Source organism: Streptomyces sp. KPB2, from assembly GCF_003950055.1.
Taxonomy (GTDB): domain Bacteria; phylum Actinomycetota; class Actinomycetes; order Streptomycetales; family Streptomycetaceae; genus Streptomyces; species Streptomyces salinarius.
The window spans coordinates 3544804-3601756 of record NZ_CP034353.1 but is presented as its reverse complement, the minus strand read 5'-3'; the positions used below and the strand labels follow the sequence as shown (position 1 = coordinate 3601756).

52 protein-coding genes (2 of these 52 running past the window's edge) are annotated in these 56953 nt (G+C 72.3%); 36 read left to right on the top strand and 16 right to left on the bottom strand.

Going from position 1 to position 56953, the window contains the following annotated elements:
- Both D1J63_RS15835 and D1J63_RS15830 read left to right on the top strand, forming a co-directional pair.
- Window positions 1-192 carry the 3' portion of a metalloregulator ArsR/SmtB family transcription factor gene (locus D1J63_RS15835; protein ID WP_125629368.1) on the top strand. It extends 144 nt beyond the left edge of the window, so only the last 192 of its 336 coding nucleotides appear in the window; its start codon lies beyond the left edge, outside the window; it ends in the stop codon at window positions 190-192.
- 2 nt (window positions 193-194) lie between these two features.
- On the top strand, window positions 195-983 hold the full coding sequence (locus tag D1J63_RS15830) for a cation transporter (protein ID WP_125635495.1): 789 nt from the start codon (window positions 195-197) through the stop codon (window positions 981-983).
- Between the two features lie 31 nt (window positions 984-1014).
- Here D1J63_RS15830 and D1J63_RS15825 read toward each other — a convergent pair whose 3' ends face one another.
- The gene (locus D1J63_RS15825) at window positions 1015-1641 is read right to left on the bottom strand and encodes a hypothetical protein (protein ID WP_176154292.1); all 627 of its coding nucleotides are present in this window, start codon (window positions 1639-1641) and stop codon (window positions 1015-1017) included.
- Between the two features lie 329 nt (window positions 1642-1970).
- On the opposite strand from D1J63_RS15825, the gene hemL reads away from it, so the two are divergent.
- The 7 genes from hemL (at window position 1971) to ccsB (ending at window position 10089) form a co-directional block, all read left to right on the top strand.
- Entirely contained in the window at window positions 1971-3287 is a 1317-nt protein-coding gene (hemL, locus tag D1J63_RS15815) for a glutamate-1-semialdehyde 2,1-aminomutase (RefSeq protein ID WP_125629364.1), read from the top strand.
- Window positions 3284-3982: a histidine phosphatase family protein gene (locus tag D1J63_RS15810; protein WP_102928743.1), complete on the top strand. Its 699-nt coding sequence runs from the start codon at window positions 3284-3286 to the stop codon at window positions 3980-3982. The genes hemL and D1J63_RS15810 overlap by 4 nt, the downstream gene beginning before the upstream one ends.
- A 170-nt stretch (window positions 3983-4152) precedes the next feature.
- Complete coding sequence (locus D1J63_RS15805) at window positions 4153-5454, top strand: hypothetical protein (RefSeq protein ID WP_125629362.1); 1302 nt, start codon at window positions 4153-4155, stop codon at window positions 5452-5454.
- A gap of 66 nt (window positions 5455-5520) precedes the next feature.
- Complete coding sequence (locus D1J63_RS15800) at window positions 5521-6246, top strand: TlpA disulfide reductase family protein (RefSeq protein WP_125629360.1); 726 nt, start codon at window positions 5521-5523, stop codon at window positions 6244-6246.
- Between the two features lies 1 nt (window position 6247).
- A complete protein-coding gene (locus tag D1J63_RS15795) occupies window positions 6248-7021 on the top strand; it encodes a cytochrome c biogenesis protein CcdA (protein WP_102928746.1) in 774 nt (257 codons plus the stop codon).
- Between the two features lie 3 nt (window positions 7022-7024).
- Window positions 7025-8776 (top strand): cytochrome c biogenesis protein ResB, encoded by a 1752-nt coding sequence (locus D1J63_RS15790; RefSeq protein WP_125629358.1) that lies wholly within the window; start codon window positions 7025-7027, stop codon window positions 8774-8776.
- Window positions 8777-8964: 188 nt separating this feature from the next.
- Complete coding sequence (gene ccsB / locus D1J63_RS15785; RefSeq protein WP_125629356.1) at window positions 8965-10089, top strand: c-type cytochrome biogenesis protein CcsB; 1125 nt, start codon at window positions 8965-8967, stop codon at window positions 10087-10089.
- Here the strand turns inward: ccsB and D1J63_RS15780 are convergent.
- From D1J63_RS15780 to D1J63_RS15770, 3 genes are all read right to left on the bottom strand, one after another.
- Window positions 10071-11474, bottom strand: a complete 1404-nt coding sequence (locus D1J63_RS15780; RefSeq protein WP_125629353.1) for a condensation domain-containing protein — start codon at window positions 11472-11474, stop codon at window positions 10071-10073. The two genes, ccsB and D1J63_RS15780, sit on opposite strands and share 19 nt — an antisense overlap.
- A gap of 178 nt (window positions 11475-11652) precedes the next feature.
- Window positions 11653-12390, bottom strand: a complete 738-nt coding sequence (locus D1J63_RS15775; RefSeq protein ID WP_125629352.1) for a MerR family transcriptional regulator — start codon at window positions 12388-12390, stop codon at window positions 11653-11655.
- A gap of 10 nt (window positions 12391-12400) precedes the next feature.
- Window positions 12401-13033 carry a TetR/AcrR family transcriptional regulator gene (locus D1J63_RS15770; protein WP_125629350.1) on the bottom strand — a complete coding sequence of 211 codons (633 nt, stop codon included), beginning with the start codon at window positions 13031-13033 and terminating at the stop codon, window positions 12401-12403.
- 212 nt (window positions 13034-13245) lie between these two features.
- Between D1J63_RS15770 and D1J63_RS15765 the strand changes: the two genes are divergently transcribed.
- The gene (locus D1J63_RS15765) at window positions 13246-15123 is read left to right on the top strand and encodes a serine/threonine-protein kinase (RefSeq protein ID WP_125629348.1); all 1878 of its coding nucleotides are present in this window, start codon (window positions 13246-13248) and stop codon (window positions 15121-15123) included.
- A gap of 149 nt (window positions 15124-15272) precedes the next feature.
- On the opposite strand, the gene D1J63_RS37175 is transcribed toward D1J63_RS15765, so the two are convergent.
- Window positions 15273-16637 (bottom strand): YafY family protein, encoded by a 1365-nt coding sequence (locus D1J63_RS37175; protein ID WP_232249935.1) that lies wholly within the window; start codon window positions 16635-16637, stop codon window positions 15273-15275.
- A gap of 90 nt (window positions 16638-16727) precedes the next feature.
- On the opposite strand from D1J63_RS37175, the gene D1J63_RS15750 reads away from it, so the two are divergent.
- The 3 genes from D1J63_RS15750 to D1J63_RS15740 all read left to right on the top strand — a co-directional run bounded on the left by D1J63_RS15750 (window position 16728) and on the right by D1J63_RS15740 (window position 20966).
- Window positions 16728-17135 carry a VOC family protein gene (locus D1J63_RS15750; protein ID WP_125629346.1) on the top strand — a complete coding sequence of 136 codons (408 nt, stop codon included), beginning with the start codon at window positions 16728-16730 and terminating at the stop codon, window positions 17133-17135.
- Between the two features lie 58 nt (window positions 17136-17193).
- Entirely contained in the window at window positions 17194-18966 is a 1773-nt protein-coding gene (locus D1J63_RS15745; RefSeq protein ID WP_125629344.1) for a LamG-like jellyroll fold domain-containing protein, read from the top strand.
- 119 nt (window positions 18967-19085) lie between these two features.
- The gene (locus D1J63_RS15740; RefSeq protein WP_125629343.1) at window positions 19086-20966 is read left to right on the top strand and encodes a serine/threonine-protein kinase; all 1881 of its coding nucleotides are present in this window, start codon (window positions 19086-19088) and stop codon (window positions 20964-20966) included.
- 14 nt (window positions 20967-20980) lie between these two features.
- Here D1J63_RS15740 and D1J63_RS15735 read toward each other — a convergent pair whose 3' ends face one another.
- On the bottom strand, window positions 20981-21289 hold the full coding sequence (locus D1J63_RS15735; protein WP_125629342.1) for a PLD nuclease N-terminal domain-containing protein: 309 nt from the start codon (window positions 21287-21289) through the stop codon (window positions 20981-20983).
- Window positions 21290-21379: 90 nt separating this feature from the next.
- On the opposite strand from D1J63_RS15735, the gene D1J63_RS15730 reads away from it, so the two are divergent.
- From D1J63_RS15730 to D1J63_RS15685, 10 genes are all read left to right on the top strand, one after another.
- Entirely contained in the window at window positions 21380-22837 is a 1458-nt protein-coding gene (locus D1J63_RS15730) for a menaquinone biosynthesis decarboxylase (protein ID WP_102929589.1), read from the top strand.
- The gene (mqnP, locus tag D1J63_RS15725) at window positions 22834-23739 is read left to right on the top strand and encodes a menaquinone biosynthesis prenyltransferase MqnP (protein WP_125629341.1); all 906 of its coding nucleotides are present in this window, start codon (window positions 22834-22836) and stop codon (window positions 23737-23739) included. The genes D1J63_RS15730 and mqnP overlap by 4 nt, the downstream gene beginning before the upstream one ends.
- A gap of 55 nt (window positions 23740-23794) precedes the next feature.
- Window positions 23795-24445, top strand: coding sequence for a UbiX family flavin prenyltransferase (locus D1J63_RS15720; RefSeq protein ID WP_102929591.1), 651 nt, complete (start codon window positions 23795-23797; stop codon window positions 24443-24445).
- Between the two features lie 67 nt (window positions 24446-24512).
- Window positions 24513-24971 (top strand): Lrp/AsnC family transcriptional regulator, encoded by a 459-nt coding sequence (locus D1J63_RS15715; RefSeq protein WP_003974456.1) that lies wholly within the window; start codon window positions 24513-24515, stop codon window positions 24969-24971.
- A gap of 44 nt (window positions 24972-25015) precedes the next feature.
- Window positions 25016-26179 (top strand): aminofutalosine synthase MqnE, encoded by a 1164-nt coding sequence (mqnE, locus tag D1J63_RS15710; protein WP_125629340.1) that lies wholly within the window; start codon window positions 25016-25018, stop codon window positions 26177-26179.
- A 205-nt stretch (window positions 26180-26384) separates the two neighbouring features.
- A complete protein-coding gene (locus tag D1J63_RS15705; protein WP_125629339.1) occupies window positions 26385-27026 on the top strand; it encodes a UdgX family uracil-DNA binding protein in 642 nt (213 codons plus the stop codon).
- A 16-nt stretch (window positions 27027-27042) separates the two neighbouring features.
- A complete protein-coding gene (locus D1J63_RS15700) occupies window positions 27043-27567 on the top strand; it encodes a GNAT family N-acetyltransferase (RefSeq protein WP_102929594.1) in 525 nt (174 codons plus the stop codon).
- Between the two features lie 95 nt (window positions 27568-27662).
- A complete protein-coding gene (locus D1J63_RS15695; RefSeq protein WP_125629338.1) occupies window positions 27663-27962 on the top strand; it encodes a DUF4229 domain-containing protein in 300 nt (99 codons plus the stop codon).
- 315 nt (window positions 27963-28277) lie between these two features.
- Window positions 28278-29600 (top strand): dicarboxylate/amino acid:cation symporter, encoded by a 1323-nt coding sequence (locus D1J63_RS15690; protein ID WP_125629337.1) that lies wholly within the window; start codon window positions 28278-28280, stop codon window positions 29598-29600.
- 60 nt (window positions 29601-29660) lie between these two features.
- Window positions 29661-30356 (top strand): TetR/AcrR family transcriptional regulator, encoded by a 696-nt coding sequence (locus D1J63_RS15685; RefSeq protein WP_125629336.1) that lies wholly within the window; start codon window positions 29661-29663, stop codon window positions 30354-30356.
- Here the strand turns inward: D1J63_RS15685 and D1J63_RS15680 are convergent.
- Both D1J63_RS15680 and D1J63_RS15675 read right to left on the bottom strand, forming a co-directional pair.
- Entirely contained in the window at window positions 30341-31249 is a 909-nt protein-coding gene (locus D1J63_RS15680) for a MaoC/PaaZ C-terminal domain-containing protein (protein ID WP_125629335.1), read from the bottom strand. The two genes, D1J63_RS15685 and D1J63_RS15680, sit on opposite strands and share 16 nt — an antisense overlap.
- A complete protein-coding gene (locus D1J63_RS15675; protein WP_125629334.1) occupies window positions 31249-32541 on the bottom strand; it encodes a 3-oxoacyl-ACP reductase in 1293 nt (430 codons plus the stop codon). The genes D1J63_RS15680 and D1J63_RS15675 overlap by 1 nt, the downstream gene beginning before the upstream one ends.
- Window positions 32542-32702: 161 nt before the next feature.
- Between D1J63_RS15675 and D1J63_RS15670 the strand changes: the two genes are divergently transcribed.
- Together D1J63_RS15670 and D1J63_RS15665 are read left to right on the top strand one after the other, a co-directional pair.
- Window positions 32703-33989, top strand: coding sequence for an acetyl-CoA C-acetyltransferase (locus D1J63_RS15670; protein WP_125629333.1), 1287 nt, complete (start codon window positions 32703-32705; stop codon window positions 33987-33989).
- A gap of 259 nt (window positions 33990-34248) precedes the next feature.
- Window positions 34249-36207, top strand: coding sequence for an AMP-dependent synthetase/ligase (locus tag D1J63_RS15665; protein WP_125629332.1), 1959 nt, complete (start codon window positions 34249-34251; stop codon window positions 36205-36207).
- Here D1J63_RS15665 and D1J63_RS15660 read toward each other — a convergent pair.
- Together D1J63_RS15660 and D1J63_RS15655 are read right to left on the bottom strand one after the other, a co-directional pair.
- Entirely contained in the window at window positions 36191-36835 is a 645-nt protein-coding gene (locus D1J63_RS15660; protein ID WP_125629331.1) for a class I SAM-dependent methyltransferase, read from the bottom strand. The genes D1J63_RS15665 and D1J63_RS15660 overlap by 17 nt on opposite strands.
- Before the next feature lie 133 nt (window positions 36836-36968).
- Window positions 36969-37172, bottom strand: coding sequence for a cold-shock protein (locus D1J63_RS15655; protein ID WP_004984723.1), 204 nt, complete (start codon window positions 37170-37172; stop codon window positions 36969-36971).
- A gap of 292 nt (window positions 37173-37464) precedes the next feature.
- Between D1J63_RS15655 and D1J63_RS15650 the strand changes: the two genes are divergently transcribed.
- The 3 genes from D1J63_RS15650 (at window position 37465) to D1J63_RS15640 (ending at window position 42782) form a co-directional block, all read left to right on the top strand.
- Complete coding sequence (locus D1J63_RS15650) at window positions 37465-38313, top strand: menaquinone biosynthesis protein (RefSeq protein WP_102929603.1); 849 nt, start codon at window positions 37465-37467, stop codon at window positions 38311-38313.
- Window positions 38314-38391: 78 nt separating this feature from the next.
- The gene (locus tag D1J63_RS15645) at window positions 38392-40329 is read left to right on the top strand and encodes a serine/threonine-protein kinase (RefSeq protein ID WP_125629330.1); all 1938 of its coding nucleotides are present in this window, start codon (window positions 38392-38394) and stop codon (window positions 40327-40329) included.
- 146 nt (window positions 40330-40475) lie between these two features.
- Window positions 40476-42782, top strand: coding sequence for a serine/threonine-protein kinase (locus D1J63_RS15640; protein WP_125629329.1), 2307 nt, complete (start codon window positions 40476-40478; stop codon window positions 42780-42782).
- A gap of 282 nt (window positions 42783-43064) precedes the next feature.
- Here the strand turns inward: D1J63_RS15640 and D1J63_RS15635 are convergent, their stop codons facing one another.
- Window positions 43065-44351, bottom strand: coding sequence for an MFS transporter (locus tag D1J63_RS15635; RefSeq protein ID WP_125629328.1), 1287 nt, complete (start codon window positions 44349-44351; stop codon window positions 43065-43067).
- Window positions 44352-44768: 417 nt separating this feature from the next.
- Between D1J63_RS15635 and D1J63_RS15630 the strand changes: the two genes are divergently transcribed.
- The 3 genes from D1J63_RS15630 (at window position 44769) to D1J63_RS15620 (ending at window position 47409) form a co-directional block, all read left to right on the top strand.
- A complete protein-coding gene (locus D1J63_RS15630) occupies window positions 44769-45524 on the top strand; it encodes an A24 family peptidase (RefSeq protein WP_125629327.1) in 756 nt (251 codons plus the stop codon).
- 78 nt (window positions 45525-45602) lie between these two features.
- Complete coding sequence (gene mqnC, locus D1J63_RS15625; protein WP_125629326.1) at window positions 45603-46802, top strand: cyclic dehypoxanthinyl futalosine synthase; 1200 nt, start codon at window positions 45603-45605, stop codon at window positions 46800-46802.
- Between the two features lie 7 nt (window positions 46803-46809).
- Window positions 46810-47409: a hypothetical protein gene (locus D1J63_RS15620; RefSeq protein ID WP_125629325.1), complete on the top strand. Its 600-nt coding sequence runs from the start codon at window positions 46810-46812 to the stop codon at window positions 47407-47409.
- Between the two features lie 37 nt (window positions 47410-47446).
- Here the strand turns inward: D1J63_RS15620 and D1J63_RS15615 are convergent, their stop codons facing one another.
- Complete coding sequence (locus tag D1J63_RS15615) at window positions 47447-48460, bottom strand: chitinase (RefSeq protein ID WP_125629324.1); 1014 nt, start codon at window positions 48458-48460, stop codon at window positions 47447-47449.
- 277 nt (window positions 48461-48737) lie between these two features.
- On the opposite strand from D1J63_RS15615, the gene D1J63_RS15610 reads away from it, so the two are divergent.
- Genes D1J63_RS15610 through D1J63_RS15595 form a run of 4 tightly spaced genes read left to right on the top strand, consistent with a single transcriptional unit; the run spans window position 48738 to window position 53194 of the window.
- Entirely contained in the window at window positions 48738-49130 is a 393-nt protein-coding gene (locus D1J63_RS15610; RefSeq protein WP_309317797.1) for a hypothetical protein, read from the top strand.
- A complete protein-coding gene (locus D1J63_RS15605; RefSeq protein WP_125629322.1) occupies window positions 49127-51355 on the top strand; it encodes a glycosyltransferase in 2229 nt (742 codons plus the stop codon). The genes D1J63_RS15610 and D1J63_RS15605 overlap by 4 nt, the downstream gene beginning before the upstream one ends.
- Window positions 51355-52455 carry an acyltransferase gene (locus tag D1J63_RS15600; protein ID WP_125629321.1) on the top strand — a complete coding sequence of 367 codons (1101 nt, stop codon included), beginning with the start codon at window positions 51355-51357 and terminating at the stop codon, window positions 52453-52455. Before D1J63_RS15605 ends, D1J63_RS15600 begins: the two co-directional genes overlap by 1 nt.
- A 43-nt stretch (window positions 52456-52498) precedes the next feature.
- A complete protein-coding gene (locus D1J63_RS15595; protein WP_102928291.1) occupies window positions 52499-53194 on the top strand; it encodes a demethylmenaquinone methyltransferase in 696 nt (231 codons plus the stop codon).
- A gap of 21 nt (window positions 53195-53215) precedes the next feature.
- On the opposite strand, the gene D1J63_RS15590 is transcribed toward D1J63_RS15595, so the two are convergent.
- Together D1J63_RS15590 and D1J63_RS15585 are read right to left on the bottom strand one after the other, a co-directional pair.
- Window positions 53216-53563, bottom strand: coding sequence for a PASTA domain-containing protein (locus D1J63_RS15590; RefSeq protein WP_125629320.1), 348 nt, complete (start codon window positions 53561-53563; stop codon window positions 53216-53218).
- 109 nt (window positions 53564-53672) lie between these two features.
- Window positions 53673-54185 (bottom strand): GNAT family N-acetyltransferase, encoded by a 513-nt coding sequence (locus D1J63_RS15585; RefSeq protein ID WP_125629319.1) that lies wholly within the window; start codon window positions 54183-54185, stop codon window positions 53673-53675.
- 97 nt (window positions 54186-54282) lie between these two features.
- Here D1J63_RS15585 and D1J63_RS15580 point away from each other — a divergent pair, with 97 nt between their 5' ends.
- Entirely contained in the window at window positions 54283-55575 is a 1293-nt protein-coding gene (locus tag D1J63_RS15580) for a geranylgeranyl reductase family protein (protein WP_125629318.1), read from the top strand.
- A gap of 12 nt (window positions 55576-55587) precedes the next feature.
- Here the strand turns inward: D1J63_RS15580 and def are convergent, their stop codons facing one another.
- Both def and D1J63_RS15570 read right to left on the bottom strand, forming a co-directional pair.
- A complete protein-coding gene (gene def / locus D1J63_RS15575) occupies window positions 55588-56211 on the bottom strand; it encodes a peptide deformylase (protein WP_125629317.1) in 624 nt (207 codons plus the stop codon).
- A gap of 137 nt (window positions 56212-56348) precedes the next feature.
- Window positions 56349-56953, bottom strand: partial view of a C40 family peptidase gene (locus D1J63_RS15570; protein WP_102928295.1) — the 3' portion only. Its footprint extends 229 nt past the window's final position; 605 of the gene's 834 nt are visible here — the last part of the coding sequence; the start codon falls outside the window, past its right edge; its stop codon occupies window positions 56349-56351.

Sequence of the window (56953 nt, the reverse complement as noted above, 5' to 3'; positions counted from 1 at the left end):
ACCCGGTTGTCGAACCACCTGGCGTGCCTGCGCGACTGCGGCCTGGTCGTCACGGTCCCCGACGGCCGCCGCACCCGCTACGAGTTGGCCGACGCACGACTCGGCCACGCGCTGGACGACCTGCGCACCGCCGTGGTGGCCGTGGAGAGCGACCGCACGTGCGCCGAAGCCGACGAGAAGGGGTGCTGCTGACCATGGACGTGGAGATCTCCACAACCCGCGGCCCTTCTCCGGCCCGACGAGAAGCCCTGGCGATGCGGATACGGTTGCTGGTCGCCGCGACGATCACCTACAACGTCATCGAGGCGGTCGTCGCCATCACGGCCGGAACGCTCGCCTCGTCCACCGCACTGATCGGCTTCGGTCTGGACTCCGTCGTCGAGGTGTCCTCCGCGGCCGCGGTCGCCTGGCAGTTCTCCGCAGCCGATCACGCGGTGCGGGAGGCCCGGGAGAAGACGACGCTCCGGATCATCGCGGTGTCGTTCTTCGCGCTCGCCGCGTACGTCACCGTCGACGCGGTCCGGGCACTGACCGGAACCGGCGAGGCCGAGCGTTCCGTCCCGGGCATCGTGCTCGCCGCGCTCTCCCTCGCGATCATGCCGTTCCTGTCCGCCGCGCAGCGCAAGGCCGGGCGCGAACTCGGTTCCGCCTCGGCGGTGGCGGACTCCAAACAGACGTTGCTGTGCACGTACCTCTCGGCGGTGCTGTTGGTGGGCCTCGTCCTCAACGCCACCCTCGGCTGGTCCTGGGCCGACCCGATCGCCGCGCTGGTCATCGCCGGCATCGCGGTCAAGGAAGGACGCGACGCCTGGCAGGGCAAGGGCTGCTGCGCCCCCACCCCTCCGCTCGGCGCGGGGACCGTCGAGACCGACGCCGAGGAGGACGCGTGCGGCTGCCGACCGGGCTGCACCTGCTGCACGACGGATGCGGAGGCCGGGCAGGGTGCGGGAGCTTCCCGCCCTCAGGCGTCAGCCGGACCGTGACCGACCCGGCCCGCTCCCCACGACGTTCCGCTCAGGGCCACACCAGGCAATAAGGCTGATGCCCCGCCTCATGCAGCCGGTGGGAAAAGTCCTGCCACTCGTGCAGCAGCTGGTACACGTTGAACGCGTCCCTCGGCCCGCCCCGGTCCGGGACCGTCGACCATATGAAGGCCGCCGCGCCGACCGCCTCCTCGCCGATGCCGCGCAGGGGGTCGACGACGGTCATCGGGAGTTTCACGACCGCGTAGTCGGGGTGCAGGACGACCAGTTCCAGCGGGGGGACCTTGTGCAGGGGGACGCCCTCGATGCCGGTGAGGACCATGGCGGCCATGGTCTCCGGCTTGATCTTGGTGAACATGCCGTTCATCCCGAGCTCGTCGCCGCCCAGTTCCTCGGGGCGCATGGAGATCGGGACGCGGGCCGCGGTCGCGCCGTCGGGCGCGCCGAAGTACTTGTAGGTCACCCCCACCCGACCACCATTCCTGCTCCCCGCCCCCAGCCGGTCGGCCCGCCCGGAGAGCCGGTCGGGCTCGCTCGGTGTGCCGTGTGCCTGACGTGCTTCGGACGCTTCCTCCGCCTCGCGTCGGTGCCTTCCCCGCCGGGCACGTCGAGGACCCAGGTCGTCGGTCCCCTCGCCCAGTCCGCCACCGCGATGCATATCTCCACCCGACTGCTTTTCTAGGACGCGTGGCCCCCGCCGCGCAACCCGATCATCGTGTCAGTGACCTCCCCCACGGCCGCTCGCCGAAACGTGCGGTGAAACATATGTACGTCATATGTCGGCCGTGCGTTCGCGGGGCGGCCGACAGCCGCGCCCGTGCCGCCCCGGTGAGCTGCGTGGATGGGTTCCAGTCTGGCAGACGGGACGGCATTCGGGGCGGTTGTCTACCCTTGTCGAAGTCACCCTGGGCAACCAGCGGCCGAGCGGGACCCGCGCAGGGTCCGATACGTCGGAGAAGGTCGAGAAGGTCGGAGAAGTCGCAGGTCATGAGCGAACTGGCATATCCATACGAAGCACCGGCCTCGCAGGCTCTGTTCGACCGCGCGGCGGCCGTCACGCCCGGCGGCGTGAACTCCCCGGTGCGCGCCTTCCGCGCCGTCGGCGGCACGCCCCGGTTCATGGTGTCCGGCAGCGGGCCGTACCTGACGGACGCGGACGGGCGTGAGTACGTCGACCTCGTGTGCTCCTGGGGGCCGATGATCCTCGGGCACGCGCACCCCGAGGTGATCGCCGCCGTGCAGGAGGCGGTCGCGCGCGGGACGTCGTTCGGCACGCCCGCCGAGGGCGAGGTCGCGCTCGCCGAGGCGATGGTCGAGCGCGTCGCGCCGCTGGAGGAGGTCCGGCTCGTGTCCAGCGGGACCGAGGCCACCATGTCCGCCATCCGGCTCGCCCGCGGGTTCACGCAGCGCACCAAGGTGATCAAGTTCGCCGGGTGCTACCACGGCCACGTCGACTCGCTGCTGGCCGCCGCGGGCTCCGGCGTCGCCACCTTCGCGCTGCCCGACACCCCGGGTGTCACCGGCGCCCAGGCGAGCGACACCATCGTGCTGCCGTACAACGACCTGGAGGCCGTGCACGCCGCCTTCGCCGCCCACCCCGGCGAGATCGCCTGCGTGATCACGGAGGCGTCGCCCGGCAACATGGGCGTCGTGCCGCCGCTGCCCGGGTTCAACCAGGGACTCAAGGACGCCTGCGCGGCCAACGGCGCGCTGTTCGTGTCCGACGAGGTCATGACCGGCTTCCGGACCAGCCGCGCCGGGTGGTACGGGGTCGAGGGGGTCGTGCCCGACCTCATGACCTTCGGGAAGGTGATGGGGGGCGGGTTCCCCGCCGCCGCGTTCGGAGGGCGGGCCGACGTCATGGCGCACCTCGCTCCGGCCGGGCCCGTCTACCAGGCCGGCACCCTCTCCGGAAACCCGGTCGCCACCGCCGCCGGGCTCGCCCAGCTGCGGCTCCTCGACGATGCGGCGTACGACACCGTCAACGCGGTGTCCGCGCAGATTCAGGGGCTCGTGACCGAGGCGCTGGCCAAGGAGGGCGTCGCGCACACCCTGCAGACCGCCTCCAACATGTTCTCCGTGTTCTTCACGGACCGGCCGGTCCGCAACTACGAGGACGCCAAGGCGCAGGAGTCCTTCCGGTTCACCGCTTTCTTCCACTCCCTCCTCTCCCACGGCGTCTACCTGCCGCCGTCCTCCTTCGAATCCTGGTTCGTGTCCACCGCCCACGACGAGCGGGCCGTCCAGCGCATCGCCGACGCCCTCCCGGCGGCGGCCCGCGCGGCAGCGGAGGCGACGGCATGAGCAACGGGAACCACGGCAACGACGAGGAACTGACCGTCGTCCACGTCATGCGGCACGGCGAGGTCGAGAACCCCACCGGCGTCCTGTACGGGCGGCTGCCCGGCTACCACCTCTCGGAGCTGGGCCGGCGCATGGCCGAGCGGGTCGCCGAGCACCTCGCGCCCCGCGACGTGACGTACGTCGTCGCCTCCCCGCTGGAGCGGGCGCAGGAGACCGCGACGCCGATCGCCAAGACGCACGGGCTCGACCTGGACACCGACGCGCGCCTCATCGAGGCCGAGAACGTCTTCCAGGGCAAGACCTTCGGCATCGGCGACGGCGCGCTGCGCCGGCCCGCCAACTGGAAGCACGTCGTCAACCCGTTCAAGCCGTCCTGGGGCGAGCCGTACGTCGACCAGGTGGTGCGGATGAAGGGCGCGATCGACGCCGCCCGGGACCGGGCGCGCGGGCACGAGGCCGTGGTCGTCAGCCACCAGCTGCCGATCTGGATCCTGCGGTCCTACGTCGAGCGGCGGCGGCTGTGGCACGACCCGCGCAAGCGGCAGTGCACGCTGGCGTCCCTGACGACGTTCACCTACCGGGGCGACCGGATCGTCTCCGTCGGCTACACCGAGCCGGCCCGCGACCTCGTCCCGGCCCACCTCCTCGCGGGCGCCAAGCCCGTGAAGGGGCAGGGGAAGGCGTACGGGGCCTGATCGCCCGGCGGCCTGACGGTCGCCCCGGCCGTAAGGCCCAACCGGCTCGCCCCCGCGGAACCGTTTCTGTGGGTTCGCTGTTACCCAACCCGCACATATTTCCGGAACCCGCTCGTTCGTCGCGTCCTCTCACCTAGTGACCACCCAAGGACGCGACGAACGAGGTTGCGATGCGCACTACCAACCGCACTCTCACCCGCAGGGGGATACTCGGACTCGGCGCGGGGGCCGCGGCGGCGGTCGGGCTCGCGGGCTGCGGCACCGGCTCCCACCCCTCGTCGGACGGCTCGCACCAGGCCGGGGACGCCGGGAAGCCGTCGCCCTCCGGCAGCAGCAAGGCCCCGGCGAAGCCCATCGGCGACGGCTCCACGTCGTACACCGGCAAGCAGCCGCACCAGCCCGACGCACCCGTGCCGCTGGAACCGGGCCAGACGCCGCCGCAGTTCGTCGTCTTCTCCTGGGACGGGGCCGGCGAGGTCGGCAACGGGCTCTTCCCGCGCTTCCTGGACCTCGCCCAGGAACACGGCGCGCACATGACCTTCTTCCTCTCGGGCCTGTACCTGCTGCCCGAGTCCAAGAAGCGCCTCTACGACCCGCCGAACAACCCGCGCGGCGCCTCCGACATCGGCTACCTCACCGACGAGCACATCAAGGCGACACTGAAGAACGTCCGCCGGGCCTGGCTGGACGGCCACGAGATCGGCACCCACTTCAACGGCCACTTCTGCGGGGGCGGCGGCAGCGTCGGCAACTGGACGCCCGCGCAGTGGCGCAGCGAGATCGACCAGGCGAAATCCTTCGTCAAGGAGTGGAAGACCAACAGCGGCTGGACCGACCTGCCCGCCCTGCCCTTCGACTACGACAAGGAACTCGTCGGCGGCCGCACGCCCTGTCTGCTCGGCCAGGACAACCTGCTGCCCACCGCCCGCGAACTGGGCTGGCGCTACGACGCCTCCTCGCCCGGCGGCCGCCAGGTGTGGCCGGTGAAGAAGGACGGGATCTGGGACCTGCCGCTGCAGCAGATACCGTTCCCCGGCCACTCCTTCGAGGTCCTCTCGATGGACTACAACATCCTCGCCAACCAGTCGGTCAACTCGACCAAGGCCCCGTCGTACAACTACCCAGGCTGGCGCGAACAGGCCACCAACTCGTACATATCCGGCTTCAAGCGGGCGTACGAGACGAACCGGGCGCCCTTCTTCATCGGCAACCACTTCGAGGAGTGGAACGGCGGCATCTACATGGACGCCGTCGAGAACGCCCTCAAGCACATCGCGCGGGAGAAGGAGAAGGGCGGGGACATCCGGCTCGTCTCCTTCCGGCAGTTCACGGACTGGCTGGACGTGCAGAAGCCGGAGGTGCTGGCGAAGCTCCGTACGGTCGAGGTGGGGCAGCGGCCCACCGGCGGCTGGAACGCCTTCCTCAAGGGCACGTCCTCCGAGGGCTCGACACCCCCGGGGAACGCCGCCTGAGATGCGGGTTTCCGCCCGCGAGGGGGGTGCGAAAGATCCCCGGAACGGACATGCGAAACTTTTCACATGAGTGCCGCCAGCCGCGCCCCCCTGCGCTCGAACCGCACGAACCGCACCGCCGACCGCACCACCGGCCACGCGTCCGGCCGTGCGTCCCGCCGGGTCCGGTCCCGCGTCCGTAGCCGGGCCGCCCTCGCCGTCGGCGCGGCCGCCGCGGCGCTCCTCGTGTCCGCGTGCAGCTCCGGCGGCACCTCGGGCGGCGGCGGCCAGACGGGCTTCATCACCGGCTCAGACGGCATCGCCACCGCGAAGGAGGGCGAGCGCGCCGACGCCCCCGACCTCTCCGGCGAGACCGTCGACGGCGGCCAGGTCGACGTCGCCGACTACAAGGGCAAGGTCGTCGTCCTCAACGTCTGGGGCTCCTGGTGCCCGCCCTGCCGGGCCGAGGCCAAGAACTTCGAGAAGGTCTACCAGGACGTCAAGGACCAGGGCGTCCAGTTCGTCGGCATCAACACCCGCGACACCTCCACCGGCCCGGCCCGCGCCTTCGAGAAGGACTATGGGGTCACCTACCCGAGCCTGTACGACCCGAGCGGCAAGCTCCTGCTCCGCTTCGAGAAGGGCACCCTCAACCCGCAGGCCGTCCCCTCCACGCTCATCATCGACCGGGAGGGCAAGGTCGCCGCGCGCACCCTCCAGGCGCTCAGCGAGGAGAAGCTGCGCAAGATGCTCGCCCCCTACCTCGCCGACGGGTCCGGCGGGTCCGCCGACTCCGCCAAGCCGGAGAAGTGACGTGTCCGCAGCGATCACCCTCGCCGAGACGGCGGGCTACAACAACACGGTGTTCAGCGGCGCCCTGCTGGTGGCCCTCCCCATCGCCGTGCTCGGCGGCCTCGTCTCCTTCTTCTCCCCCTGCGTCCTGCCCCTGGTCCCCGGCTACCTCTCCTACGTGACCGGCGTCACCGGCACCGACCTCGGCGAGGCCCGGCGCGGCCGCATGGTCGCCGGCGCCTCCCTCTTCGTCCTCGGCTTCACCGCCGTGTTCGTCTCCAGCGGCGCGCTGTTCGGCTACTTCGGCCAGACGCTCCAGGAGAACCGGAGCGTGCTGACCAACATCCTGGGCGCGTTCATGGTCCTCATGGGCGTGTTCTTCATGGGCCTGATGCCCTGGCTCACCCAGCGCGAGTTCCGCTTCCACAAGAAGCCGGTGAACGGCCTGGTCGGCGCCCCGATACTCGGTGCCCTGTTCGGCATCGGCTGGACGCCCTGCATCGGCCCGACCCTCGCCTCCGTGCTGGCACTCTCCGCCGACCAGGGCACCGCGGGCCGCGGCGCCGTACTGACCGTCGCCTACTGCCTCGGCCTCGGCGTCCCCTTCGTCCTCGCCGCGGTCGCCTTCCGCAAGGCGCTCGGCGCCTTCGGCTGGGTCAAGCGGCACTATGTCTGGGTGATGCGCGTCGGCGGCGTCATGATGATCGCGACCGGCCTGCTGCTGCTGACCGGCGTGTGGGACACCCTCGTGCAGGACATGCAGACCTGGTCCAACGGCTTCACTGTGGGGATCTGACCGATGAGCACCACTTCGAAAACCACCCCCGGTACCGACCCCGGCAAGCAGCCGAAGGCCGACGGCGGCGACCAGGATCTCGGCGCCGCCGGCTCCCAGCTCTCCACCGCCCCCGCCGAGGAGACCCCGAACCTCCCCTCGCTCGGCGTGATCGGCTGGGCCCGCTGGTTCTGGCGCCAGCTCACCTCGATGCGCGTCGCGCTGATCCTGCTCCTGCTGGTGTCGCTGGGCGCCATCCCGGGATCGCTGATCCCGCAGGACGGCATCGACGCCGTGAAGGTCGAGGAGTTCCGCCAGAACCACGACATCCTGGCGCCGGTCTACGACAAGCTCGGCCTCTTCCACGTCTACAGCTCGGTGTGGTTCTCCGCGATCTACATCCTGCTGTTCGTCTCCCTCATCGGCTGCATCGTCCCGCGCACCTGGCAGTTCGTCGGCCAGCTGCGCGGCCGCCCGCCCCGCGCCCCCCGCCGCCTGGACCGGCTGCCCGCCTACACCACCTGGCGCACCGACGCCGAGCCCGAGGAGGTCCGCGAGGCCGCGCTGAGGCTGCTGAAGAAGCGCCGCTTCCGCGCGGACGCCGCCGGTGACGCGGTCGCCGCCGAGAAGGGCTACCTGCGGGAGGTCGGCAACCTCGCCTTCCACATCGCGCTGATCGTGCTGCTCATCGCCTTCGCGTGGGGCCAGCTGTTCAAGTACGAGGGCAACAAGCTGATCCTGGAGGGCGACGGCTTCGCCAACACCCTCACCCAGTACGACGACTTCAAGTCCGGCAACCTCTTCGACCCGGACCACGACCTGGCCCCCTTCAGCTTCACCCTGAAGGACTTCCACGGCACCTACGAGGCGACCGGCCCCAACCGCGGCACCCCGCGCGTGTACGAGGCCAAGGTCACCTACAGCGAGGGCGCCGACGGCGCCGAGAAGTCGAAGACCGTCGAGGTCAACAAGCCGCTGGAGATCGACGGCTCCAAGGTCTACCTCGTCAGCCACGGCTACGCCCCCATCCTCACCGTCAAGGACGCCAAGGGCGACGTGGTGATGGACAAGCAGGCGGTGGCCCTGCTGCCGCTGGACGGCAACGTCACCTCCTCCGGCGCCGTCAAGGTCATGGACGGCTACCGCAACGCCAAGGGCGAGAAGGAACAGCTCGGCTTCAACGCCTTCTTCCTGCCGACCTACGGCGGCGAGGGCAGCGGCATGCGCTCCACCTTCCCGGCGCTGATCAACCCCATGCTCGCCCTCTCCGCCTACCACGGCGACCTCGGTGTGGACGCGGGCATCCCGCAGAGCATCTACCAGCTCGACAAGACCAACCTGAAGGAGTTCAAGGACTCCGACGGCGAGCTGTTCAAGAAGCAGCTCAAGGTCGGCGAGACCATGACCCTCCCGAACGGCGCCGGCTCGGTCACCTTCAACGGCGTCCAGGAGTGGGCCGGCTTCCAGGTCACGCAGCAGCCCGGCAGCGGCTGGGCGCTCGGCGGTGCCGTCGTCGCCATCCTCGGCCTGGCCGGCTCGCTATTCATCCAGCGCCGCCGCGTCTGGGTGCGGGCGGTGCGCGGCGCCGACGGCGTGACCGTCGTGGAGATGGCCGGCCTCGGCCGCAGCGAGTCCGCGAAGGTCCCCGAGGAGCTCGGCGACCTCGCCGGGATCCTGTACGACCAGGCACCCGGCGCGTCCGGCCCCGGGACAGCCCCGGAGCCGGACGATGCGTCCGGCTCCGACTCCGCGTCTGAAGGGGCTGAGAAGAATTGAATCCTCTCCCCCGCGGAACAAGGGAGATTCCCGGCTCTCGCCGCCCAGCGGGCCAGCGGCCCTCAAGGTCTTCCACGATCAACGCCGGCCGGGTTGAAACCAGCCCGGTAACACGCACGCCATCCTGCTGCAGACTCCACCGCCCGACCACCTGGTGCCGGGACGTTCACCCGAAGGAGTGCTGAGAAGTGACTCTCGCCGCCGCAACAAACGAGCAACTCGCGAACGTCAGCAACACGCTGATCTACTCCGCGATGGCCGTCTACACCCTGGCCTTCTTCGCGCACATCGCGGAGTGGCTCTTCGGCAGCCGCAGCAAGGTCGGCCGCACCGCCGCCGCGCTCACCGCCACGAGCCAGGCCAAGGCGGGCGCCGCCAGGACGGGCCCGGCCGTCACCGTGAAGAAGGCCGGCGGCACGGCCGTACTGGAGCGCCCCGAGGTCGTCGTACGCGCCGCCTCCGGCTCCCGCGACGTGCCCGACGGGCCGGGCGCGCACGGCGGCACCGAGAAGGGCGACCTCTACGGGCGGATCGCCATCTCGCTCACCGTCCTCGCCTTCGCCCTGGAGGCCGGCGGTGTCCTCACCCGCGCCCTGTCGGTGAAGCGGGCGCCGTGGGGCAACATGTACGAGTTCAACATCACGTTCACGACGGTCGCCGTCGGCGTGTACCTCGCGCTGCTCCTGCTGAAGAAGAACGTCCGCTGGCTCGGCCTGCCGCTGGCCACCACCGTCCTGCTCGACCTCGGCCTCGCCGTCACGGTCCTGTACACGGCGAGCGACCAGCTGGTGCCCGCCCTCCACTCGTACTGGCTGTACATCCACGTCTCGACCGCCATCTTCTGCGGCGCGGTGTTCTACGTCGGCGCGGTCGGCACCATCCTGTACCTCTTCAAGGACAACTTCGAGAACAAGCTCGCCTCCGGCGGCACCCCCGGCCGGTTCGCCAGCTCGGTCCTGGACCGGCTGCCCGCCGCGGCCTCCCTCGACAAGTTCGCCTACCGCGTCAACGCCGCCGTGTTCCCGCTGTGGACGTTCACGATCATCGCGGGCGCCATCTGGGCGGGCGACGCCTGGGGCCGGTACTGGGGCTGGGACCCCAAGGAGACCTGGTCCTTCATCACCTGGGTCGCCTACGCCTGCTACCTGCACGCCCGGGCCACCGCCGGCTGGAAGGGCCGCAAGGCCGCCTACCTGGCCCTGGCCGCCTTCGCCTGCTGGATCTTCAACTACTACGGCGTCAACATCTTCGTCTCCGGCAAGCACTCCTACGCCGACGTCGGCCTCGGCGCCCTTCAGTCCGTGGGCTTCTGACCGACCGAGGTGATGATGTCGCGCAGCCGCTCGACGTACAGCCGCAGGTTCTTGTGCGCGACGTCGGTGTCCGGGTAGCGGCTGGCGAACCACAGGCCCTCCGGGAGCCGGGTGACCCAGGCGCACACCTGGTCGCCGTAGGAGACCCGCAGCAGCGCGTACGCCGTCCGGTCCGGCCAGCTGTCGGCGCCCGGGACGCCGCGGGCGTCGACGTACGACACGATCGAGTACAGGTCGGGCGAGGTCGGCCGGAAGTCCGTGCCGAGCAGGCGCAGCACCCGGTCGATCGGCATGCGGGACAGCCGCCGGCTGGCCTGGAGTTCGGCGCGGACGGTGCGCAGGGCGCCGGGGAAGTCGCGGGCCCCGTCCACCGGGACCTCGATCGGCGCGCCGCCCACGTACCAGCCGACGGACTCCGTCCACTGGGACCGCGACCGGGTGTGGAAGGGCACGACGGTGCGGTAGACGGGCTCGCCGCCGATCTCGTGGACGATCAGCGCGGTGGCGGCCAGCACGCCGACGAGGCTGCCGCCGTAGGGACGGCAGTACGCCTCGAACGCGGCGGCGTCGGCCGCGTCCACCAGCGGCTCGCGCAGCAGCCGCTGTTCGGGCAGCGGACCGCCCGGCGTGAGGCCCAGGTCGACGGGGAAGGACGGCAGCCGCCCGTCGCAGCGCCGGATGAACTCCCGCCAGCGGGCGACGATGTCGTGGTCGCCGTCGATCCGGTCCGCGTCCGCCCGCTCCGCCTCGCAGAAGTCGACGTAGGAGCCGACCCGGGGCTGCGGCACCGTCCGCCCCGCGACCCCCGCGGCGTACAGCTCGCCGACCTCGGCGGGGATGCGGTAGATGGAGTAGGCGTCGACGTTGCTGTGGTCGAAGGCCATGTAGACGCTGACGCCGTCGTCGCGGACGACCGCCGTGTAGATGAGGTTGGGCCAGCGCAGCGCGTCCGCGACCCGGTCGAAGCGGTCCTGGAGGTGCCGGGCCAGTTCGGCCGCGTCCGGAAAGTCACCGACGTCCTCGCGCCGCAGGGTTACGGCGTCCGCGTCGAGCGTGAACCGGCGCATCGTGTCACCGCTCTCGCCGCTCCACCGGAACCCGCTGCGCAGCGTCTCGTGCCGCAGCGTCCAGGCCCGCAACGCCTCCTGGAGCACGTCGAGGTCGACCGGGCCGGGGATGTCGAAGGCCGCGCCGAGCCAGGTCGGCACGAACAGGCCGTCCTCGCGCACCGACCGTGCCGTGCGGATGTGCGACTCCTGGATGTACGCGGGCGGTCGCGTGTCCTCGGGCAGCGCCGCCGCGATGTCGAGCGTGCCGGGGCTGAGCGTCCACTCGACGAGGCGCCCGGGACGGATCTCGCAGCGCTGGATGTCGGTCATTCGCACGAGGAGGTCTCCGTTCGCAGATGTACAGACCCGACCAAGGGAATGCCGTCTCCGCGACCGCGCACCGGGTGTGTCGACACTGTTCAACGGAACGGATGGCCTCTCGAACGCCGATCCGGCCCCGGGGCGGGGGCTCCTTCACCCTTCCCCCGTGCCTTCTCTGTGCGGCCTTCACGCCCTACTCCAGGTAGGCGTCGAGGGCGGCCGCGCCCGCCAGCATCGCCCGGGTCCGCGCGGTGAGCGCGTGCCCGCGCGTCTCGACCGCCGCCCGCAGCGCCGCGCTGCTTCCCGCGCGCCGCAGGTCGTCGAGGGCGGGCCGGATCCGGTCGAAGAGGTGGTGACTGCGGCGCAGGGTGCGCACCACGCGCGCGTCCCGCACGTCGGCGGGCCCGTACACGCGGTAGCCGGTGCCGGGCTCCCGGCCGGGCACGAGCAGCCCCGCCGCCTCCCACACCCGCAGCGCCGACGTCCGTACGCCGATCAGTGCGGCCACCTCACCGATGCGCAGCCCGTGCGGTTCGGGCGTCCCGGGTCGCCCGTCGTTGGAACGGGCCGGTGGGGCGGACGCCTCCCGGCCGCCCAGGGCCTCCAGCGCCTCGCTCGCCGTCCGCAGCGCGGCCCGCTCCTCGTGCAGCGCGGCATGCGCGGCGTCCACCAGCGCGAGGGCCCCGGCCACGTCCCCGTCGTGCACGGCCCGCATGATCCGCGTGGCCGCCACCGCGCCGTACCCCGGCTGCAGCGCCCGGTACGTCAGCAGCGCCTCCCGGTGCCGCTCGCCGAACACCCGGTACCCGGCCTCGGTACGCGCGGCCGGGGGCAGCACACCGGCGTCCTCGTAATTGCGGACCTGCTGCGTCGACAGCCCGACGGCACGGGCCAGATCGACGGTACGCAGCCGCCGCTCGCCGTTCTCCACCGTGCGCAGCCTATGCGGGACCCGGTGGGTCCATAACGCCGTCCGCAACGCCGTCCGCGCTGATCGATCGCCAGATCCGGTCCGGCAGGATGCGTGCGGCGTCGTTCAGGTCGATGTCCCCGACGGTCAGCCACCGTCGGCTGACCCCGACGACGGGGCCCAGGAGGAGGGACTCCAGCAGGGCGGGCTGCAGCGCGGCGAGTTCGCCCCGCTCGACGTACCGCAGTGCCCAGGAGGAGAGCGGGGGCATCCTGGCCTCCTGGACGTCGCGGAGTTCCTTGCCCCGGGACATGCCCACCTGGTCGGCCCGGGAGGAGTGCAGGAGGCGGCTCACGTCGGGATGCTCCTGGACGAAGGCCAAGTAGGCGTGCACCAGAGAACGGACGCCGGTCCGCGCGTCGGGCGAGTGCCGCACGGCGTCGGCCAGTTCGTCGAGCAGCCGTCCGAGCCAGCGCGTCAGCAGGGCGTTGACGAGCCCGTCGATGCTGCCGAAGTGGTGGTAGAGGCTGCCCAGGCTCACGCCGCTCGCCCTGGTCACGGCGCTGACCGTGAGCCCCTGTTCCCCCGCTTCGGCGTACACGCGCAGGGCTGCGTCCAGGAGGAGGTCGGAGGTGACCTCGCCGCGGTGTTGCTTGGGGCTCATGGCAGGCGCGCTCTCGTCGGTCTCGTGGCTCTTGATCCGGGGTGCTGCTCGTCCCGCTGTTTCTAGAACAATTTTCTAGAAGTTCCTTCCAATTCTATGCCCGGCCGGCCCAGACTGACTCCTGCGGGACGCGTGCGTCCGCCCGGACTTCGGAGGGGAGCGGGCGGGCCGCGGGTCCCCGGTCGTCTGGACAACGGGGAGACAGGGCTGACGTGTTGGAGCTGGACGGCAGTGGGGCGGAGCCGCTGAAGGACGGGGACCCGCGGTGGATCGGGCCCATCCCGTTGATCGGACGCCTCGGCTCCGGCGGCATGGGCCGCGTGTATCTCGGCGTCCACGAGGGCCGGTACGCGGCCGTCAAGCAACTCCTGCCCTCGGTCGTCGCCGAGGACGAGGACTTCCTGCGCCGCTTCGGGCACGAGTTGGACAACCTCGCCCGCTTACCCGAGCAGGCGACCGCCCCGCTGCTCGACGGGGACCGGGAGGCCAGGCCGCCCTGGTTCGCCACCGCCTACGTGCCCGGCCTCACCCTGACCGAGGCGCTGGAGGTCCACGGCGGTCCGCTGCCCGCCGGTGCGCTGTGGCTGCTGCTTCGGGAGGCCGCCAAGGGGCTGGCGGCGGTGCACGCGCTGGGCATGGTGCACCGTGACCTGAAGCCGTCCAACGTGATGCTGACGCTGGAAGGGCTGACCCTCATCGACTTCGGGGTCGCCCGGGCCGCGGAGCAGAGCCGGCTGACGAGGACGGGCATGGTGGTGGGTACGCCTGCCTACATGTCGCCGGAGCAGGCCTCCGGGAGACGGGCGTCCAGTGGGGCCGTGGACATCTTCGCGCTGGGCTCGGTGCTGGCGTACGCGGCGTCGGGCCGCCCGCCCTTCGGCGACGAGTCCGGGCACGCGGTGCTGTACCGCATCGTGCACGAGGAGCCGGATCTCGGGCCGTTGCGGGAGCTGGATCCGGAACTGGCCGAGGTGGTCGCGTCCTGCCTCGACAAGGACCACGAGGGCCGTCCCACCGCCGCCGAACTGCTCGAGACCGCCGAGCGGCACGGGCCGCACGAGCCGCCGCTGTGGCCGGCGGCTCTCACCGAGCGGCTGACCGAACGGGCGGCCTTCGTCACGAAGCTGCCGGAGCAGGCGGACCTCCCAGAACCCGAACGCGATTCCGATCCCGATTCCGATTCCGATTCCGCTCCCGGGTCCGCTGTCATCGGGCGGCGGGATCCGGGTCGGTCCGACCGGCGGCGCCGGCACCGCGTTCTCGTCGCCGTCGTCCCGGTGGTGGTGGCCGCCGGGGCGACCCTCGCCGTGCAACTCCTGCCCTACACCTTCGCCCCCGATGACCGTGCGGACGCGTCGCCGTCGTCGCCCGCACCGGTGTCGAGCGCGCCCGCGGCGTCCCCGGTCGGGCCCGGGGAGGCGTCGCGGACGGCGACGCCGGACCAGTCCGCGTCCCCCTCCCGATCGACCGGGGAACAGGACGGCCGACGGGGCGACGCGGACGGTGGGAGCGGTGCCGCGGGCGGTTCGCCAGGGGGTGCGGATGCCGGTGGGGCCGGGGCGGGTTCCGGATCGGGTTCCGGTTCCTCCGATGACGGAGGCGCCGGTGCGGGCAGTGGGGACGGCTCCGGTTCCGGCTCCGGATCCGTTTCCGACGGCTCCGACTCCGGCTCCGACTCCGGCTCCGGCTCTGGCTCTGGTTCCGGAGACGGCGACGCGTCCGGATCAGGTGTCTTCATGCTCAAGAACGCCAAGAACGGTCGGTGCATGACCACCGCCCACTCCGACGCCCCGTACGACGGTGACTGCACCGGCGACGCGGCCACCTGGACCTTCCGGAGCAGGCCGGACGGCACCGTGTGGATCATCAACGGGCTCTCGGGCCAATGCATCTACACCGCGGCGATCGGGCACCCGGTCTTCTCGTTCCCCTGCGGCCGTACCACCGGGCAGGAGTGGCGGGTGGGGTCCGGCGGCACCCTCCAGAACGTCGCGACCGGCGGCTGCGTCACCGTCAGCGCGATGAGCGGCACCGGCGTGCGCAACGAGGCCTGCGACCGATCCGCGGCCCAACGCTGGACGCGGAGCTAGGACGAACGAGGGATCAGCGGGTTCGGGTCGGTCCGGGCCCTGACCACCACCACGCGGCTCGGCGGCAGGCCCGTCAGCGGGACCACGGTGAGCCCCTCCGCGGGCGGCGGCCGTGGTCGCCACGACCAGCTGTGACCCGGCGTCCGCCGTCAGTCGCGCGGCGGCGGAGCGCCCCGGGCCGCGTCCATCAGTCGGCCCGCGAGGTCCGCGACGAGACCGCGCAGCTCGTCCGGCCGCTCGATGACGAACGGGCGGTCCAGCGACGCGAGCAGCCCCGGCAGCCAGTCGAGCCGCTCGGCCCGGATCTCGACCCGGCACCAGGGCTCGGTGTCGCCGTCGGACCCGGGAGCGGACTCGGTCCCGGCCCGGGGAGCGGCACCGGTCTCGGGCTTGGGGGAGCCGCCGCCCCGGGACTCGGGTGAGCCACCGCCCCCGGGCTCGGGCTCGGGCTCGGGGCAGCCGGCGTCCCCGGGTTCGGGGGAGGCCTCGGCTCCGGGCTCCGGTGAGCCGCCGTACCGGGACCCGGGTGAGTCACCGCCCCCGCACCCGGGCGAGCCACCGCCCCCGGACTCGGGGGAACCACCGTTCCGGGGCGTGGGGGAGCCACCGCCCCGGGACCCGGACGAGCCACCGCCCCGGGACCCGGGTGAGCCACCACCCCCGGACCCGGACGAGCCACCACCCCCGGACCCCGGCGGGGCCTCGCCCCCGCCCGTCTCCTCGGCGACGGTCGCCACGCTCGCCGGTAGCAGGCCGCGGACCTGCTCGGCGGTGCCCCGTACCCGTACCGTCACCTCGTGCCGGTACGGCGCGGTGGCCAGTGCCGTCAGTACCCGCTCCGCCGGGGCCGGGCCGGGCGGCGGCTCGAAGGTGCCCGGCAGCACCCTCGCGCCGGCGATGCGGTCCAGGCGGAACGTGCGGTCCGCGGCGACCGAGAGATCCCTGCCCGTCACGTACCACCGGCCCCCGTGCGCGACGAGCCCGTACGGGTACAGAGTCCGTTCGCCGCCCCGGCCGCTGCCGCCGGTGTACCGCACCGACACCGGCCGGTGATGCCGTACGGCGTCGGCGATCGGGAGCAGTACGGCGGCCGGAGGGGCCACCGACCCGGCCGCGTCGGTGGTGAAGGTGAGGGAGTCGAGCACCGCGTCCAGACGCCGGCGGAGCCGTTCCGGCAGCACCCGGCGGACCTTCGCCGCCGCCGTCTCGCCCGCCGTACCCGCCGCCGCCGTGATCCCGGTCCGCCGGCCGGCGACCAGGCCCAGCAGGACGGCCAGCGCCTCGTCGTCGGTCAGCATCAGCGGCGGCATGCGGTGGCCGGGGGCGAGCCGGTAGCCGCCGTAGCGGCCGCGCACCGACTCCACGGGGACGTCGAGGTCGACGAGGTGGTCGACGTACCGGCGCACCGTGCGCTCGCCGACGCCGAGCCGGTCGGCGAGTTCGGCCACGGTCCGCACGCCGCCCGCCTGGAGCAGTTCGAGCAGGGTGAGCACACGGGACACGGGACGGGACATGCCCCAAGTCTGCCGCCGATACCGGCCGGAAAGTGACCGGTATTGCTCCTAGCGTGTGGAGGACAGCACCGGCCGAACTGGAGTGAACCCATGAACCTCGTATCGATCCGCGTCATCACGGACGACGTGGCCCGCCTCGTCCGCTTCTACGAGCGCGCCACCGGACTGCGCGCGACCTGGGCCACCGAGGACTTCGCGGAACTGCGCAGCCCCTCGGGCACCCTCGCGATCGGCAGCACCCGCACCGTGCCGCTCTTCGCCCCCGGCTCCGCCCGCCCCGCCGACAACCGCAGCGTGATCGTCGAGTTCCTGGTGGACGACGTGGACGCCGTGCACCGCAACATGACCGGCTTCGTGGACGAGTTCGTCAAGGAGCCCACCACCATGCCCTGGGGCAACCGGGCGCTCCTGCTGCGCGACCCCGACGGCAACCTGGTCAACTTCTTCACGCCGGTCACCCCGGCCGCCGTCGAGAAGTTCGCCGACGTCGCCCGCTGACCACCCCCCTATGCTGGATTCGCCCGCAGGGGCGAGAACCGCATGCCGGGAGGGATCTGTGTCAGCGCTGGAGCCGGACGACCCGCGCTCCGTCGGGGAGTACCGGCTGCTGGGCCGGCTGGGCGTGGGCGGCATGGGCCGGGTCTTCCTCGGCCGGTCCCCCGGAGGACGGCTCGTCGCGGTCAAGGTGGTGCACGCCGAGCTGCTGCGCAGACCGGAGTTCCGCGACCGCTTCCGGCGCGAGGTCCGGGCCGCCCGTGCGGTCAGCGGCGCCTTCACCGCCCCGGTCGTCGACGCCGACCCGGACGCGCCCCTGCCCTGGCTGGTCACCAGCTACATCGCCGGGCCGTCGCTGGAGCAGGCGGTGGCCGAACGCGGACCGTTCGAACCGCAGGCGGTGCTCACGCTGGCCGCCGGGCTCGCCGAGGCGCTGGTGTCGATCCACGCCGCGCACCTCGTCCACCGCGACCTCAAGCCGTCCAACGTGCTGCTCGCCGAGGACGGGCCGCGCGTCATCGACTTCGGCATCGTCCGCAGCGTCGACGCCGACTCCCTCACCGGCACCGGGCACATGGCCGGCTCCCCGGGCTTCATGTCCCCGGAGCAGGTCAACGGGGACGAGGTCACCTGGGCCAGCGACGTGTTCTGCCTGGGCACGGTGCTGGCCTTCGCGGCGACCGGCGCCAATCCCTTCGGCGCCGGACCGACGCCCGCGCTGCTCTACCGCGTCGTGCACAACGCCCCCGACGTGGCCGCCGTCACCGACCCCGCCCTGCGTTCCCTGATCGCCGACTGCCTCGCCAAGGACCCGGCCCGCCGTCCCTCCCCGCGCGAGATCCTGGCCCGCATCGGACCGCTGGGCGGCGAGAGCGCGACGGCCCTGCCGCACGCCCCGCAGTGGACGCCGGCCGTCCGCCCGACCCGCGCGGACGCCGTGCCCACCCAGGTCGTCCCGCCGCCCGCCGCGCCCGCGGCCCCTCCGCGGACCAGGGTCGAGCCCGCCCGCCCGCCGGCGCCCGCACCGCCGGAGGTGCGCCCGACCTCGGCCGGGACCGACGGCCGCCGCGGCCGGCGGGCCTTCCTGCTCTCCGGCGCGGGCGCGCTCGCCGCCCTCGGCGTCGGAACCGGCTTCTGGCTCAACCGCCCGGCCGGCCCGGACACGACCGACGACTCCGCGCCCGGGTCCTCGCCCTCCCCTTCCCCCGCGACCCCGCTGCCCCCGGGACCGGTCGGGCTCTGGCACCTCGACGAGACCTCCGGCCGGATCGCGCGGGACGCCGCGGGCGGCCACGACGGCACCGCGACCGGCGTCGCCTGGCAGGACGCCGGGGGAGGCGCCCTCTTCGACGGCACCCGCAGCCAGATCGTGACCGCCGGCCCGGTGCTGGAGACCGGCGCGGGCCGCAGCTTCACCGTCGCCGCCTGGGTCCGCCTCTCCCTCGTGCCGGACCTCTTCGCCACCGCCGTCAGCCAGGACAGCGCCGACGCCAGCGGCTTCTACCTCCAGTACTCCAGCGAGGACCACGGCTGGGCCTTCGCCCGCCCCGGCGTGCGCGCCGTCGGCCGCACCGCACCCGCCGCGCACGTCTGGACCCACCTGACCGGCGTCTGCGACGGCCCGGCCCGCGAGCTGCGCCTGTACGTCGACGGCGTCCGGGAGGCCGTCGTCGAGGACACCGCGCCCGCCCCCGCCACCGGCGCCTTCATCATCGGCCGGGCCTCCTTCGCCGGGGAGCCCCGCGACTTCTTCCCCGGCGCCATCCGCGACGTACGGGCCTTCGACCGGGCGCTCGCTCCGGAGCGGATCGCGAAGCTCGTGCGCCCCGACTGACGTTCGCTCACCCGTGTTCCGCGGTACGGCAGTTGGGGCGGCCGTGCTAAAGATGTAGCTTCCGAGGAGTGGCCGCGGCTCCCGCACGGAGCGCGCGGCGCCGTTGAACGGGGAGAGAGTTGAACGGGGAAGCCGGATCCGGCCTCACGGGCAGTGGTGCCGAGCCGTTGGAGGACGACGACCCGCGCCGGATCGGACCGATCCCGCTGCTGGGCCGGCTCGGGGCCGGTGGCATGGGCCGCGTCTACCTCGGCGTCCACGAGGGCCGGTACGCGGCCGTCAAACAGGTGCTGCCGTCGGTCGCCGGCGAGGACAAGGAGTTCCTGCGCCGTTTCGGACACGAGCTGGACAACCTCGCCCGGCTGCCCGACGAAGCCACCGCGCCGCTGCTCGCGGGGGACCGGGACGCCCGGCCGCCGTGGTTCGCCACCGCTTACGTCCCCGGCATCACCCTGCGCGAGGCCGTCGACCTGCACGGCCCCCTGCCCGCCGAGGCCCTGTGGCTCATGCTGCGGGAGGCCGCCACCGGACTCGCGGCCGTGCACGCGCTGGACATGGTGCACCGGGACCTGAAGCCGTCGAACGTCATGCTGACCCCCGACGGACTCACCCTCATCGACTTCGGCGTCGCCCGGGCCGCCGACCAGAGCCAGTTGACCCGGACCGGCATGGTGGTGGGCACGCCCGCCTACATGTCGCCCGAACAGGCCTCGGGCAAGCGGGCGTCCAGCGGCGTCGTAGACGTCTTCGCGCTGGGCTCGGTGATCGCGTACGCGGCGTCGGGCCGCCCGCCCTTCGGCGACGAGTCCGGGCACGCCGTGCTGTACCGCATCGTGCACGAGGAGCCCGACCTCGGACCGCTCAGGGACCTGGACCCCGAACTCGCCGACGTGGTCGCGTCCTGCCTCGACAAGGACCACGAGGGCCGTCCCACGGCCGCCGAACTCGTCGAACACGCCTCGGCACACGGTCCGTCGGGCGCGACGCCCTGGCCGCGGGACATCACCGAGCTGCTGTCCGAGCGGGCCGCCTTCGCCGCCCGGGTGCCGGAGGACGTACCCCTGCCAGAACCCCTGCCCGCACCGGACGAGGCGGCACAGCCCGCGCCGTCCCTCCCCGTGGTCGCGGGCGGGCGGCCCGACAAGCGTGAACGCCGGGGCCGTACGAAGGTGCTGGCGTTCGCGATCCCGGTCGTCGTGACCGGGGCGACGCTCGGTTTCACGCTGCTGCCGTACGCGATGGACGACGCGGACCGGGGCGGGAACCGGGCCGCGCCGCCCACGGCCACGGGAACGGCCACCGCGGGCCCCGCCGCGTCCGCCACCGGCCCGAGCGCCTCCGCCTCCCGCAGCCCCGACGGCGGCGAGAAGGCCGATGCGGACCGGGACAAGGGCAAGGGCGGGAAGAACGGCGAGGGCGACGCTCCCGGCGGGGCCGGGAGCGGAGACGCGGCCGCCGCGCGGGGGGCGTCCGGCGGCGGGCCGGGTGGCGACGCCGGCGCGGAGGAGACCTCCGGCGCGGGCGGGTCGTCCGACTCGGACACGTCCTCCGGCTCCGGAAGCGGATCCGGAAGCGGATCCGGAAGCGGGTCCGGCGCGAACGGATCCACCGGCGACGGCTCGGGGGACGGCGGGTCGGCGTCGGACAGCTTCATGCTGAAGAACGGGTCGAGCGGGAAGTGCATGTACGTCGGCAGGCCCATCGACGACGGCACCTGCTCGGGCGACATCGCCGTCTTCCGCTTCCAGAGCACCTCGGACGGTGCCTTCCGGATGCTCAACGTGGGCACGGCCCAGTGCATCCACGCCAGGAGCGCGAACGCCTGGCTCATCGCGACGACCTGCGGTCAGCCGGGAGGGGAGTGGCGGGAGGGGGCGAACGGCTCGCTCAGGAGCCTCACCACGGGCGGCTGCCTCGACCTCAACCGCCGGGCGTCCATGATCGGCCTGACGACCACGACCTGCACCGGCTCCGCCTCCCAGCGCTGGACCAGGATCTAGTCCCCCGGATCGTCCTAGTCCTTGTCCCCGTCCCTGTCCTTCTCGTCGTCCTTCTCCAGGGACTTGAGGAAGTCGGGGTTGTCGTCCGGCGCCACCCACTGCCGCCGTCCGCCGCCGCCCTGCCAGGGCGAGGAGCCGGCGGGCTGCCGCTTCTTGCCGGCGATGATCCACGAGATCGAGCCGACCAGCGGGAAGAGGAGCACGAGGATCGCCCACAGCGGCTTGGGCATGTGGCGGATGTCGGCGTCCTTCGTGCTGATGCAGTCGATGAACGCGTAGACGCTCAGGGCCAGGGGGACGAGGAACATCAGCACCCGGAGCATGGGGCCTCTCCAGCGGGAAGCTAGGGGGTGGGGACGCGTCATGGCCCCCAGGTACAGGGCCAGGGTAGCCGCTCGGGGATACTGGACGGCATGGCTTACGACGATCTTCGCTCCCTGCTCAGGGCGCTGGAGCGCGAGGGCGACCTCAAGCGCATCAAGGCCGAGGTGGACCCGTACCTGGAGGTCGGGGAGATCGTCGACCGGGTGAACAAGGCCGGCGGCCCGGCGTTGCTCTTCGAGAACGTGAAGGGCTCCGACATGCCCCTCGCGATGAACGTCTTCGGCACCGACCGCCGGCTGCTCAAGGCCCTCGGCCTCAAGTCGTACTCCGACATCTCGGACAAGATCGGCGGGCTGCTCAAGCCCGAGCTGCCGCAGGGCTTCGTCGGCATGCGCGAGGCCTTCGGGAAGCTCGGCACGATGACGCACGTGCCGCCGAAGAAGGTGAAGCCGGGCACCGCGCCCGTCCAGGAGGTCGTCCTGCACGGGGACGACGTGGACCTCGACCGCCTCCCCGCGCTCTTCACCTGGCCGGACGACGGCGGCTCCTTCTTCAACCTGGGCCTGACCCACACCAAGGACCCGGAGACGGGCATCCGCAATCTCGGCCTGTACCGCCTCCAGCGCCACGACAAGCGCACCATCGGCATGCACTGGCAGATCCACAAGGACAGCCGGAACCACTACCAGGTCGCCGCCCGGCGCGGGGAGCGCCTGCCGGTCGCCATCGCCTTCGGCTGCCCGCCCGCCGTGACGTACGCCTCCACCGCCCCCCTCCCCGGCGACATCGACGAGTACCTGTTCGCCGGGTTCCTCCAGGGCAAGCGGATGGAGATGGTCGACTGCAAGACGGTCCCGCTCCAGGTCCCCGCGCACGCGGAGGTGGTCCTGGAAGGCTGGCTGGAGCCCGGCGAGATGCTCCCCGAGGGCCCCTTCGGCGACCACACCGGCTTCTACACCCCGCAGGAGCCCTTCCCCGCCCTGAAGATCGACTGCGTGACGATGCGCAGGCGTCCGCTGCTCCAGTCGATCGTGGTCGGGCGGCCCCCGACGGAGGACGGGCCACTGGGAAGGGCGACCGAACGCTTCTTCCTCCCGCTCCTCAAGATCATCGTCCCGGACATCGTGGACTACCACCTCCCCGAGGCCGGCGGCTTCCACAACTGCGCGATCGTTTCGATCGACAAGAAGTACCCGAAGCACGCCCAGAAGGTCATGCACGCCATCTGGGGCGCGCACATGATGTCCCTGACCAAGCTGATCGTGGTCGTCGACTCCGACTGCGACGTCCACGACCTGCACGAGGTCGCCTGGCGGGCGCTCGGCAACACCGACTACGGCCGCGACCTCACCGTCGTCGAGGGCCCGGTCGACCACCTCGACCACGCCTCCTACCAGCAGTTCTGGGGCGGCAAGGCAGGCATCGACGCGACGAAGAAGCTGCCCGAGGAGGGGTACACGCGCGACGGGGGCTGGCCGGACATGGTGCTGTCCGACCCGGATACGGCGGCGAAGGTCGACCGCCGCTGGAAGGAGTACGGACTGTGACGTCGGCTTCCGCCGCCCTGCCGCAGCAGCCGGGGCGCACCAAGGCCTTCCTGCGCCTGGTGATGATCGAGCACTCGGTGTTCGCGCTGCCCTTCGCCTACATCGCCTCGCTCACCGCGATGTATCTGTGGGACGAGAACATCCACTGGGGCCGGCTGCTCCTGGTCACGATCGCGATGGTGGGCCTGCGCACCTTCGCGATGGCGGTCAACCGGATCATCGACCGCGAGATCGACGCCCGCAACCCCCGCACCGCCCATCGCGAGCTGGTCACCGGCGCCATGTCGGTCAGGCACGCCTGGACCGGCGCGCTGATCGCCCTGGTCGTCTTCCTGGGCGCGGCGGCCCTGCTCAACCCCCTCTGCCTGGCCCTCGCCCCGGTGGCCGTCGTGCCGATGGTGGTCTACCCGTACGGCAAGCGGTTCACCAACTTCCCGCAGGCCATCCTCGGTCTCGCGCAGGCCATGGGCCCCATCGGCGGCTGGCTGGCGATCACCGGCGAGTGGTCCTGGGAGGCCGTGATCCTCGGCCTCGCGGTCGGCATCTGGATCGGCGGCTTCGACCTGATCTACGCCTGCCAGGACGTCGAGACCGACCGGCAGGTCGGCGTGAAGTCCGTCCCGGCCCGCTTCGGCATCCCGGCCGCCATCTGGGGCGCCCGCGCCTGCCACACGGTCACCACCGCCCTGTTCGTCTGGTACGCCCTCGCCACCGACGCGGGTGTCTTCTTCTGGCTCGGCCTGCTGATCGTCGCGGGCGCGTTCCTCTACGAGCACACCATCGTCCGCCCCACCGACCTGACCCGTCTCAACAGGGCGTTCTTCAGCGTCAACGGCTTCATCGGCATCGCGCTGTTCGTGTGCGCGCTGCTGGATCTGCTCGTAAGGGGCCTCACGGTCTGAAAACACTGAGCCTGCGACTAGGCTCGGCATCATGAAGCCAGGACAGACGCAGCGCGTGCCTTGGATCGTGGGGGTGTCCGGGGCCTCCGGCACCCCGTACGCCGCCGCCGTGCTGCGTGCGCTGCTCGCCGCCGGCGAGAGCGTCGACCTGGTGGTCAGCCGGGCCTCGCGGCTCACCCTGCTCGACGAGACCGGCATCTCCTTCCGCGACGCCCACTGGCAGCAGGACCTGCGCGAGTGGCTGGCCCGCGGAGCCGACGGCAAGCCGGACACGTTCGACGCGGACGTCTCCCGCGTACGGCACTGGAGCGCGGGCGACCTCGCGGCCGGGCCGTCCTCGGGGTCGTACCCGACGAAGGGCATGCTGATCGTGCCCGCGTCGACGGCCTGCGTCGCGGGTGTCGCGCTCGGACTGTCCAAGGACCTGCTCCAGCGCACCGCGAGCGTGACGCTCAAGGAACGCCGCAGGCTGGTCGTGGCCGTACGGGAGACCCCGCTGGACGGCCGGACGCTGCGGCACCTGGTGACCCTGGACGACGCCGGCGCGAGCGTGGTGCCGGCCTCCCCGGCCTTCTACGCGGGGGCGACGCACATCCAGGACCTGGTGGACTTCGTCGCCGGACGCGTCCTCGACGCGGCGGGCGTCGGACACGACCTCTACCGCCGCTGGCGCGGCGACCTCGGCGGGGCCCGCCCCACCACCTGAGCACCACCTCCCCCCACACGTTTGTTACCCACATCTTCAGAATTCTTCAGTGGAAGGCTTCGATCGCATGGACGCGGTGGACAGGCAGCTCATCCAGGCCCTGAGGGAGAACGGCCGGGCCTCCTACGCCGAGCTGGGGCGCCTCGTCGGACTCTCGGGACCCAGCGTCACCGACCGCATCAACCGGCTGGAGGCGGCCGGTGTCATCACCGGCTACCGGGCCACCGTCGACTCCGCCTCGCTCGGCCTCGGCGTCACCGCCCTGATCGGCGTCTCGCTCTCCGACGCCGCCGACCACGAGGACGTGGCCCAGCGCCTCAAGGAGCTGCGGGAGATCGAGGACTGCTGGTTCATCGCCGGCGACGACTCCTACATGCTCAAGGTGCGCGCCGCCGACGTCGACGGACTGGAGAGCATCATCCGGCGGCTGTCGGGCACCAAGGGCGTGTCCCGGACCCGTACCACCATCGTTCTCTCCACCAAGTGGGAGAACCGCGTGGGCGAGCTGCCCGAAGAGGTCCAGTAACCGGGGCGTACGGTTGTCCCGTCTGTCTCAGAAAGAGGTATCGCATGGACGCCGGGCTCAAGCGCGAGCTGGAGCAGAAGGTCCGCTCCGGTGAGCGGCTGACCCGCGAGGACGGCATCGCGCTGTACGAGTCGGACGATCTCGCCTGGCTCGGCGGCCTCGCGCACGAGGTGCGGACGCGGAAGAACGGCGACGTCGTCCACTTCAACGTCAACCGCCACCTCAACATGACCAACGTGTGCACCGCCTCCTGCGCGTACTGCTCCTTCCAGCGCAAGCCGGGGGAGAAGGACGCGTACACGATGCGCATCGAGGAGGCGGTCAAGCTCGCCAAGCAGATGGAGGGCGAGAACCTCACCGAGCTGCACATCGTCAACGGCCTGCACCCCAACCTGCCGTGGCGCTACTACCCGCGCTCGCTGCGCGAACTGAAGGCCGCGCTGCCGGACGTCGCGCTCAAGGCCTTCACGGCCACCGAGATCCACCACTTCGAGACCATCTCCGGGATGTCCGCCTCCGACATCCTCGACGAACTGATCGACGCCGGTCTGGAGTCCCTGACCGGCGGCGGCGCGGAGATCTTCGACTGGGAGGTGCGGCAGCACATCGTCGACCACCGCACCCACTGGGAGGACTGGTCCCGCATCCACCGCCTGGCCCACGAGAAGGGTCTGAAGACCCCGTGCACCATGCTCTACGGCCACATCGAGGAGCCCCGCCACCGCGTGGACCACGTGCTGCGCCTGCGTGAGCTGCAGGACGAGACGGGCGGCTTCCAGGTCTTCATCCCGCTGCGCTACCAGCACGACTTCGTGGACATGAAGGACGGCAAGGTCCGCAACCGCCTCCAGGCGCGGACGCAGATGGCGACCGGCGCGGAGGCCCTGAAGACGTTCGCGGTCTCGCGCCTGCTCTTCGACAACGTGCCGCACGTCAAGGTCTTCTGGGTCATGCACGGCGTCCAGACGGCCCAACTGGCCCTCCAGCACGGCGCGGACGACATGGACGGCTCGGTCGTCGAGTACAAGATCACCCACGACGCGGACGACTTCGGCACGCCGAACAAGCTGACGCGCGAGGACCTGCTGGACCTGATCCGCGACGCCGGGTTCCGTCCGGTGGAGCGGAACACGCGGTACGAGATCCTCCGGGAGTACGAGGGTCCCGACCCGGCGCGTCGGGAGTCGCCGCAGCCGATGCGGGTCTGACACGGGCGGTTTCGGTTGTTCGCCGGCTGCGGGCCGGTGGGGGCCGTTCGCGCAGTTCCCCGCGCCCCTGAGGGCATGTCCTCACGCCTGCTTGCAAGGCGCCGGGACCGTCCCGACCCAGGGGCGCGGGGAACTGCGCGACCAGCCACAGGCCACCCGCACCCGGCATCGGATCCGAACCGTCCACGGCGGGTACCCGCACCCCATGGCCGGTACCGAGGACGCATACACTGCCGAACCCTTCGTTCCACGGCGCGGCGGCCTCCCCGCCCTGCGCGAGGCCGCAGCCGAATGCCGGGGCTGCCCCCTGCACCGGGCCGCCACCCAGACCGTCTTCGGCGCCGGCACGGCCTCCGCCCGGGTCATGCTCGTCGGCGAGCAGCCCGGCGACCAGGAGGACCGCCGGGGCAAACCCTTCGTCGGCCCCGCCGGCAAGCTCCTCGACCGGGCGCTGACGGACGCCGGCATCGACCCGGCGGACGCCTACGTCACCAACGCCGTCAAGCACTTCAAGTTCACGCGGGCCGAACCCGGCAAGCGCCGTATCCACAAGGCGCCCACCCTGCGCGAAACGACCGCCTGCGGTCCCTGGCTGGCGGCCGAGCTGGACCGGGTGGCGCCCGAGCTGATCGTGGTGCTCGGTGCCACGGCCGGCAAGGCGCTGCTCGGCTCGTCGTTCCGCGTCACGCGGGTGCGCGGCACGGTGCTGGAGGAGAGCATCCACGGGCGCCCGGAACGGCTGGTGCCGACCGTGCACCCTTCGGCGGTGCTGCGCGCCGACGACCGGGAGGGCGCCTACCGGGGACTCGTCTCAGACCTTGAAATCGCCGCCCGGGCCCTTGGGTAATAGCTACTATGGCCCAGTGTCCCTTACTTTCACTTTCGATCCGGCCGTCACCCCCGACCTCCGCGACGGCGTCCTGGACCTGTGGACCGACGTCTCCAACGCCGGCGGCTCCGTGGGCTTCGTGCCGCCCGTGACGCGGGAGGACATCCGTCCCGAGCTGGTCAAGCACCTGGTGGGCATGGCCGAGGGGCGCACCCGTCTGCTCGTCGGCCACGACGAGGAGGGGCGGGTGGCCGCCACCGCGTTCCTCGCCCTCAACACGCACCGGCTGATGCGGCACTGGCTGTGGCTCTACACCGTCATGGTCCACCCCCGCCACCAGGGCCGCGGCTACGGCCGGGACCTGATGACCGCCGCCGCGGACGCCGCCCGCTCCTGCGACGGCATCGAGGCGATACGGCTCACCTGCCGCGGCGGGCTCGGCCTGGAGCGGTTCTACGAGTCCTGCGGCTACAAGGAGGTCGGCAGGGTCCCCGGCGCGATCCGCGTCGCCCCCGGCGACGACCGGGACGACGTGTTCATGCTGCTGCCCCTGGGCTGACCGCCGCCCCTGCCCCACCCCCGTGCAAGATCGACGGTCCGGCATGTTTCACTGGACAGTGCCTCTTTGTGCCAGAAACGGAAGAGTGGATTGAGATGCTCCGCTACACGCTGATGCGCCTCGGGATCTTCGCAGGCTGCCTCGTGGTCGTCTGGGGGCTCGTCTACGCCGGAGTGTTCCCGCGCGGCCTCGGCGACTCCAACGGCATGTGGATCCTCCTGCTCTCCCTGGTGATCTCCGCCCCCATCAGCTACGTCGCGCTGCGCAAGGAGCGGGACCGGGCCTCGGAGCAGGTCGCCGGCCGCGTCACCCGCATGAAGGCCAACCTGGAGGCCAGCCGCGGCCAGGAGGACACCGCCGACGACACGGCACGGGCCCAGGGTCAGACCTCGTAACGTCCGTCACGCACGCGCACGCCCCGGCTTCCGAATTCACCGGAAACCGGGGCACTTTGCGTTCTACGGGCGGGGGGCCGCTCCCACCTCTCAAAGTATGGCTTTGAGACACTCAAAGCGCGGGTGTTAAAGTCGTGTGCATGAAGCAAGCAGCCGCGCCCACCACACCACAGCGCCTCGCGCTCGTGGCGCGCCTGCACGTGGACCTCTGCCGGAACGCGTCCGCGAACTGTCGCCCCTGACGTTCCCCCCTCATCCAGTCGTTCCCACGTCAGCTCAGCGCATCCCATCCCGCGTCCCGTCCCCCTACGGAGCATGTCCGTGTCTTCACCCACTTCTTTCGCGAAGTACCTCAAGGTGCCCTTCTGGGCCCAGATACTCGCCGGTCTCGTCCTCGGTGTCCTGCTGGGCTGGCTGGCCCGCAGCCAGGACATATCGTGGCTGGTCACGACCCTGGAGAAGGTCGGTGACACCTTCATCGGCCTGCTGAAGCTGGCCGTCGCCCCGCTGGTCTTCTTCGCGATCCTGGTCTCGATCACCAACCTGCGGAAGGTCAACAACGCGGCCCGCCTGGCGTCTCGCACCCTCCTCTGGTTCATGATCACGTCGCTGATCGCGGTGGCCATCGGCCTCGTCATCGGTCTGGTCACCAACCCCGGCTCCGGCACCGGCCTCACCCCGGCCGACGGCGCCCGGCCCGAGCACACCGGGTCCTGGATCGACTTCCTGACCGGCATCGTGCCGACCGACGTCATCACGCCGTTCACCGAGCTGAACGTCCTGCAGATCGTCTTCATGGCCGCCGTCGCCGGCATCGCCGCCCTCCAGCTCGGCGAGAAGGCCCAGCCGATCCTCAACCTGAGCGAGTCCGTCCTCGAACTCCTCCAGAAGGCCCTGTGGTGGGTCATCCGCCTCGCCCCGCTCGGCACCGTCGGCCTCATCGGCAAAGCCATCGCCACCTACGGCTGGGACCTCATCGGCAAGTACGCCACCTTCACCGCCGACATCTACGTCGGCTGCGCCATCGTGATGTTCGTGGTCTACCCGACGCTGCTCGCCACCGTCGCCAAGGCCAGCCCGCTCCAGTTCTTCAAGGGCGCCTGGCCCGCCATCCAGCTGGCCTTCGTCTCCCGCTCCTCGGTCGGCACCATGCCGCTCACCCAGAAGGTCACCGAGCGCCTCGGCGTCCCCAAGGAGTACGCGTCCTTCGCCGTGCCGTTCGGCGCGACGACCAAGATGGACGGCTGCGCCGCGATCTACCCGGCGATCGCCGCGATCTTCGTCGCGCAGATCTTCGGCATCGACCTCGGGGTCGGCGACTACCTGCTGATCGCCTTCGTCTCGGTGGTCGGCTCCGCCGCCACGGCCGGCCTCACCGGCGCCACGGTCATGCTCACCCTGACCCTGTCCACCCTGGGCCTGCCCATGGAGGGCGTCGGCCTCCTCCTCGCCATCGACCCGATCCTGGACATGATGCGGACGGCCACGAACGTCGCCGGCCAGGCGCTCGTCCCGGTGATCGTCTCGGCCCGCGAGGGGCTGCTCGACCGCAAGGCGTACGACGAGGCGCACGCCTCGCCGATCGACGAGCCCGAGCGGGAGAAGCAGGACGCGGAGCCGGTTCCGGTCGCCGCCTGACCGTCTCGTCCCGGGCGTCGGCGTCCGGGACACCGCCGCACGGACCGTACGCTGATTCGCATGGGTGCAGGGAAGACCAAGCGGATGCCGCGTGCGGTCCGTGAGCAGCAGATGCTGGACGCCGCCGTGAGCGTCTTCGGCCGGCGCGGGTACATGGCGGCGTCGATGGACGAGATCGCCGAACTGGCGGGCGTGTCCAAGCCGTTGGTGTACCTGTACCTGAACTCGAAGGACGACCTCTTCAGCGCCTGCATCGGCCGCGAGGCCCGCGCCCTCACCGAGGCGGTGCGGGCCGGCGTGCGTCCGGGGCTCCCGGCCGACGGACAACTCTGGTCGGGGCTGCGGGCGTTCTTCACCCACACCGCGCGGCATCCGGACGCCTGGCGGGTGCTGCACCTGCACGCCCGTACGCACGGCGAGCGGTTCGCCGCCGAGGTCGCGGCGATGCGCGAGGAGATCGTCGCGTTCGTGACGCAGCTGATCGCCGCCGCGGCGCGGGACGCGCACCGGGACCCGCATCTGCCCGAGGGCGAGGTCGCCGGGCTGGCCGAGGCGCTGGTCGGCGCCGCCGAGTCGCTCGCCGACTGGGCGGGCGCCACCGAGGGCGTCACCGCCAAGCAGGCGGCGGCGACCCTGATGAACTTCGCCTGGGCCGGCCTGGGCGACCTGATGGCCGGGCGGCCCTGGTCCGCGCCGGAGGAATCCGAGCCGGTGCCGGACCCGGATGCCGAGCCGGTGGCTCAGCCGGCCGGGTAGGGCCCGACCTCGCCGGACAGGTGCAGCCGCCCGTCGCGGGCGCCGCGCAGTTCGAACCGGCCGCCCGCGCCACCGTCCCCGCCCTCGGCGCCGTACGTCACCGTCCCCGGCAACAGCACCGGGGCCCGGAACTCCGCCCGCGCCACGGCCGCGTCCGGCGTCCCGTGCTCGGCGAGGCAGCGGGCCACGGTCCACATGCCGTGCGCGATGGCCCGCGGGAAGCCGAAGAGGCGGGCGGTGAGCGGGTGCAGGTGGATCGGATTGCGGTCCCCGGACGCGGCGCCGTAGCGGCGACCGACGTCACCGGCGAGCCGCCACTCGGCGCGGACGGGGAGGGGCGCACACGGGCCCGGAGCGGCCTCGGACGGGGCTTCGGACGGGTGGGCGGCGCCCGCCGTGGTGGTCCGGTGCCGGGCCAGGTACGTGCTGCGGGACTCCCACACGACGTCCGTCCCGTCCCGCAGCTCCGTCACCACCGACGCCTCGGTGCCGCGCCGGTGCGGGGCCAGCCCCTCGACGTACACGGTGAGTTCGTACTCCGCCGTCGCGGGCATCGCGGTCCGCCGGGTGATGCCGATCGAGGTGTGGACGAGCCCGAGCAGGGGCAGCGGGAAGTCCCGGCCGCTCATCAGGCGCATGGCGAGGGGGAAGCCCAGCACGTGCGGATACGTCGGCGGGAGCGCGTCCGCGCCGGTCGCGAACCCGCACACCCGCTCGTAGGCCGCCAGCCGCGCGAGGTCCACCCGCAGGCCGGGCAGCACCAGCCGGGTGCGCGGGAAGTCCGCGTTGGGGCGGGGGCGCTTCAACGGGGACAGGAGGGCGCCGCGCGCGAGGAGCGGGGCGAGGGCGGGGAGGCCGGTCAGCGTGCTGGTGGTCGGGGCCGCGGTGGTCATCAGGCCCCCAGCAGGCTCTGGCCGCAGACCCGTACGACCTGGCCGTTGACCGCGCCGGAGGCCGGGTGGGCGAGCCAGGCGGTGGTCTCGGCGACGTCGACGGGCAGGCCGCCCTGGGCGAGGGAGTTCATGCGGCGGCCGGCCTCGCGGATGAAGAGCGGGACCGCCGCCGTCATCTTCGTCTCGATGAACCCGGGCGCCACCGCGTTCACCGTCACCCCGTGCCCGGCGAGCGCGCGCGGTGCCAGGGAGCGGACCAGGCCGACGATGCCCGCCTTGCTCGCGCCGTAGTTGGTCTGACCCGCGTTGCCCGCGAGTCCGGCGATGGAGGCCGTCGCCACGATCCGGCCGCCCCGGTTGACGGCGCCCGCCGCGAGCAGCGCGTCCGTGGTGCGCAGGACGCTCGCGAGGTTGACGTCGAGCACGGAACTCCAGCGTTCGGCGGGCATGTTGACCAGGCGCCGGTCGCGGGTGATGCCCGCGTTGTGGATGAGGACGTCGAGTCCGCCGGGCAGCGCGGCGGCGATGCGCTCGCCCGCGTCCGCGGCCGTGATGTCCAGCGCGAGGGCGGTGCCGCCGAGGCGTTCGGCGGCCCGGCGTGCCGCGTCCTCGGCCTGCGGTACGTCGAGGACGACGACCTGGGCGCCCTGCCCGGCCAGCGTCTCGGCGACCGCGGCGCCGATGCCCCGGGCGGCGCCGGTGACCAGGGCGGTGCGTCCGGCGAGGGGGAGGGTCCAGTCGTCGGGGCCGGTGTCCTCGCCCGCCGCCCCGACCTCGATCACCTGGCCGCTGACGTAGGCGGAGGCGGGGGAGAGGAGGAAGCGCAGGGTGGACTCGGCGGGCGCCGCGTCGGTGAGACGGACCAGGTTGACCGTCCTGCCCCGCCCGATCTCCTTGCCGAGCGAGCGGGTGAAGCCCTCCAACGCCTGCTGGACGGCGGCCTGGTGGTGGTCGGCGGCGTCGAGCGGGGCGCCGAGCACGACGACGCGGCCGCTCGCGGCGACGGACCGTACGACGGGGTGCAGGGCGGCGTGCACCTCGGCGAGGGCGTCGACGTCCCGTACGCCGGTGGCGTCGAGGACGACGGCGGCGGGGCGGCCGTCGTCCTCGACGGCGAGGCCCGTGCGGGCCAGGACCGGAGCGAGGGCGAGGTCCGACTTGCCGGCCGTGAGGTGGAGCAGGCCGCCGTCGAGGGCGTCCCGCCGCAGCGGAGCGGGCTGCGGCAGCCCCAGCCGGCGGGTGAGGAACCGGCCCGGTGCGGTGCCGGTGAAGCTGAGATAGCGGTCGGCCATGTCTGTCTCCCAGGCGGCTGATGGGGGTCCCCCGCGCGAGCGTGTTCGAGCGTGGGGGAGTGTCCAGGGGCCGGCGGTCGGGCTCGCGCCGCCCACTATTGCTTACTCTGGAGTAAGGTTACCGGAGGTAAGCCTATGTCACGGGTGAGGAGCAGGTCGAGATGAGCCCTCTGGCAGCGCAGCCCACGCGTCGCGTCGCGGTCCTCGGCGGGGCACGTGTCCCCTTCGCCCGCTCCGACGGGCCGTACGTCACCGCCTCCAACCAGGAGATGCTGACAGCGGCCCTGAACGGCCTGGTCGGGCGGTACGGGCTCCAGGAGCCGGGCGCGGTCGGCGAGTTCGTGGCCGGCGCGGTCCTCAAGCACAGCCGCGACTTCAACCTCGCCCGCGAGACGGTCCTCGGCTCGGCCCTCGACCCGCGTACCCCCGCCTACGACATCCAGCAGGCCTGCGGCACCGGCCTCCAGGCCGTGATCGCCGCCGCCAACAAGATCGCCCTCGGTCAGACCGAGTCGGCGATCGCGGGCGGCGCCGACACCGCGAGCGACGCCCCGCTCGGCGTCAACGACCGCCTGCGCCGCATTCTCCTGGAGGCCCGCCGGGCCAAGTCCGCCGGCGGCAGACTGAAGGCGCTGGCGAAGATCCGCCCGGGTCACCTGGTCCCCGACATCCCGCGCAACGCCGAGCCGCGCACCGGCCTGTCGATGGGCGAGCACGCCGCGGTCACCGCACGCGCCTGGTGCATCTCCCGCGAGGAACAGGACGCGTTGGCCGCCACGAGCCACCAGCGGTTGGCGGCGGCCTACGAACGCGGCCTCTTCCAGGACCTGGTGGTCCCCTTCCGGGGCCTGGCCCGCGACCAGAACCTGCGCCCCGGCTCGACGGTGGAGAAACTGGCCGCGCTCAAGCCCGTGTTCGGCCTCGACGCCCCCGGCCCCACCATGACGGCGGGCAACTCCACGCCCCTGACGGACGGCGCCGCGACGGTGCTGCTCGCGAGCGAGGAGTGGGCCGAGGCGCGGGGCGTCGAACCCCTCGCGTACCTCACGGCGTACGAGACGGCGGCCGTGGACTTCGCCGGCGGGGACGTGGCCGGCGGGGAGGACGGGCTGCTGATGGCCCCGGCGTACGCGGTCCCGCGGATGCTGGAGCGGGCCGGGCTCGGGATCGGGGACTTCGACCTGGTCGAGATCCACGAGGCGTTCGCGTCCCAGGTGCTGGCCACGCTGGCCGCCTGGGAGAAGCGGGGCCTGGAGCCGGTGGACCGGGCCCGCCTGAACGTGGCGGGCTCCTCCCTCGCCACCGGCCACCCCTTCGCCGCCACCGGCGCCCGGATCGTGGCGACCCTGGCCACGCTGCTCGCCGAACGGGAGGGGCCGGGACGCGGCCTGATCTCCGTCTGCGCGGCGGGCGGCCAGGGCGTGACGGCGATACTGGAACGAACGTGACTTACCCTCAGGTAACCCCCAACACTGCACAGCCCCGGCGCGGGAAGATCGTGAAACGCGCACCAAGTCCCCACGTGCGCACCGTACGATCCCGGAACTGACCGTCGGTAACCCCTGTCCGCGGGACCGGCGATGAACGCCTCGGCGCGCGAGGCACGTACGTCATGCAGCAGAGCGGCGACCGCAGAAGCAGTGACTGCAGGAGCAGCGACCGCAGAAGCAGAAGCAGTGTCTTTGCCGCACGTCCCAGGAGCCGCCCGTGTCCACCCCGCTTCCCTCCTTCGCCGCGTCCGCCGCCTACGCCGACTCGCCCGGCCCCACCCTGGTGGCGCCCGAGACGCGGATGCTGGACGGGGCCGTACGGGAGGCGTACGTACCGCCCTTCGCGCCCCCGGTGCGCCGCGGGTCCCTCGCCGACCTGCCCTTCGACAACGCGGCGGCGGTCCCGGGCCAGGTGGTCCTCAGCCGCCGCTCGCCGGACGGCGACTGGTCCGACGTGACGGCCGCCGAGTTCGCCGGGCAGGTGCTGGCGGTGGCCAAGGGCATGATCGCCGAGGGCCTGACACCGGGCGACCGCATCGCGATCATGGCGCGGACGACCTACGAGTGGACGCTGCTCGACTTCGCCGCGTGGGCGGCCGGCCTGGTCACCGTCCCGATCTACCCGACCTCCTCGCTCTTCCAGACGCGCTGGATCCTCCAGGACTCCGGCGCCGTCACCCTGGTCACCGAGACCACCGCGCAGGCCGCCGCCCTCGGCCCCGAGCTGGACCGCATCCCCGACCTGGGGCACCTGTGGGTGATGGAGAAGGGACACGTGGAGCGGCTCGCGGAGCTGGGCGCGCGGGTGCCGGACGCGGAGGTGGAGGTGCGCCGCGGCATGCTGAGCCCGAGCACCCTGGCCACCCTGATCTACACCTCGGGGACGACCGGCCGCCCCAAGGGCTGCGCGCTCACCCACGGCAACTTCTTCGCCGAGGTCGACAACGCGATCGAGCTGCTCTACCCCGTCTTCAAGGCGGAGACCGGCGAGGAGCCCTCGATCCTGCTCTTCCTGCCGATGTCCCACGTCTTCGGCCGCATGGTCGCCGTGGCCTGCGTCCGCGCCCGGGTCCGCCTCGGCCACGCGCCGAGCCTGAAGCCGGAGGACCTCCTGCCCGACCTGGCGGCCTTCCGCCCGACCTGCCTGCTGACCATCCCGTACATGCTGGAGAAGGTCTTCAACAGCGCCCGCGCCAAGGCCGAGTCCGGCGGCCGGGCCACGGTCTTCGACCGCGCCGTCTCGGTGGCGGTGCGCTACGGCGAGGCCAAGGAGGCCCGCCAGACCGGCACCGGCGGCGGTCCCGGCCGCGGCCTGAAGACCTCCCGCTCCTTCTACGACCCCCTCGTCTACCGGAAGATCCGCAACGCCATGGGCGGCCGGGTCAAGTACGCCATCTGCGGCGGCTCCCCGCTCGGCCGCCGCCTGGCCGCCTTCTACGCCGGGGCCGGCATCGAGATCTTCGAGGGCTACGGCCTCACCGAGACCACGGCCGCGGCCACCGTCACCCCGCCGCTCAAACCGCGCCTCGGCACCGTCGGCTGGCCCCTGCCCGGCACCCGCGTCCGTATCGCCGCCGACGGCGAGATCCTCGTCGCCGGCGAGCAGGTCCTGCACGGCTACTGGGACCCGCAGGCGGGCGGCGTCGTCCCGGCCGCCCCGGACGGCTGGTTCGCCACCGGGGACATCGGCAGCCTGGACGACGAGGGGTACCTGACGATCACCGGCCGCAAGAAGGAGCTGCTGATCACCGCGGGCGGCAAGAGCGTCGCCCCGGCCCCGCTGGAGAACTGGCTGCGCTCCCACCCCCTGATCTCCCAGTGCATCGTGCTGGGCGACCGGCGCCCCTACGTCTCCGCCCTGTTCACCCTCGACACCGACGGCCTCACCCACTGGCGCCGCATGAACGGCAAGCACCCGGTGCCGCCGGAGCTGCTGGTGGACGACGAGGAGGTCCGCGCCGTCCTCCAGCGCGCGGTCGACGAGGCCAACAAGCTGGTCTCCCGCCCGGAGTCCATCCGCCGCTTCGCGATCCTGCCCCGGGACTTCACCGAGTGGGAGGGCCATCTCACCCCCTCCATGAAGCTGCGCCGCGACGTGATCATGCGGGACTTCGCGGGAGCGGTGGAGGGGCTGTACGAGGGGCAGGACGGCCGGGGGATCAGCGGCGGGCGATGAGGCAGGCCTGCGGGACCTGCGAGGACGTGTCCGCCTCCTGGACGCGCACCGTCCGGGACAGCACGGTGAAGCCGGCCTGCTCCAGCAGCCGAGCCATCCGCTCGGGCTGCCGCCGTTCGAAGCCGAGGGCGACCGGATGCCCCCAGGGACGGTCGTGGTGGAGGGGCTCGTCGCCGACCTGGAAGCCGAGCAGCAGGTGGCCGCCCGGGGCCAGCACGCGCCCGATCTCCGCGAAGAGGTCGGGCAGCCGCTCCCACGGCGTGTGGATCGACGAGTACCAGGAGACGGCCCCCGCGAGCGCGCCGTCGGGCAGGTCCAGCTCCAGCATGGACCCCTGCTCGAACCGCAGCCCCGGATTCTCCCGGCGCGCGATCGCGAGCATCGACGCGGACAGGTCGAGGCCGAAGACCCTGAGGCCCAGCGAGGCGAGGTGCGCGGTGACCAGCCCGGGCCCGCAGCCGAGGTCGGCCACCTGCCCCTCCGGTCCCACCAGCTCGGCGAAGGCGCCCATCAGCGCCCGGTCCAGCGGGGCGTCGTCGAGCGCGGTGCGGAAGCGGGCGTGGTAGTCCTCGGCGACGGCGTCGTAGAAGGTCCGGGTGGTGGCGACGAAGGCGGGGTCGGTGGTCATGGGCGGACCCTCGTGGCAGCCACTGACACAGCCCGTGACAGCCCGGCTCCGGCGGGAAATTCAGGGAGAATTCAGAAAGGGCAGGAGCCCCGTCACCGAAAACGGCGCGGGGCTCCTTGGGTACTGCTGTCAATCAGACAGGAGTGACATTCTCCGCCTGCGGGCCCTTGGGGCCCTGCGTGACGTCGAAGGACACCTGCTGGTTCTCCTCGAGGGACCGGAAGCCGGTCGCGTTGATCGCGGAGTAGTGGACGAAGACGTCGGGGCCGCCGCCTTCCTGGGCGATGAAACCAAAGCCCTTTTCGGCGTTGAACCACTTCACGGTTCCGGTAGCCATAAGCCCTCCTTGGGCTCAAAGGGTTGCCCTGCTCCAGAACCAGCAAGTGTGAAGACTGTGAATGCCGCACAACTGCATACGTCTAGGAACGACGAGAGCCCGCGGTCACATGCTCCGCAGGCTCTGTACTGCAAGGGAAACCAAACTGCAACTTGCTGTGAGCCTAGCACGCAGGGACCCCCGCGCAACAGAGGTCAAGATCACTTCACCCGAACGTTTGAACCCCTGCGCCGTTCGGCTGACGCCGGGGGTCGGCGACCGGCGGATCCCGGGGGAGGGCTAGCCTCGCGATGTGGACAATTCTCGCACCCGGCCGCGCGTCGGCCACATCCAGTTCCTGAACTGCCTGCCCCTCTACTGGGGGCTCGCGAGAACAGGCACGCTTCTCGACTTCGAGCTGACGAAGGACACCCCGGAGAAGCTCAGCGAGCAGCTGGTGCGCGGTGATCTCGACATCGGTCCCGTCACGCTGGTCGAATTCCTGAAGAACGCCGACGACCTCGTCGCGCTCCCCGACATCGCCGTCGGCTGCGACGGCCCGGTGATGTCGTGCGTGATCGTCTCCCAGGTCCCGCTGGACCGCCTCGACGGCGCCCGGGTCGCCCTGGGCTCGACCTCGCGCACCTCCGTACGGCTGGCCCAGCTCCTCCTGGCGGAACGGTTCGGCGTACAGCCGGACTACTACACCTGCCCGCCGGACCTGAGCCTGATGATGCAGGAGGCCGACGCGGCCGTCCTCATCGGGGACGCGGCCCTGCGCGCCAACATGATCGACGGCCCGCGCTACGGCCTCGACGTGCACGACCTGGGCGCCCTGTGGAAGGAGTGGACGGGCCTGCCGTTCGTCTTCGCGGTCTGGGCGGCCCGGCGGGACTACGTGGAGCGCGAGCCGGTCATCGCCCGCAAGGTGCACGAGGCCTTCCTCGCCTCCCGGGACCTCTCCCTGGACGAGGTGGAGAAGGTCGCGGAGCAGGCCGCCCGCTGGGAGGCCTTCGACGAGGACACCCTCGCGAAGTACTTCACCACGCTCGACTTCCGCTTCGGCGGCCCGCAGCTGGAGGCGGTCACCGAGTTCGCCCGCCGCGTCGGCCCCACCACCGGCTTCCCGGCGGACGTGAAGGTCGAGCTGCTCCGGCCCTGACGCGCCCGGGCACCCGGCCCGGGCGGCCCACTACCCTGCTGGCAGGTACCGGCCGGCGTACGGGGGAGAGGTGGCGCCATGCGGCCGCTCGACGACGACGAACCCACCGTGGTGGGGCCCTACCGGCTGCTGGGCCGGCTGGGCTCCGGCGGCATGGGCCGGGTCTACCTGGGCCGCAGCGCCGGGGGCCGCACGGTCGCGGTGAAGATCGTGCACCCGCACTTCGCGCTGGACGAGGAGTTCCGGGCCCGGTTCCGGCGCGAGGTGGACGCCGCGCGCCGGGTCGGCGGCGCCTGGACCGCGCCGGTACTGGACGCGGACCCCGAGGCGCGCGTGCCGTGGGTCGCCACGGCGTACGCGGCCGGTCCCTCCCTCACGGCGGCCGTGGCGGACGGCGGCCCGCTGCCGGTGCGCTCGGTACGGGCGCTCGGCGCGGGCCTCGGCGAGGCGCTGGCGGCGGTGCACGACCTGGGCCTCGTCCACCGCGACGTCAAGCCCTCCAACGTCCTCCTCACCCTCGACGGCCCCCTCCTGATCGACTTCGGCATCGCCCGCGCCACGGAGGGCACGGCCTCCCTCACCTCCACCGGCGTGTCGATCGGCTCCCCCGGCTACATGTCGCCCGAGCAGATCCTCGGCAAGGGCGTGACGGGGGCCGCGGACGTCTTCTCCCTGGGCGCGGTACTGGCGTACGCGGCGACGGGGCAGCCGCCCTTCTCCGGGGACTCCTCGGCCGCGCTGCTCTACAAGGTCGTCCACGAGGAGCCCCGGCTGGAGGGCCTCGACGGCTTCGCCGGTCCGGGAGGTCCCGGCGGTCCCGACGTTTTCGACGGGGACCTGCGCGAGCTGGTCGCGTCCTGCCTGGCCAAGGACCCGTCCGCCCGCCCGGCCCCCGGGGAGGTGGCCCGGCGCCTGGCCCCCGAGGGCGCGGCCCGCCTGGTCACCGGCGGCTGGCTGCCGGGGGCACTGGTGGAGCGGGTCAGCCGCAGCGCCGTACGGCTGCTGAACCTGGAGGCGGCGGGGGCGGGTGCGGGTGCGGGGGAGCCCGGGGCATCGGGCCCGGTGGGCTTCAGCCGCCCGTCGGTCACGGCGGGCGGCGGGGCCGGGGTGGATGCGTCCGCGGGGATGGTGGGGGGCGGGGTCGGTGCGGATGCGTCCCGGGGGCCGGTGGGTGGCGGGGCCGGGGCGGATGTCTCCTCGGGGCTGGTGGGTGGCGGGGCCGGGCCGGACGCCTCCCAGGGACCGGTGGGTGGCGGGACCGGGGCGGACTCCCCGGGACCGGAGGGCGCGGCCCCCGCGGCCGTCGGTGCCTTCGGCCCCCCGCCGGTGATGCCGACGCCCGGGCCGCCCCCCTTCGCGTCGCCCGTCCCCGTCCCCGCGTCCTCGTCCGTCCCCGGTCCGAGGGATCCGGAACCCGGCGCCGAGCCGGGCCCGACGCACTCCCCGGGCAGGCTCGCCCTCTCCGTCGCGGCGACCTCCACGCAGGGCGCCGGCGGACGGGGCCGACGGCTCAGCTGCACGGTGGCGCTCGCGGTGGCGGGCGCGCTGGCGGCGGTGACGGTCGGGTCGGTGTTCGTCCTGGACCTGCTGCCGGGCTCGGGCGGCGACGCGAACAACGCGGGCGGCGACGACGGCTCCCACGAGCCGCCCGCCGCCACCGCCGGCACCCTGCCCGGGCGTTACGTCGGCACCTGGGAGGGCCGGGCCACCGCCCTGAACGGCAAGCTGCCGCTGGGCACCTTCCGCATCACCATCAAGCAGGCCGCCGTCGGCGAGGAGCTGGGCCGACTCCGCCAGACCGACGCGCTGGGCGGCGTCTGCGTGGACGTGATCACCCTCAAGAAGGTCACGAAGAAGCAGATCGTCGCCGATTCCGTCGGCGCCGAGGGCAACCACGACGGCTGCGACCCCGCGCCCACCACCGTCACCTTCACCCCGGTCGGCGACGACCTCGACTACGCGTCGAGGAGCGAGGAGTCGGGGCAGCCGACGGCACGGCTGTCGAAGATCGAGTAACCGGGCGGGGCCCCGCCCACCCACTGCCTCGGCCGCGACAAGCCCCTGCGATGTCTCCACCCCCGTAGTTACTACTGTGTCTGCGATACGAACATCCGACCATGAGATGACTGTTCGTCAAGGTTTCGCGACGGGGAAGGCCCGCTATGGAGACACTGCAATCGGACGATCCGCAGGAGCTCGGCAGTTACCGCCTCCTGCGAAGGCTTGGCGCCGGTGGAATGGGCCGCGTCTACCTCGCCCGATCGCCTGGTGGCCGTACCGTCGCGGTCAAGGTGGTCCGCCCCGATCTCGCGGCGGACCATGACTTCCGCGAGCGCTTCCGGCACGAGGTCGAGATCGCGAAGGCGGTCTCCGGTCGGTTCACCGCCCCCGTCGTGGATGCCGACCCGGACGCGCCTCTGCCGTGGCTTGCCACGTCGTACGTCCTCGGCCCAGACCTGACCGACGTGGTCGGGGCGCACGGGGCGTTGCCCGAGCGCACGGTGCGCGCGTTGGCTGCCGGTCTGGCCGCCGCCCTGCAGGACATTCACGCGGCAGGCCTGATGCACCGGGACCTCAAGCCTTCCAACGTCCTGCTGGCTGCCGACGGACCCCGACTCATCGACTTCGGCATCGCACGGGCGGTGGACGGCAGCCGCATGACCCAGACCGGAGTGGTGGTCGGCTCGCCCGGTTACATGTCGCCGGAGCAAGCGGTGGGCAAGGACGTCGGTGTCGCGGGCGATGTCTTCTCCCTCGGCTCCGTACTCGCGTTCGCGGCCACCGGGCGGGGTGCCTTCGGCGACGGCACGACCTCCCACGCGGGGCTCCTCTATCAGGTCGTGCACGGAGAAGCCGACCTGACGGGCGTGCCCCCGTCCTTGCTGGGGCTCGTCCGCGCCTGCCTGATGAAGGACCCGACACAGCGTCCGGCGCCGGGCGAGATAGTCACCGCGTTGGCCGGGCAGGGCATCGACGCCGCCCTCCACGACTGGCTGCCGTCGGCCGTGGCCTCGACCATCGCGACCCACGCCGCAGGGATCCTGGACCTGGAGGCACCCGAGACGCCGCGAACCGTTCTACAGTCACAGGAGCGGGCGACAACAGGCTTCGGCCCGGCACCCACCATGCTCGACGGCTCGCCGTCGACCGGAACGACCGGTCATGGCACGGCGCCCGGCGGGGCCCCGGTACCCGCGTACGGGACACCTCTGCCCGGCACCGTCCGACTCGGAGAGGCCCCGGAGTCCGCTCCTGCCCGTTCCCGGCGTCGGGTACTCGGCATGGCCGTGGGAGGCGCGGCAGCCGTTGCGGTGGTCGGCGGCGGCGTCGCGTGGGCGCTCACTTCCGGCGACGGGTCCGACGAGGCCACGGGGGCTTCGGGTGGCCATGCTGCGGCCGAGCCGGTGGAGGAGAACTTCACGACGCCGCCCGCCGGGGTGGCCCCGCAGCCGCTGTGGCACGAGTCGGCCGAGGAGGACAGCACCAGTCCGCGCGTACCGCTCCTCACCCACGAAGGACTGCTCCTGGTCAGCGGCGACCCGCTCGTGGCCTACGACGTCCGGACCGGCAAGGCCCGCTGGACCAAGGCGGGCATCTGCCGGCCCGGAGCCCAACTCCTCTTTCACGACGGCAAGGTGTTCCTCGCCGACGGCGACTACGAGGGCGCCCTGGTCGCCTACGACGTCAAGACCGGCGAAGAGGCCTGGCGCAGCCGCCTCGGCAAGCAGTTGTCCGTCGAGGACACGATCGCCATCGACGACAAGAACGTCTACGTCACCGCGACCGACCATGGTCAGGCGAAGAGCGCCACCGAGTACCGTACGGCCGTCGCGGCCGTCAGCCACACCACGGGAAAGACGGCGTGGGTCGAGCACCGGGACTGGGGCACGAAGGACTACGACGTCCAGGGCACCGCCTCGGGCAAGTACCTGGTCTACGCCGACTCCAACCTCAACCTCACCGTCCGGGACACCGCCACCGGCGGCCAGGTGTGGACCAGGAAGATCGGCGACGAGTGGTCCTGGCAGCCCACGGTCGCGAACGGCCTGGTCTTCCTCCCTGGCGATGAACTCAAGGCTGTCGACGTGGAGAAGGGCACGACGGTTTGGACACTCGACCCGGCCGGACGACGCGGCTTCGACAACCCGACGGTCGCCGACGGCGTGCTCTACGTCAGCGACCACGACGACGGCGTGTGGGCCGTCAACGTCAAGACCGGCAAGCGGAACTGGCTCTGCGACGAACTGGACGTCGACGGCCCGGAGTCGTTCCGCCGCGTGGGCTCGACCCTGTACGGCGCCACCGGCTCCGTCGACGGCGGTATCGTCGCCCTGGAGACACGCACGGGCAAGCTCCGCTGGACGTACACCGACACCAAGGCCGCCGGCGAACCGTGGCAGATAGCCCTCGCGGGCAACCGACTTCTGGCGACGCACGGCCACGAGATCTACGCGCTGCCGGCGGTGTAGCGAGGACGACGGGCCGCAGCGGCGCTTCGGTCCTGCGGCCCGTGTGGCGCGGTAGGGGCGCTCGGCACGGAGTCGCGGGGTGCGCGGGCTGCGGGACGGCGCCGACCGTGCGAAGTCGCCTAGCGCGCGGGCGAGTTTGCGGATGCGGTCGGAACGCCGGGCGTCGGGTCCGTATCCAGGCCGAGCACATGCCAGGCCGCCGGCTCATGGCTCGAAGTCCTCTGCGGGCATCGCTCTCCCGCCTCCCCGGCACAGTCATGGCACCGCAGTCCGGGGCACCCCCTAGGCGGACGGACTGTCCGTAGCCGGGGCCGGGGCCGAGGTCTCCTCCGTCGCGGGTCCCGGGACGTGCCCAGTGGAGTACCGCGCCCTTCGCCAAGGCAGCAGCAGCGCGCTCCCCAGGCAGAGCAGGCCGGCGATGAGCAGGGCACCGCGTACCCCCGCAGCCGCGGCGAGGAGACCGCCGGCGATCACGAAGGCGGCCTGGAACGTCTTCGAGCCGACGGACCAGGACGTGCCGACGCGGGACATGAAGGCGTCCGGCGTGGCCGCCATGCGGTACGTGGTGAACGACGGGTTGAAGACGCCGGCCGAGAAGAGCAGGCCGAAGTCGACCGCCACGATGACGAACACGCCGAGAGCTCCCGAGGGCGTCAGCGGCAGCAGGATCGTCCATACGGTGCGTGCGACACCGGACAGCAGCAGAACGCGGTGCTCCCCGAAGCGCCGGGTGAGCGGCGGAGTCAGGCGGGCGCCCAGCACGCCGCCCAGGCACGGCAGCCCCAGGGCGAGTCCGTACTGCCACGCCGCCAGGCCGAGGTCGTCCAGCATGAGGACGGCCATCAGCGGCGACGTCATCACGATGGATCCGCCGAAGAGCAGCGAGTTGAGGAACAGCGGCCGCAGGCCCGGGTGCCGCAGGAGGTACCGCCAACCGGCAGCGATGTCGCGGCGCAGGTGCGGGGCGGAGGCGCGGGCCGGTGGCGCGGGCTCGGGCCGCCGGATGCGGCGGACGCCCACGGCCGACCCGAGGAAGGACACCGCGTCGACCACCAACGTGGCGGCCGCGCCCAGCGCCCCGATCAGGAGTCCGCCGACGGGCGGGCCGGCGCTGACGCTGACCCATCTGGTCGTCTCGAAGAGGCTGTTGGCGTGGAGGCGGTGCTCGGCCGGGACGAGTGCCTTCAGGTGCGCCCCACTCGCCGCGTCGAACGCGACGGACGCCGCCGTCTGGAGAACGCCGACGGCACACAGGTGGGCATAGGTGAGCCCGTCGAAGGCCATGGCGGCGGGAACACTCGCCAGCACCGCGCAGCGGACCAGGTCGGCGGTGATCATGACCGGGCGCTTGTACTGGTGCTCGATACGCACACCGAGCGGCAGAGCGATGACTCCACTGGCCACCGCGGACAACGCGGCGAGCGCCGAGACCTGGAACGCGGAGCAGTCCAGCACCAGCAGAGCGATCAGCGGCAACGCCCCCATCCCGACGGCACTGCCGACCGCGCTGACCGTGAAGGCGCCCCACAGCCGCCGGAAGTCCTGCCCCAGTGCACTCCGCCCTGCCAACCGAACCTCCCGGAGTGTGAAGGCGCTCAGCGTAGTGGCTCGGAACGCCTGCTACTCGGCTCATCCGGGTCAGGCACCGGTCGGGCAGAGGATGCGTCCCCGAAGTCCGAAGCTCATGGGCGTTCACGACGCCCAGGCCGCCGGTCCTCGCAGGTCCACGACCGCGAGTATGTGCGGTTCCGGCGTGAACACGGATCCCCTTCGCCTGGAGTCCATAAAATCTCGGTAGGCTCAGCACACCCCACTTACCGGACGCCCTCGCGACCTTCTCGGTCCGCGACCAGGACCCAGGACTCCGCCCATGCCGCGACGCCGCACCCCCAGCTCTTCGAGCTCGACGGCTCCCTCGGCATCCTCCGTTTCGAGGAACCGCACGCCCCCGACCGTGCGGGTGCGGCGGCGGTCGGCCGCCGCCGGATGAGCACCGACACCGTCGTCGACATCGATCTCGTGGTCGTCCTCGTCGCCGCGCTGTGGGGCGCGGCGACGGGTGCGGTGCTGCCGCGTGCCGCCTACCGGTTCTCCGCGCCCACCGGGGAGGCGTGGCGCGAGCGCTGCCCGCAAGGGCACCCCGTCCGGGGCTGGCTCGGCCCGGCCAGGTGCGGGCAGTGCGCGGCCGGCCCCGCCTCCTACGGCCCCCGCACCGCGTCCCTCGCCACCGTCACCGCCCTCGTCTGTGCCGCCCTCGCCGCCGCCACCGGCACCCGGCCCGAGCTGGCCGTCTGGCTGCTGCTCGCCCCGGTCGGCGTACTGCTGGCCGTCGTCGACCTGAAGGTACGGCGGCTGCCCGACCCGCTCACCCTGCCGCTCGCCGGCGCCGCGCTGGTCCTGCTCGGGCTCACCGCGCTGGTGCCCGAGCACGCGGGGGAGTGGACGACCGCCCTGCTGGGCGCCCTCGCCCTGGGCGCCGGCTACCTCGTGCTGTTCCTCATCAATCCGGCCGGCATGGGCTTCGGCGACGTCAAGCTCGCCCTCACGGCCGGTGCCGCCCTCGGCTGGTACGGCTGGCCCACGCTGATGCTGGGCACCTTCGCCGGGTTCCTGCTCGGGGCGTTGTACGGCGGCGCCCTCCTCGTCGCCCGGCGCGCGGACCGCAAGACGGCCATCCCCTTCGGCCCGTTCCTCGTCGCCGGGGCCTTCCTCGGCGTCCTGGCCGGGGCGTACGCGGCCTGACCACGAGCGGGCCGAAGGCCTGGCGTACGCTGGGCAGGTCCGTCCACAACCCTTACGAACCTTGCGAAAGGGACGCCGGTGACCGAGAAGGCCGACCTTCAGCCCATCCTCGACCGCGCCGCCGCCGGTGGGCGGATCACCCCCGAAGAGGCGCTCGACCTGTACCGCGACGCCCCGCTGCACGCGCTGGGCGCCGCCGCCGACGCCGTACGCCGGCGCAGGTACGCCGGTACGGAACACATCGCGACGTACATCATCGAGCGCAACATCAACTACACGAACGTGTGCGTCACGGCGTGCAAGTTCTGCGCGTTCTACGCGGCCCCCAAGGACACCGCGAAGGGCTGGAGCCGCGACCTCGACGACATCCTGCGCCGGTGCGCGGAGACGATCGAGCTGGGCGGCACCCAGATCATGTTCCAGGGCGGCCACCACCCGGACTACGGCGTCGAGTACTACGAGAAGCACTTCGCCGCCATCAAGAAGGAGTTCCCCGAACTCGTCATCCACAGCCTGGGGGCGAGCGAGGTCGAGCACATGGCGCGGATCTCGAAGGTGTCGGTCGAGGAGGCGATCCAGCGCATCCACGCCGCCGGGCTCGACTCGTTCGCCGGTGCCGGCGCGGAACTGCTGCCCGCGCGGCCGCGCAAGGCCATCGCGCCGCTCAAGGAGTCCGGCGAGCGCTGGCTGGAGATCATGGAGATCGCGCACAACCTGGGCGTCGAGTCGACCTCCACCATGCTCATGGGCACCGGCGAGACCAACGCCGAGCGCATCGAGCACCTGCGGATGATCCGGGACGTGCAGGACCGCACCGGCGGCTTCCGCGCCTTCATCCCGTACACCTACCAGCCCGAGAACAACCACCTGAAGGGCCGCACCCAGGCCACGCTCTTCGAGTACCTGCGGATGATCGCCATCGCCCGCGTGTTCCTGGACAACGTCGCCCACATCCAGGGCTCCTGGCTGACCACCGGCAAGGAGGTCGGCCAGCTCTCCCTGCACTACGGCGCCGACGACCTCGGCTCGATCATGCTGGAGGAGAACGTCGTCTCCTCCGCCGGTGCCAAGCACCGCTCCAACCGGATGGAGATCATCGACCTCATCCGGAAGGCGGGACGGGTGCCCGCCCAGCGGGCCACCACCTACGAGCACCTGGTCGTGCACGACGACCCGGCGAACGACCCCGTCGACGAGCGGGTCGTCTCCCACATCTCGTCCACGGCCATCGAGGGCGGCACGGCCCACCCCGAGCTGAAGCTGCTGGCCTCCAACTGACGCCGCCGTGCAGACGATCCACGTCGCCGAGGCCTCTCCCGAGACGGCCGTCCTGGCCGACGGCGCGCAGCTCGCCGCCGTCGGCCCGTACGCGACACTGGCCGCCGACCACCCGCGGGCGCGGGTGCGCCGGTGGCCCGGCATCCTGACGCCCGGGCTGCTCAACCCGTACGGTCCGGAACTGCTGGAGCAGGCGTACCACCCCGACCCGCGTGAAGCGGACCGGCTGGGCACCGAGCCGGTCTTCGGGGAGCGCGCGCAGGCACTCCTTGCCGCGAACGCGTCCGCGCGGGGCGCCAGCGCGCGCCGAGGGGTACAACGCATGCTGGCGCACGGCACGGTCGCCGTCGCCGGTGAACTGCGCAGCCGCGCGGCCCTGGACGCGGTGCGCGGAGCGGGACTCGCCCTGGCGGGACGTCCGGCGGGGCTGCCCGGGCCCGCGTCGTTCTCACCGGTGCCGCTGGTGCTGCTGCCCGGGCTCGCTCCGGGCAAGCCGGCGCGGTTCGCGGTGTTCGACGTACCCGACCGGGCCGCGCTCGTGCGGGACGGCGCGTCCACGTGCGTGGCCACCGTCGTGGGCGGCCGGCTGGTCTACCGGGGGCGCTGAGCGCGCGGCCCCGTGGGCCTCGTCCGAGGGTCCCGGCCTACGCGCCGAACGCCGTCCCGAACGCCCCGTCCTCCTGCTCCACGCCGCTGCACGTGGTGAGCGCGTCGGTGGCCGACGCGTCCTCGGCGCACGGCTGGTCCCGGAAGGCCGCCCACATCGACACCCAGGCGATGCCCTTCTCCTCGGCGAACGCGCGGACCTCGGCCGCGTCGTCGAGCGTGAAGGTCTCCCCGGCGACGTCGTTGACGCCGAGCATCGAGGTGAGGGCCATGCCCCGCCAGGCATCCGCGTCGGAGGTGCCGAAGACGTCCCGGAGCTGGGTGTGGGCGGCCTTCGCCGAGGTCAGGGCGTAGTCGCCCATGTCGTCCGTGTACGACTCGCCGTAGTTCATGGTCATGAGGTTGACCGTGGAGACCTGTACGCCGTGGTCGTTGGCGGACGCCAGCAGCGCCAGGCCGTCGGTGTCCAGCCCGGAGGGCATGACGGGCAGGGTGAACGAGACCTCCAGGTCGCTCCGTTGCTCCTGGAGCAACGCGATCGCCCGCGAACGCAGGGCGCGGGAGCCGGCGTCGGCCAGCTCGTCGCCCTCGATGTCGAAGTCCGCCCGCGTCGAACCGGCCGCGTCCAGGGCCGCGCCGTACGCCGCCGCCAGGGCCGGAGCGCTGTCGCAGGCCGCCGCCAGCTCCGTACCGGAGGAGCCGCCGAAGGAGACGCGGACGGTGGCACCGGACGACTCGAGCTCCGCGACGCGGGAGGCGACGGAGGTGTCGTCGATGTCCTGGACGCCGTTCCAGCGGGGGGTGCAGCCGTCGTCCTCCCCGGACGCTATGACGAACGCCAGGTTGTACGTCGCCGGGGAGCCCGCCGTGTCGGTGGGGGAGGCCGTGGTGGCGCTGACGTAGGGGGCGTAGGCGGTGGCCGGCGACGACGAACCGGACGGTGCGGCGGGGGTGGGGGCGGAGTCGGTGCCGCCGTCCTGTGCGGCGCAGCCCGCGGTGGCCAGGGCGAGCAACAGGGCGCACCCGGCCGCCGCGTTCCGGTGAACCCTCATGAGCGCACTCTCCCGTTCTCGTCCGTTGTCGTCGTCGGACCAGTGAAGGTGCCACGCCTTTCTGGGACTTCGCTGAGGAAAGGGCGCCGTTCGGCGTCGTCTCCCAGCAGGCGCACAGGAACGGCCGCTTTTCACCGGGATCTCTCAAGGAACTGCCAGTTCGCGACAGGTAAGGATCCCTAACGTCCGGGGAATGCAATCCGAGCCTGCCTCCGCCTCCCGTGCCGCCACGCGCGGTCGCCGTCGCAAACGCGGCAAAGGGTCCGCCGAAGGGCCCGTGTTCGTCGACAGCACCGGACGACGGGCGCGGCTGCTGCGCCGGCTCGGGCTCCTGCTCGGGGCCGTGTGCGTCGGCTACACGGCCGTCCTCGGCCTGGCCTTCATGGGCGTCGGCATCTCGGTCAACCCGTCCTCGCTGCTGCCCTTCGGTGCCGGTGGAGGCGGTGGAGGTGGTGGACCGGAGGGCGGTCCGGGCCCCGGCGGCGGCACGCGTCCACAGGGCGGCGGCGCCGCTCCCACGGACGTCCCGCCGAGCCCCGCGCCCGCCGCCTCCTCCAGCGCGGCGCCCAGTGCCGGTTCCAGCACTGCTCCAAGCACCGATCCCAGCACTGCTCCCAGCGCCGCTCCCACCTTCACCCTCACCGACCGACCGGACGCCCGCACCTCATGACCACGCCCACCACGCCTCCCCCCACCCCGCCCGCGCGGGGCCGCCGCCGTGCGCCCTCCCGCATGGAACGGGCCGCCGGCCGGGCCGCCGCGCTGCAACGCCCGCGCGTCCTCCTCGCCCTGCTGCTCCTGCTCGCGCTGACCTGCGTGATGCTCCTCGACGGCTATCTGCGCGCCGAGGTCGGCGGCGACCAGCGCGTGCGCACCGGCGCCTCGGCGAGCGACGTCCCCGACGCCGTACTCGACGGCGGGCCGATCCTCACCTTCCCCGGCGGACAGGCCACCACCGTCTCCGTCCCGGACAAGACGATCGTGCTGACCTTCGACGACGGCCCCGACCCCACCTGGACGCCCCAGGTGCTGGACATCCTGGAGAAGTACGACGTGCCCGGCACGTTCTTCCTGGTCGGCTCAATGGTCGCGCGCCACCCGGGCATCGTGCGGGACATGGTCGAACAGGGCAACGAGGTGGGCGTCCACACCTTCACCCACGTCGACCTCTCCTACCAGAGCCAGGCCCGCGTCACCCGCGAGATCGAGCAGACCCAGCTGGCCCTGGCGGGCGCGGCCGGCATCACCACCACACTCTTCCGGGCGCCGTACTCCTCCCAGACGGACGCCATCGACAACTACAGCTGGCCCGTCTACGAGAGCCTCGGAGAGGACGGCTACACCAGCGTCTTCATCGACACCGACAGCGACGACTGGAAACGGCCCGGCGTCTCGAAGATCGTCGAGTGGGCCACGCCGGAGGACGGCGAGGGCGCCTCCGTCCTCTTCCACGACGCCGGTGGCGAGCGGTCGCAGACGATCGAGGCGCTGCCCAAGTACATCGAGAAGATGAAGGCGAAGGGCTACACCTTCACCACCGTCAGCGGTGTCATGGCCGATCAGCAGCCCACCGGCGCCGGACCCGCCGACGAGCAGGGCCTCCAGGCCGCCCACCACGAGGCCACCGGCGCCACCCTCTACGAGGGCAAGGCGCTGATCGCGGCCGTCGCCGTCGCCGAGTGGACGGTGCCGGCGCTGTCGGCCGGGCTGGTGATCGTGGGCGTGGCCGTCATCGGCCGGTTCGCGATGATGCTGGTCCTCGCCCGCCGCCATCACCGGCAGCGCAACAGACGCCGCTTCGGCTGGGGCCCGCCCGTCACCGGGCCGGTCAGCGTGATCGTTCCGGCGTACAACGAGAAGGAGTGCATCGAGGCGACCCTGAGATCGCTGACGCGCAGTACCCACCCCGTCGAGATCGTCGTCGTGGACGACGGCTCGACGGACGGCACGGCGGACATCGCCGAGTCCCTGGGGCTGCCCGGCGTCCGCGTCGTGCGGCAGGCCAACGCGGGCAAGCCCGCCGCCCTCAACAACGGCGTCCGGCACGCCCGGTACGACATCGTCGTGATGATGGACGGCGACACCGTCTTCGAGCCGGACACCGTGCGGCACCTGGTGCAGCCCTTCGCCGACCCCTCCGTCGGCGCGGTCGCGGGCAACGCCAAGGTCGGCAACCGGCGCACCCTCATCGGCGCCTGGCAGCACATCGAGTACGTGATGGGCTTCAACCTCGACCGGCGCATGTACGACCTGCTGCGCTGCATGCCCACCATCCCCGGCGCGATCGGCGCCTTCCGGCGCGAGGCCGTCCTCCAGGTGGGCGGCATGAGCGACGACACCCTCGCCGAGGACACCGACATCACCATCGCCCTGCACCGCGCGGGCTGGCGGGTCGTCTACGAGGAGCACGCCCGCGCCTGGACGGAGGCGCCCGGGTCGCTCGGCCAGCTCTGGTCACAGCGCTACCGCTGGTCCTACGGCACGATGCAGGCGCTGTGGAAGCACCGCCGGTCCCTGACGGACAAGGGGCCCTCGGGCCGCTTCGGGCGGGTCGGGATGCCGCTGGTCGTGCTCTTCCAGGTGGTCACGCCGGTCTTCGCCCCGCTCATCGACGTGTTCACCCTCTACTCGATGCTCTTCGTCGACTTCCGCGCGGCGCTCCTGGCGTGGCTCGCGGTGCTGGGCGTGCAGCTGGTGTGCGCGGCGTACGCCTTCCGCCTCGACCGGGAGAAGTACCGGTACCTGCTGATGATGCCGCTCCAGCAACTGGCCTACCGGCAGATGATGTACCTCGTCCTCATCCACTCCTGCGTCACCGCCCTGACCGGCGGGCGACTGCGCTGGCAGAAGCTGAAACGGACGGGCGAGGTGGGGACCGGGGCGGGGGCCGGGTGATGGGGGCGCACAGCAAGGGCGCCGTGCGGACGGTGCGCACCGTCCGGGGCGAGGGGGATGCCGGCCCGGCGGCACGGGACCGGTACTTCGACACCCTGCGCGCCCTCGCCCTCGTCCGCGTGGTCGCCTACCACGCCTTCGGCTGGGCCTGGGCGGGGCTGGTCTTCCCCGCCATGGGGGTCATGTTCGGGCTGGCCGGCACCCTGATGGCCCGGTCGCTGCGGCGGCCCGCGGGCGCGGTGATCCGGAGCCGACTGCGCCGCCTGCTGCCGCCGTTCTGGTGCTGGGGCCTGTTCGTGGTGGGCGCGATGATGGTGCGCGGCTGGATGCCGGGGTGGCAGCTCGTCTACTGGGTGGTGCCGCTCGGCGACCCGCCGGGCAGCGCCTGGGGCGAGCAGGCCTGGGAGATCCTCTGGTACCTGCGGACGTACCTGTGGTTCGTCCTGCTCTCGCCGCTGCTGCTGAGGCTCTTCCGGCTCGCGCCCGTGCCGGTGCTGCTGCTGTCCCTCGCCCCGATCGCCGTCCTCCAGTTCCTCTGGCAGCCGCCGGACGACCGCTTCGGCACCGGGCTGCTCGACCTGGCGACGTACCTCTTCTGCTGGGTGCTGGGCTTCGCACACCGCGACGGTGTCCTGGCCCGGCTGAAGCCGCTCCCCGTCGTCGTCCTGTCGCTCGCGGCGCTCGCCTGCGGTGCCTGGTACGCGTTCGCGCACCGGGCCGAGTACGGCACCTACGACCTCGACGACATCCCGTTCGCCCAGGCCTTCTGGTCGGCCGGGTTCGTGACGCTGCTGATGTACTCCAAGGCGCGGCTCGGGGCGGACTTCTCCGGGCTGGTCCGGCTGCGGCGGCTGGACCGGTTGGTGACCGTGTTCAACGCCCGCGCGGTGACGGTCTACCTCTGGCACGAGCTGGCCCTCGTCCTGGCCGTGCCGCTGATCGACCGGCTCTGGGACGTACCGGCCTTCGAGGCGTACCTGCCGCTGGAGAGCCAGTGGTTCCTGCTGGGCGTCGGGTGGGTCCTGATCGCGGTGTTCGTGCTGCTCTTCGGATGGGTGGAGGACGTCGCCGCGCGGAAGAGGGCACGGCTGCTGCCGTGAGCCCGTCCGCGGCGGCAGGGGGAGGTGCTGCAACAATGGGCCCGTGACCCGCGCTTCCCTGAACAAGCAGCCGCACGAAGTCGCCTCGATGTTCGACCACGTCGCGGAACGGTACGACCTGACGAACGCCGTGCTCTCGCTCGGCCAGGACCGGGCGTGGCGCAAGGCGGTCGCCCAGGCCGTCGACGCCCGCCCGGCGCAGAAGGTCCTCGACCTGGCGGCCGGCACGGCGACCTCGTCGCTGCCCTTCGCCCGCACCGGCGCCTACGTCGTCCCCTGCGACTTCTCCCAGGGCATGCTCCAGGTCGGCAAGGAACGGCACTCCTGGCTGCCGTTCACCGCGGGCGACGCGACGCGGCTGCCGTTCAAGGACGACGTCTTCGACGCCGTCACCATCTCCTTCGGGCTGCGCAACGTGCAGGACACGGACGCCGCGCTGCGCGAGATGTACCGGGTGACGCGGCCCGGCGGCCGGGTCGTCATCTGCGAGTTCTCGCACCCGACCTGGGCGCCGTTCCGCACCGTCTACACCGAGTACCTGATGCGCGCCCTGCCGCCGGTCGCCCGCGCGGTGTCGTCCAACCCCGACGCGTACGTCTACCTCGCCGAGTCCATCCGCGCCTGGCCCGACCAGGCGGCGCTCGCCGGGCGGCTCGGCAAGGCCGGCTGGTCGAAGGTGGCCTGGCGCAACCTGACGGGCGGCGTGGTGACGCTGCACCGAGGGTTCAAGACGAGCTGAGCACGGCCCGCCGGGCGCACCTCACGGCAGGCCGACGGCGGCGCAGTACGACGGTGCGTCCCCCGGCTCCGCCAGCTCCCGGCGCAGCCCGCCCGGCGGCGGACGCGGCACGCGCGGCTCACGGATGCCCCCGCCGCCCTCGCCCTCCCCGAAGTCGAACCACACGTACACCGTCGACTCCCGCGGCACCTGCGCCCCGGGCCGCGGATACTGCCGTACGACGTGGTCGACGACGGCGACCCGGAGATCGGGCCGGTCCGGCGCGTGCAGGGACAGGCCCCGCACGTGGGCGGTCTCGTACGCGTCCACGGCCATGAGGCCGACCAGGCGCGGGACGCGGACATCGGGCTTCTCGGATACCAGGCGCACGGACGTCACCCCCAGCGGTACCCGGCAGAGTAGCGCCGCCGGGCACCACCCGGAAGCATCAAGTGGCTGACTGTGACGTATGGTTGCTCTGCGTCACGAGGGGTCCCTGCTACGGGTGCAGGGAGAGGCGGTAGCAGTGCCCCCGCCGCTCGGAGGACGGGATCGTGAAGACCTCGCCGAGCCGCATGCCGAGGCGCTCCGTGACCGCGATGGACCGGGCGTTGCGCGCGTCGACCATCGCGACCACCTCCGCCACCCCGGCCGCCCGCACCCGTTGGAGGGTCTCCCGGGCCGCCGCCGTGACGTAGCCCTTGCCCCAGTGCGCCCGCCCGAGCCGCCAGCCGATCTCGATCTCGCCCTTGGGGCCCCAGTCCCCGGGCCACGGCTGGGCGCCGGTGAAGCCCATGACCTGCCCGGACTCGTCCACCATGGTCCACAGGCAGAAGCCGTGCTCGGCGTCGTGCCGGCGCTGGCGGGCGGTCAGCTCCTCGTAGACGGACAGCTCCGCGGACCGCCCGCCGTGGAACTCCATGACGTCCGGGTCGTCGAAGATCCGGTGCCAGACGACGGCGTCCTCGTCGGTGGGAACGCGCAACCGTACGGCGGGGAGAGGTCGCTTCACTGGGCAGCCCTTCAGCCGGGTGATCGGTGACGCTGAATAGACTGCCCATGACCAGTGCCGGTCGGCACGCAGATTCCGAACTTGGGGAGATCCCGCCGTGACCGTCGAGACTGAGCCGCTCTCCGAGAACACCGCCGACGTCATCGTGGTGGGCGCGGGGCCGGCCGGCTCCACCACCGCGTACCACCTGGCCAAGTCGGGACTCGACGTCCTGCTGCTGGAGAAGACCGCCTTTCCCAGGGAGAAGGTCTGCGGCGACGGCCTCACCCCGCGCGCCGTCAAACAGCTCGTCGCCATGGGCATCGACATCTCCGAGGAGGCCGGCTGGCTGCGCAACAAGGGCCTGCGCATCATCGGCGGCGGCTCCCGCCTCCAGCTGGACTGGCCGGATCTGGCCTCCTTCCCCGACTACGGACTCGTCCGCAAGCGCGACGACTTCGACGAGCAGCTCGCCCGGCAGGCCCAGAAGGCCGGCGCCCGGCTGTACGAGCGCTGCAACGTCGGCGCGCCGATCGTCGACGACCGCACCGGCCGCATCACCGGCGTGAAGGCCAAGCTGGGCGAGGACAAGCGCGAGGTCACCTTCCACGCGCCGCTGGTCGTGGCCGCCGACGGCAACTCCACCCGGCTGTCCCTGGCGATGGGCCTGCACCGCCGCGAGGACCGGCCCATGGGCGTCGCCGTGCGCACGTACTTCACCTCGCCCCGCCACGACGACGACTACCTGGAGTCCTGGCTGGAGCTGTGGGACCGGCGCGGCCCGCAGGACCGCCTGCTGCCGGGCTACGGCTGGATCTTCGGCATGGGCGACGGCACCTCGAACGTCGGCCTCGGTGTCCTCAACACCTCCGCCGCCTTCAAGGAGCTGGACTGGCGCGAGATCCTCAAGGCCTGGTGCGCGTCCATGCCGGAGGACTGGGGCTACACCCCGGACAACATGACCGGCCCGATCCGCGGCGCCGCGCTGCCCATGGCCTTCAACCGCCAGCCCCACTACACCAAGGGCCTGCTCCTCGTCGGCGACGCCGGCGGCCTGGTGAACCCCTTCAACGGCGAGGGCATCGCCTACGCCATGGAGTCCGGCCAGATCGCCGCCGACGTCGTCGTCCAGGCCCACGCGCGGGCCACGCCGGCCCAGCGCGAGATCGCCCTGCAGCGCTACCCGCGCGTCCTGAAGGACACCTACGGCGGCTACTACACGCTGGGCCGGGCCTTCGTGAAGCTCATCGGCAACCCGAAGGTCATGCAGATCGCGACCCAGCGCGGCCTCACCCACCCGATCCTGATGAAGTTCACCCTGAAGATGCTCGCCAACCTGACGGACCCGACGGGCGGCGACGCGATGGACCGCATCATCAACGGACTGAGCAAGGTCGCGCCGAAGGCCTGACCGGCTGCCCGGTCAGGCGAACGCCGCCGCGTTGGCGGCCCGGCGCGCGAAGACCTCCTCGCGCCGGTCCGCCGACTGCCGCAGCGCCGCCTTCCGTTCCCGGCCGGAGAGCCGGTCCAGGTAGACCTGTCCGTTCACATGGTCGGTCTCGTGGGCGAGACAGCGCGCGAAGTAACCGGTGCCCTCGACGACGAGGGGAGCGCCGTCCTTGTCCAGGCCCCGCACGACGGCCCGGTCGGGCCGCGGTACGGCCATGACGGCGCCCGGCACCGACAGGCACCCCTCGCCCTCGTCCAGCAGCCGGCGCGCGGCCGGGTCGAGGGGTTCCAGCACCGGGTTGACGATGTGTCCGACATGTCGGACACCGTCGTCGTCCGGGCAGTCGTAGACGAACAGGCGCAGGTCGACCCCGACCTGATTGGCCGCCAGCCCGGCCCCTTCGGCGACATACATCGTGCGGAACATGTCGTCGACGAGCGCGGCGAGGTCCGGCCCGAACTCCGTGACGTCACGGCACGGCCGGTGCAGCACCCCCTCGCCGACCTCGGTGACGCGCCGGACCGATCCGCGCCGGGCCTCGGGCGCGAACGGGGGGTAGGAGGCGGTGGGCCGCCCCTGTACGAACACACTCGGCATGACGTTCTCTCCTGGTCTCGTGGACGGGCCGGAGGGAACCGGCCCGCGCCGAGCATGCCAGGAGCCCGCGAAGGGCCGCAGCCCCCGAGCGGCTGCGGCCCTTTTCGCGTGTGCGAGCGGGTACGGGTGGGTGCGGGTTACAGCACGCGCACCGCGCCGCTCGGCGGGTCGTACGACAGCGGCCTCTCGACGACACCGGTGGAGGAGTTCTGCGCGCCGACGAACATGCCGCCGCCGACGTAGACGCCCACGTGGTAGGCGCTGCCCGCGCCGCCCCAGTACAGGATGTCGCCCGGCTGGAGGTTGTCCAGCCCGACCTGGGTGCCGGCCGTCGACTGGGCCTGCGAGACGCGGGGCAGGCTGATGCCGACCTGCTTGAAGGCGGCCTGCACGAGACCGGAGCAGTCGTAGGCGGACGGGCCGGTGGCGCCGGAGACGTACGCCTTGCCGACCTGGGCCTGCACGAAGGAGACGACGGCGGCGGCCGAACCGGTCGCCGTGGAGGTGCTGGTGCTGGTGCTGCTGCCCGTGCCGGTGGAGGAGCCGGTGTCCGAGGAAGCGCTCAGGGTGGTGCGCTCGGCGGCACGCGAGGCGCGCTCGGCGGCCTCCTTGCGTGCGGCCTCCTCGGCCTTCTTCTTGGCTTCGGCGGCCTTCTTCTTGGCCTCGGCGAGGTCCGCCTTGGCCTGCTTGGCGGCCTTGGCGGCCGCCGCGTCACGCTCGGCCTGCAGCTGGTAGCTCGCGG

Coding starts and splice junctions, on each gene's coding strand:
- D1J63_RS15830 (WP_125635495.1), top strand. CDS start 195: ATGGACGTGGAGATCTCCACAACCCGCGGCCCTTCTCCGGCCCGACGA.
- D1J63_RS15825 (WP_176154292.1), bottom strand. CDS start 1,641: ATGCATCGCGGTGGCGGACTGGGCGAGGGGACCGACGACCTGGGTCCT.
- hemL (WP_125629364.1), top strand. CDS start 1,971: ATGAGCGAACTGGCATATCCATACGAAGCACCGGCCTCGCAGGCTCTG.
- D1J63_RS15810 (WP_102928743.1), top strand. CDS start 3,284: ATGAGCAACGGGAACCACGGCAACGACGAGGAACTGACCGTCGTCCAC.
- D1J63_RS15805 (WP_125629362.1), top strand. CDS start 4,153: ATGCGCACTACCAACCGCACTCTCACCCGCAGGGGGATACTCGGACTC.
- D1J63_RS15800 (WP_125629360.1), top strand. CDS start 5,521: ATGAGTGCCGCCAGCCGCGCCCCCCTGCGCTCGAACCGCACGAACCGC.
- D1J63_RS15790 (WP_125629358.1), top strand. CDS start 7,025: ATGAGCACCACTTCGAAAACCACCCCCGGTACCGACCCCGGCAAGCAG.
- D1J63_RS15770 (WP_125629350.1), bottom strand. CDS start 13,033: ATGAGCCCCAAGCAACACCGCGGCGAGGTCACCTCCGACCTCCTCCTG.
- D1J63_RS37175 (WP_232249935.1), bottom strand. CDS start 16,637: ATGTCCCGTCCCGTGTCCCGTGTGCTCACCCTGCTCGAACTGCTCCAG.
- D1J63_RS15750 (WP_125629346.1), top strand. CDS start 16,728: ATGAACCTCGTATCGATCCGCGTCATCACGGACGACGTGGCCCGCCTC.
- D1J63_RS15735 (WP_125629342.1), bottom strand. CDS start 21,289: ATGCTCCGGGTGCTGATGTTCCTCGTCCCCCTGGCCCTGAGCGTCTAC.
- D1J63_RS15730 (WP_102929589.1), top strand. CDS start 21,380: ATGGCTTACGACGATCTTCGCTCCCTGCTCAGGGCGCTGGAGCGCGAG.
- D1J63_RS15715 (WP_003974456.1), top strand. CDS start 24,513: ATGGACGCGGTGGACAGGCAGCTCATCCAGGCCCTGAGGGAGAACGGC.
- mqnE (WP_125629340.1), top strand. CDS start 25,016: ATGGACGCCGGGCTCAAGCGCGAGCTGGAGCAGAAGGTCCGCTCCGGT.
- D1J63_RS15705 (WP_125629339.1), top strand. CDS start 26,385: ATGGCCGGTACCGAGGACGCATACACTGCCGAACCCTTCGTTCCACGG.
- D1J63_RS15695 (WP_125629338.1), top strand. CDS start 27,663: ATGCTCCGCTACACGCTGATGCGCCTCGGGATCTTCGCAGGCTGCCTC.
- D1J63_RS15690 (WP_125629337.1), top strand. CDS start 28,278: ATGTCCGTGTCTTCACCCACTTCTTTCGCGAAGTACCTCAAGGTGCCC.
- D1J63_RS15685 (WP_125629336.1), top strand. CDS start 29,661: ATGGGTGCAGGGAAGACCAAGCGGATGCCGCGTGCGGTCCGTGAGCAG.
- D1J63_RS15680 (WP_125629335.1), bottom strand. CDS start 31,249: ATGACCACCGCGGCCCCGACCACCAGCACGCTGACCGGCCTCCCCGCC.
- D1J63_RS15675 (WP_125629334.1), bottom strand. CDS start 32,541: ATGGCCGACCGCTATCTCAGCTTCACCGGCACCGCACCGGGCCGGTTC.
- D1J63_RS15670 (WP_125629333.1), top strand. CDS start 32,703: ATGAGCCCTCTGGCAGCGCAGCCCACGCGTCGCGTCGCGGTCCTCGGC.
- D1J63_RS15660 (WP_125629331.1), bottom strand. CDS start 36,835: ATGACCACCGACCCCGCCTTCGTCGCCACCACCCGGACCTTCTACGAC.
- D1J63_RS15655 (WP_004984723.1), bottom strand. CDS start 37,172: ATGGCTACCGGAACCGTGAAGTGGTTCAACGCCGAAAAGGGCTTTGGT.
- D1J63_RS15645 (WP_125629330.1), top strand. CDS start 38,392: ATGCGGCCGCTCGACGACGACGAACCCACCGTGGTGGGGCCCTACCGG.
- D1J63_RS15640 (WP_125629329.1), top strand. CDS start 40,476: ATGGAGACACTGCAATCGGACGATCCGCAGGAGCTCGGCAGTTACCGC.
- D1J63_RS15630 (WP_125629327.1), top strand. CDS start 44,769: ATGAGCACCGACACCGTCGTCGACATCGATCTCGTGGTCGTCCTCGTC.
- D1J63_RS15615 (WP_125629324.1), bottom strand. CDS start 48,460: ATGAGGGTTCACCGGAACGCGGCGGCCGGGTGCGCCCTGTTGCTCGCC.
- D1J63_RS15605 (WP_125629322.1), top strand. CDS start 49,127: ATGACCACGCCCACCACGCCTCCCCCCACCCCGCCCGCGCGGGGCCGC.
- D1J63_RS15600 (WP_125629321.1), top strand. CDS start 51,355: ATGGGGGCGCACAGCAAGGGCGCCGTGCGGACGGTGCGCACCGTCCGG.
- def (WP_125629317.1), bottom strand. CDS start 56,211: ATGCCGAGTGTGTTCGTACAGGGGCGGCCCACCGCCTCCTACCCCCCG.